The organism is Streptomyces sp. NPDC033174 (genome assembly GCF_055577795.1).
In genome coordinates this window covers 454,951-509,870 of sequence record NZ_JBVIPQ010000001.1, presented here as the reverse complement: position 1 = coordinate 509,870, position 54,920 = coordinate 454,951, and the positions used below count along the sequence as shown (strand labels likewise).

Genomic DNA, 54,920 nt, shown 5'->3' with positions numbered 1-54,920 from the left:
CTCGCCCTCCTTGCCCAGGCGCTCGATCTCCGCCAGGAACGGCATCGAGACCCGGTTCCGCCCGCAGTACAGCAACCGCCAGTCGGCGCCCGCGGCTTCGGCGGCGCGCAGCATCGGCAGTACGGGCGTGATCCCGATGCCGCCCGCGACGAAGACATACGCGGGCGCCTCCACCAGCGGGAAGCGGTTGCGGGGACCGCGGATCTCGATCTCGGCCCCTTCGTGGAGGAGCTTGTGGACCTCGAGGGAGCCGCCCCGCCCGTCCTCGATGAGCCGCGTCGCCACCGTGTACGTGTCGGAGTCTTCCGGGTCGCCGCACAGCGAGTACTGGCGGACCAGGCCCGACGGCAGGACGAGATCGAGATGCGCGCCGGGCTCCCAGGGCGGCAGATCGGTACCTTCCAGACGCAGCTGGACCACTCCGTCGGCCGGGGCGGTCCGCTCGGTGACGAGGACCCTGCGGACGCTCGTCCTGCGGCGGCCGCGGCCCGACACCGGCTCTTCGAGGGCGGGCATCGGCCACAGCGGGGAGCCGCTGATCCGGCGGCGCATCGCCCGCCTGGCGAGCAGGGCGGCCGCGGCGACGAGGACAAGGGTGCGGGTACGGGGCATGGCTCAGTGACCTCCGTTGGCGCCGGGCGAGGCGGCGAGATAGGCGACCGCCTGGGCCGTGCTGCCCTCCTGGGAGGGGTGGTAGGCGCGGCTCAGATAACGCGGGATGGACCGCAGCATCGCCGTCGTGGACGGCAGCAGACCCTCGCGGCCCTTGGCGACGGGCTGCGCCACGGACGCCTTTCCGTCGAGGAGCGAGGGGTCGTTCTCCATGAAGAAGCGGGCGCCGCGCTGCCAGAGGAAAACCAGGGCGGTGAAGGCGGTGGCCCAGGTGCGCGCGCGGCGGCGGTAGCTGCCGTCGACGTGCATGAACAGGTCGAAGGCGACCGAGCGGTGCTCGACCTCCTCGGCGCCGTGCCAGCGCAGCAGATCCAGCATCACCGGGTCGGCGCCGCGCCGGTCCAGTTCCTCGGCGTTGAGCACCCAGTCGCCCAGGAAGGCGGTGTAGTGCTCGATCGCGGCGATCAGCGCGACCCGCTCCATCAGCCACCACTCGCGCGCCCGGCCCGGCGGCAGCGTCCGGTCGCCGAGCAGCTTCTCGAAGAGCCAGTCGACCTGCGCGGTGTAGGGGGTGGGGTCCAGACCCTGCGCGGCGAGGTGGGGGAGTACGTCGTCGTGGGCCTGGGAGTGCATGGCCTCCTGGCCGATGAACCCGAGGACGTCCTCGCGCAGCCGGTCGTCGCGGATGTACGGCAGCACCTGCTTGTAGACGTGCACGAACCAGCGTTCGCCGGCCGGGAGCAGCAGGTGGAGCACATTGATCGTGTGGGTGGTGAAGGGGTCGCCGGGAACCCAGTGGAGCGGGGTCTTCTCCCAGTCGAAGGAGACCTTGCGGGCCTTGAGCGCGATGTGTTCCGACGCCACCGGTGCAGGCTGCGTATTAGACATGGCGTCAATGTACTGACGGGTAAGCGGTTGGCAACAGGGTCGTGCACCGGATTTCGACCCCGGCCGGCCCGCGATGGCCGATGATCGTGTGCATGGCCGGACCCAAGAGAAGAGCAGAGATATTCGGCGTCACCGAGGACGACCCCCGGTTCGCCGCTCCCGCCACCGGTGACGAACGCCGGGTCCTGCTGGGTGTCCTCGGCGCCCAGCGCGCGACGCTGGAGCTGAAGTGTTCCGGGCTGGACGTGGAGCTGGCCCGGCGGGCAGTGGAGCCGTCGACGCTCTCGCTGCTCGGCCTGGTCCGGCATCTCGCCGATGTCGAGCGGCGCTGGTTCCGGCAGGTGCTGGCCGGCCGGGACGCGCCGCCCCTGTTCTCGTCCGAGGCCGACCCGGACGGGGACTTCGACGGCGCGGTCTCCACCCCCGAGGCCGTCGCGGAGGCATGGAAGGCCTGGCGCACGGAGGTGGCGTTCGCCGACGACTTCGCCGTCGGGGCACCCGACCTCGATGTCGAGGGTGAGGACGCGTGGCGCGGGACGGTGTCGCTGCGCTGGGTGCTCATCCACATGATCGAGGAGTACGCCCGGCACAACGGCCACGCCGACCTGCTGCGAGAGCGGATCGACGGAGCGATCGGCGTGTGAGGGCGGCGGCGCCGGGCGCGCCGGGCGACGCCCTGCGAACCGCCGGCGGAGCGCGCCCGGGCATCCGGCTGACCGGGTGGGAGCCACCCGCGAACCGCCCGCGGACCAAGGCCGGGCATCCGGCTCACCGCGCCGGGCGGCGACCCGCGAACCACTAGCGGAGCGCGCCCAGTCGGGTGCCGTCCTTCAGGCTGCCCTCCAGCTGCGCCCGGGCGCCCGCCTTCGCCTTCACCGCCAGCAGATGACCGTTCGCCCGGCCACTGACCCCGCCCGAGGTCCGCAGGGACGTGAACTGCGGACTGCCGGCCGCCAGGACGTACCACTGCCCGCCCCGCGCCTGCCACAGGACGCCCGCGAGCACCCGTGGATCGCGGGCCCCGCAGGCGGGCGAGTCCTCGGCCCTCGCCGCGACGGCCCCGGGAGCCCCCGGCTGCGGCGACGGGGCCTGGATCTGCGCCAGCACCCTGCTGCCGGTGCCCCGCCAGGTGTCCGCGCGGGTGCACAGCCAGGCCGCGCCGCCACTCGCCTCGGGCAGCCGCTGACGCGCGAACTGCCAGGAGTTGATGGACCGGACGCCGTGCCCGCGCATCATCGGCAGCAGACACGCCGTCCGCGCCCAGGCCGCCCGCGCCGGGGCGTCCGCGACATCCACGGGCGCGGCCGGCGGCCCCCAGGTGAGCCGGGCCGGCGTCAGCTCCCCGAGATCGGCCAGCAGCCGTACCGCGATGTCGTCCCGCACCTCCAGGGCGTCCCAGGTGCGGCACGCGCCCGACTCGGCCGGACTCGGCACCGGATCGGTCACGCCGTACGCGTCCCGCCTCAGCGGGCGGACCCCGGCCCGGGGGTCCAGAAGGTCCCGGACCGCGGTGTCCCGCACCCAGGGGGCCGTCAGATAGCGCACGTTCCCCTGGTCGCGCCCGACCACCAGCGCGCCCGAGGTGGCGACGTCCGCGCCGTCCGTACGCGCGAAATCGAGGGCCGCGCCACTGGTGTCGCCGACGGGCTCCGCGTACCGCACGACCCGCAGACCGTCGTGGAAGAGCACCACGCGCGCGGCGTCGACCTGCCCCGCGAAGAGCAGCTGCGGCGCGCCCATGGGCGGCCCGGGCGGGGTGCCGGGAGTGGCGGACGTGCGGACCGTGGCGCCCGGTCTGGCCCAGACCGCGAGCGCGCGGCGCAGCAGCGCGCTGTCACCGGTGAGACTGCCCCGTACCGGCCACACGGTGAAGTCCGTGCGCGTCGAGCGCTGCCAGACGGCCGGGGCCACCCGCCGCAACTGTGTGGGGTCGAGGGCCGCCTCGGCGGCGGGATTGCGGGCGTACGACGGCGCCGCCGCGCCGCTGGGCCCCCAGCCCTCGCCCGGCAGTCCCAGCAGCGCCCCGCAGACCACCACCGCCGCCGCGGCCGCCAGCGCCGCCTTCGCGTGCTGGCGGCGCCGCATCAGGTCCGTGGGCCGCGCCTGCAGCGAGCAGGGGTCGAACTCGGGGGAGTCCAGCAGCCCGGCCATGCCGATTCCTTCCGGCGCCTCGACGCCGTCCGCCTCCGCGAGCGCGGCGCGCGGGTCCTCCACCCCGGCGGCGCCGAGCACCCGCCGCACCTCCGCGTCGCCCTGGCGCTCCAGACCGCGCAGCACATACGCGGCGCGGGCCGGCCCGGAGAGCGCGGACAGCCGCTGGTCCAGGGCCAGTTCGTCGGCGCCGCCCGCGCGGGGGAACAGCCGCAGCCCCCAGACCTGCGGCAGCAGCGGCGGGAACTGCGCCCGGTGCGGCCAGGCCCGCCGCCGCAGTGGCAGCCCCGCGATCAGCGCCTGCCGCAGCACCTGGCCGCGGACATACGCGTAGCCGGGGTCCACGGCGTCCTCGGGGCGCCGGGGGGCCACGACGGACGCGGCTCCACCGGTACGGCGGCGCGGAAGGGACCGCTGGACGAGCGAATGCGCGGTGAGCACCCGCCGGTTGCGCCCCAGGGAGGGCGGCAGGACGAGATACGCGATGCGGACGAGGCGGGGATAGTGCTCGACCAGGGCGGCCTCGGCCTGCTCGACGTCGATGGGGAAGGGGGCGAGTTCCTGGGCGCTGTCGCGGATGCTTTCCTGGGTGCTCACATTCAGCTGAACGAGCGAATGGTGCGATGGTCACCCCGCCATGGGACGGGTGAGGCTCAGGGTGCCGTGGTGACGAGCTGCTCGCGGATGCGGTGCACCGTACGGTCCGGTACCCCGAGCCCCTCGCGTACGTACTTCTCCATCGAACCGTGCCGCACCGCGACCTCGTCGAGACCGGCCTCCAGGTATTCCGGCACCACCCCGATCATCGCCAGAGCCAGCTCGGGGTCGCCGCCCTGCGTGATGAACCCCTCGATCATCGGCGCGAAGGCCTGCCGGACCGCCGGATTGACCGACAGGTACTCCTCCCGGACCGTCTCCTCGTCCGCGCCGAGCAGGCTCAGCACGATCGTCGCCGCCCAGCCCGTGCGGTCCTTGCCCGCCGTGCAGTGGAAGAGCAGGGGTCCGGACTGCGGATCGGCGAGCTCGGTGAGGAAGGCGCCGTAGGAGGTGCGGGCCGACTCCGTGGTGACGAAGGCCCGGTAGGTGTCCTCGAACGCCGCCCGTGCCCTGCCGCCCCCCAGGTGCTGTTCGGCGAGCGCGGGGTGGGAGAGCAGGGTCTTGAGCCGCGCGGCGGGCGGCAGGCCGGTGGCGGCGAGCCGGTCGGCCAGGACGTCGGCGACCAGCAACCGCCCGCCCAGGGGGACGTGGTCGGGCCGCTCGGCCCGCTCGGCGGCTGTCCGGAAATCGACCACCGTACGGATGCCCAGCGCGCCCACCACCGTGTCGACGGCGGGGTCCAGCCGGTCGAGCTGCCCGGAGCGGAAGAGCAGGCCCGACCGGACGACGCGCCCTCCGGGCAGGGGGGTGGCGCCGAGGTCGCGGAGGTTGGCGACGGTGGTGGCGGGGATGGCTGGCATGGCAGACGGTTCCTCCGTATTGGTCTATTTCGTACGAAACCGTAACTGACCGGAGGGCGCCATTCCTGGCGTTCGGCCCTCGAACGGCGGGGCGAACCGGCACGATGGGCGGATGCGTACGGAGCGAACCGCAGTGACCGTCCTGGCCGTCCTGGCCCTCGTGGCGGGGTGCAGCGCGGGCGGCGACAAGACGTCCGACGATGCGCCGGAACCGGCCACCGGCAGCCTGGAGCAGCTGGCGGCGAAGGTGGAGTGCGAGCCCAACATCCAGACCGATGCCAAGGAGCTGCGGCAGGCCAACTGCCGTACGGGCGACGGGGCCTATGTGCTGACCACCTTCGCCACCGACCGAGGCCAGCGTGAGTGGATCAACGGGGCCAAGGACTACGGCGGCTCCTACCTCGTCGGCAGGAAGTGGGTCGCCGTCGGTGACGCGAAGGTGGTCGCGGCACTGCGCGGCCGGCTCGGTGGGACGGTGGAGACCGCCTCGCCGCACCACTCGGGGAGTAGCGGTGCCAGTGGGGGGAGCGAGGGGGGCCACTCGGGTCACCACGCGAGCTGACCGCGCAGATCAGGGGGAGACCGCCGGCGGAGGGCCGCCGGCGGTTCTCCGGGTGTGGGGGGAGGGACGGGTCAGCGGCAGGCGCGGCCGCCGTTCACGCAGTCCACCACCTTCCTCATGAGCCCCGCGTCGAAGACGTTGATGAAGTCGCCGTGGTCGGTGATCGGCTTGTGGAGCTGCTCGGGGAAGGAGTCCACCGCGAAGCCGGGACCCGGCGGGACGTCGTAGACGATCCGCTGGACCAGCTGCGGAATGGCCTTGAACCCCTGCTTGCAGCGGCCGTTCCCGTCGGCGAAGGCCACATGGGTGCGGTGGTTGGCGCTGTCGGTGTTCTGGCCGTCCCAGCAGCTCTGGAACGCGAACGTCCGCACCACCTTGCTGCCCTGTGGACAGATCGGGTATTTGTCCTTCAGCTGACGGTCCTCGAAACCGGTGCAGCTCCAGGACGCGTTCGCGTTGGCGTCACCATTGGTGAACGCCTTCGCGTCACCGGTGATGATCCGCAGGAATCGGGGCATCGCGGTGACCTTGGAGACCGGACTTCCGACGAATTTCAGGGTGACCTGTGAGGGTGTCTGGATCTCTCCTACGTTCTGGTCCTTTCCGCCGCCGTCGGCCTGGGCGTCGTTCTCGTTCTGTCCGTTCTGCAGCCGCAGCACGGGCCAGTAGTACGTGGACTTGTCACCCTGATTCCGGCAACTGGTCTGCCCGGCGGCGAGGTCGTCGTCACTGGCGAAGGCGTCATTGGCCTGATTGCCGACATAGTCGTGCATATGGTGGGCGCCGTTGCTCACGCCGGGGGCGACGATTACATTGTCCGGATTGAACTTTCCGTTCTCGTTACGCCCGCAATCGGTGGTGAAGGTGCCGTTGGAAGCGCCGCGGCGCTGCTGCGGCTTTCTGACATTGGGCTGTACGGACTGAATGTCGACGAAGTCCGAGGCCTCGGGGCCGTTGCCGCCCTGGCCCTGGTCGTCGTCCTGGCCGTCGTCCTGGCCGTCACCCTCGCCGTCATCATTCTGGTCGTTGCCCTGGTTGTCACCGCCCTGGTTCTGGCCCTGGCCGTTGTCGTCGTCATCGGCACGCAGGGTGCAGGCCGCCATTCCCTCCAGTCCCTGGGGCCGTTCGCCCTCCCGGTCGATGAGGGCGACGATCCGCTGGAGCATGACCAGCCGTTCGTTTTTCAAAGGCGCCAGAATCTGCTGCTCACCGAACTGCGGATCCTTCTCGATCCGCTCCTTGTTCTCGGCGAACCGCTGATAGGCGGTGGTGATCTGGGTGTCCAGCGTGGCGAGTTCGCGGTCGACCGCCCCGCGCACCCCTTGAGGCACGTCGGGCAGTCCGTTGGCGACCTCGGGGCAGTCGATCGTCGTCACCGCATTGCCGGCGTTCTGGCTCTGGCTCTGTCGCGGTCGCTGATTCGACCAGCCTTCACCTGCCGATGCGTAGACATTGACCGCTACCAGTCCACCCCCGCCCAGTACCAGTGCGGCCGAGGCGGCAATCGCCCGGTTGGCCAGCGTCGAGCGTTTTCGTGTGCGTCCCATGGAACTCCAATCCCGGGGAGGGGAGAAGCGCTCCGTTCCATACGTACGCCGCACGCGAGCCGTTCAGCCCGTCTTTGAATTCGTAGAAATCTCCGAATGCGAAGACGGGCGCGCGCGTCAGGCCCGGCCCCGGTCCAGATAGGCCAGGACCGCCAGAACCCGCCGATTGTCGTCGTCCGAGACCGGAAGTCCCAGCTTGGCGAAGATGTTCGAGGTGTGCTTCGCCACCGCCCGCTCCGTGACGACGAGTTGCCCGGCGATCGCGGCGTTGGAGCGGCCCTGCGCCATCAGCTCCATGACCTCCAGCTCGCGCGGGGTCAGACCGCCCAGCGGCTTGTCCTGAGCGCGCCGGGAGAGCAGCTGGGAGATCACCTGCGGGTCCATGGCCGTACCGCCCCGCGCCACCCGGCGCACCGCGTCGATGAACTGCTCCGCGTCGAACACCCGGTCCTTGAGCAGATACCCGACCCCGCCCTCGCCGTCCGCGAGCAGCTCGCGCGCGTACAGCTGCTCCACGTGCTGCGAGAGGACCAGCACGGGAAGCCCCGGCCGCGCCCGGCGGGCGGTGAGGGCGCACTGAAGACCCTCGTCGGTGTGCGACGGCGGCAGCCGCACGTCGACCACCGCGACGTCCGGCTCCAACTCATGCAGTGCCCTGGCCAGTTCGGGTCCGCTCTCCACGGCGGCCAGGATCTCGAAGTCGTACGCCTCCAGCATCCGGACCAGTCCGTCGCGCAGCAGGAAAAGATCTTCGGCTAGGACAACTCGCAAGGGATCTCCATGGTGACCATGGTGGGACCGCCCGCGGGGCTGCTGACGGCCAGGACGCCGTCGAATGTACCGAGCCTGCGTTCGACCCCGCTCAGACCGGATCCGCCGCCGATCCGCGCACCACCCGAACCGTTGTCGGTCACCGAGACGCGCAGTATCCCCTCGCGGGACGTGATGTCGACCCAGATCCGGTCCGCGCCCGCGTGCTTGACCGCGTTGGTGAGGGCCTCACTGACCGCGAAGTACGCCGCCGACTCGACAGGTGCCTTTGGGCGGTCCGGCAGCTCCACGGTCACCTCGGTCACCACCGGCAGCCTCAGCGCGAGCGCCCTGACCGCGTCGCCGAGGCCCCGTTCGGCGAGGACCGGCGGGTGGATGCCGCGGACGAGGTCACGCAGCTCGGTCAGCGCCTCCGCTGAGTTCTGCCGGGCCTTCGCGATCAGTTCCTTCGCCTTGGCGGGGTCCTTCTCGACGAGCGCCTCGACGGTGCCGAGGTCCATGCCCATGGCGACCAGCCGGGCCTGCGCCCCGTCGTGCAGATCCCTTTCGATCCGGCGCAGTTCGGCCGCCGAGGTGTCCACCGCGTCGTGCCGCGTCTCGGTGAGCCGGCCGATCCGCTCGGTCAGCTCGGACTCCAGGGGCCGGTCCATCAGCGCCTTGGTGAGCGCGAAGTGCCCGCGGAGCAGGGGGGTGTTGTACCGAAGTCCCACGGCGAGGACGCACAGCCCGAGTGCGAGCGCGGCGAACCCGTCGGCCTGGCTGTCGACCGGGATGAAGGCGTACCAGTACGCGTCGTCCTCGAACACCCGCCACAGACCCGCCGCGAGCACCAGTCCCTCCACCGGGAAGATCACCAGTACGGCCGGCAGCAGGGCGGTGAGATACCCGGCCGACATGTCGACGAAGAGCCAGCGCAGATCCCGCCAGGTCGCCGGGTCCTTCAGCATCAGGGAACAGCGCTCGACCTGCCCGGTGACCCCGTCGCGAAGATCGGCGGGGAAGGGGCGGTAGTCCCGGGGTATCCGGATGTCCGTCCATCGCCGGGCCAGTACACGCCGTCGGTCGGCGTGGATCCGCACCCACGTGAGGACGACCGGTGTGGTGAAGACGCCGACACCGACGGGGATCAGCGCGATCGACGTGATCGCGAAGACGAAGAGGGCCACCGATCCGGCGATCGCGAGGAACGACACGGCGAACCCCCGGACCGCCGCCAGTAGTGAGTCCCGCACGCGTGTCGCGTTCATAGTGATCAAAACCCTCTCCCCCGGCGGGCCTTCCGCCGAGCGTGCCCCTCAGTCTCCGGGGTGAGGACCTCGCAGGTCACGGGGTTTCCCACCCCGGGCGGGGGTGTACCTGGCACCACCCCCCGCCCGGAGCCATCCCCTCGGTCACGAAGCCAGGAGCTTCGCCTCCACCTCGGGGGACAGTCCCACCGGGTCCCGGTCCGGACGCTGCGGCGCGACCCCGCCGAGGGAGGTGAGCCACGCCCAGGTGTCGGCGACCGTCTCCTCCACCGGCCGGCACCGCAGGCCCGCGGCGACGGCCTTGGAGACGTCCGCGTCGTGCATCGCGTCGTACAGCTCACCCGGCGGGATCCACACCGGCAGGTCCGACCACGGCTCGACGCCCGCGCCGAGGAGCACCTCGGGCTCGGTCCAGCGCAGCTCCGCGGCGGAGCGGCTGACTTCCACGCAACTGTCCAGGAGCCGGCCCATGGTGGTGTGCCCCTTCGGGCACACGACGTTGTACGGGCCCGAGAGCTCCGCCCCGGCCGCGTCGAGCGTCCACTCGGCGAGGTCACGCACGTCGATGTACTGGAGCGGCAGGTCGCGCGGACCGGGCGCCAGGACGGGGCCGCCGCGTGCGACGCGGTTCAGCCACCAGGGGAGCCGCCCGATGTTCTCGTACGGACCGAGGATCAGGCCCGCGCGCACCAGCAGCGCACGGTCGGCGCCGAACGCCTCGACGGCGGCCAGCTCCCCGCCGCGTTTCGCCTCGCCGTACGGCACCTCGCCCGCGTCCGGGGACGACTCGACAAGCGGCCCGGACTCGTCCAGGCCGGCCGCCGGAGGCCACGCGTACACGGAACGGCTCGACACATAGGCAAAGCGACCGGCCCGTCCGGCGAGCAGCCGCGCCGCGTCCCGCACGACGGACGGCGCCGCCGACCAGGTGTCGACGACCAGATCCCACTCGCCCTCGCCGAGCGCGGCGAGACCGCCGGGCGCGGTGCGGTCCCCGTGCAGCGAGACCACACCGGCCGGCGGTTCGTGCCGCCCCCGGTGAAAGACCGTCACCTCCCAACCCCGCCCGACCGCGGCCTCCGCCACTGCCCGGCCCACGAATTCCGTACCACCCAGAATCAGAAGTCTCATGGGCACGACTGTGCCCAGCGGGTGGAGGTGCGGACGGCGTTTCCGCTGCGGGGGGAATCGCCCGCAGCGAACCCGTGGCCCACGCGCGCCACGTGCCGCGAGCCGCCGCGGCGGGCGGGCCGGAGGCGCCCCGTCTCCCTGGGCCCGTGCCGCCCGGCGGTCGGCGGGCCTGCCCCGCGTCATGGCTCCGCGCCCCGCGCGGGCCACGTGCCGCGAGCCGCCCGGGCGGGCGATTCGGGGGGGCCGCCCCGTCCCCGCGGCCCCGCCGCCCCGGGAGGCGGGGGCGGCAGGGGTGCCCACCCGCGGCCCGTTCCCGAGCGGACTCCCGTGCGCCCCGCCCCAGATGGCACCATGAGCGCACCATGACGGACACCCGGTCGCCGATGCGCGCCCTGCGAGCCACGCTCTTCGCGGCGGTGTGCGTGACTTTGGCGGCGACAGGGCATTCGTCCATGTCCGGCCACGATGTTCCACTCGGCTCCCTCCTCCTCGCCTTCGGCGTGACGGGCGTCCTCGCCTGGACCGCAGGAGGTCGCCGCCGGGGCGCGCCGGCCATCGCCACGGGGCTGCTGGCCGTACAGGGAGCCCTTCACCTGATCTTCTCGGCCGCGGAACCGCACGGCGCGATGCCCGCGCACCATCCCGGCATGGCCATGCGGACCGAGATGGACATGCCGACAGCGGGCCACGGCTCCAGCGGCATGATCGCCGCGCATGTTCTCGCCGCCGCGGTCTGCGGGCTGTGGCTGGCCCGCGGCGAGGCCGCGTTCTTCGCGCTGGCGTACGCCGTCTCCACCCGCGCCTTCACCCCGCTGCGACGGCTCCTGACCGCCGTCCGGCTTCCCGCAACGCCCCGGCCGCCGCGGCCGCGCGCCCGGACCGTTCGCCGCCACCGCGGCCTCGTCCTCGCCCACACCCTGTCGCGCCGCGGGCCGCCCGTACTCCCCGTACCCCGCGCCACGGCCCTCGGAGCGCACGTCTGACCTGGGGGCCGCTTTCCCCATGTCACACGCCGACTCCTAGGACAACCATGGCCATTGACGACCCCGTACAGGGAACCGACACCGAAGCGGACCGGGCGACCCCCGCCCCCGCCACACCGTCCGCCTGGAGCGCACTGCGCCCCCTGGTCCTGCGCATCCACTTCTACGCGGGCCTGCTGATCGCCCCGCTGCTGCTCATAGCGGCCACCAGCGGACTGCTCTACGCCCTCTCCTTCCAGGCCGAGAAGATCATCTACAGCCATGAGCTGGAGGCGCCCGTCGGCGAGCGGGTCCTCCCGCTCTCCACCCAGGTCGAGGCCGCCCGCAGGGCCAACCCCGACGGCACGGTGACCGCCGTCTGGCCCTCCTCCGAGGCCGGCGCCACCACCCGGGTCCTGATGGCCGACCCGGAGGTCGAGGAGGGCAAGTCGCTCGCCGTCTTCGTCGACCCGTACACCGCGCAGGTACGCGGACAGCTGCCCAGCTTCGGCAGCTCCGGCGCCCTTCCGCTGCGTACCTGGCTCGACGGACTCCACCGTGATCTGCACCTCGGTGACCTCGGCCGCAACTACAGCGAACTGGCCGCCAGTTGGCTCTGGGTCGTCGCGCTCGGCGGTCTGCTGCTCTGGGCCGGCCGCAAGCGCTCGGCCAAGCGCGCCCTGTTCCTCCCCGAGGGCGGCCCCGCCTCCCGCCGTCGCACCCTCTCCTGGCACGGCTCGGTCGGACTGTGGGCCGTGACCGGCCTGGTGATCCTCTCCGCCACCGGTCTGACCTGGTCCCGTTACGCGGGCGAGAACATCGGTGAGGTGCAGGACCGGCTCGGCGGCGCCACGCCCGTGCTGACGGCGACCGTCGGCTCCGGCGGCGGTACCTCCGAACACGAGGGGCACGGCGCACACCAGCCGGCGAGCCCGGCGAGCGGCCCGGACATCGGGATCGACAAGGCCGTCGAGGCCGCCCGCGCGGCCGGGATCGGCGCGGACGGCGGCAGGATGTCCGTGATCCTGCCGGCCGAGGGCAAGGGCTATGTCGTCAAGGAGACGGACACGACCGTCCCCGTCCACCTCGACTCGGTCGCCGTCGACCCCGCCGACGGACGGGTGATGGACCAACTGCGGTTCGCCGACTACCCGCTGCTCGCCCAGCTCACCCGCTTCGGCATCGACGCCCACTCCGGCGTCTTCCTCGGCCTGGCCAACCAGCTGGCCCTCGCGGCGCTCGCCCTCTCCCTGATCCTGCTGATCGTGTGGGGCTACCGCATGTGGTGGCTGCGCAGGCCGACGAAGGACCGGGCCCTGAGCGCCGGCCGGCCGGTGCCGCGCGGCGCCTGGCGCAAGGTACCCGTGACGATGCTGCTGGTGCCGGCCGCGGCGACGGCGCTGATCGGCTGGTTCGTCCCGATGCTGGGCATCAGCCTGCTGGTGTTCCTGGCGGTCGACATCGCGCTGGGCGCGGTGGCCCGGGCGCGGTCCTGACGAGGGGGAAGGCCGGCGGGGGCCGGCCTTCCCCACCCGGTCAGGGCGCGTACTTGTAGCCCACCCGCCGCACGGTCTGGATCGTGTGGCGGTGCTGGGCGCCGAGCTTGCGCCGAAGCCGGGCGACATGGACGTCGACGGTCCGGCCGTCGCCCACATGTCCGTACCCCCACACCGTGGTCACCAACTGGTCGCGGGTGTGCACCCGGTGGGGGTGCGCGACCAGATGGGCCAGCAGCTCGAACTCCAGATACGTCAGGTCCAGCGTCTGCCCGTCGACCAGCGCGGTGCGCTGCGCGCTGTCGATGGCCACCGGCCCGCCCTCGTCCTCGGCGGCCGCCGGGGCGGCCTGGAGCGGCGGCTGCTGATCGGCCGGTACGAGGACGAGGTAGCCGATCATCGGCGGCTGCCCCGGCAGGGAGGGCAGGGTGTGCTGCGGCGCGGGCAGCCAGGTGGCACCCGGCGGCAGGAAGTCCGCGACATCCACCACCTCGTCACGGTCGACGGCACGGAGTCGGTGCCGGCCGGTGTGGCCGAGGGGCAGGGCGGACGGGGCAGCGGGGAGGGTACGGGCATTCGCCATGAGAGGTCAGCTCTTTCGCGCGAAGGGACGGACGTATGTACGTCGTGCGCGTGGGCCGAAGGCCGCAGGATCGACGGTGCCGATCGGGCTTTAGAGGGCCGACGCGTTCCTCGCGCGGCAACACACCCGGTCGAAGTCGTGGTGCTGACGGGAAGGCCAGAACGGCTCGAGGTCGCTCGGACCTGTCACGATCTGCTGGAAGCCTGCCATGCCCCCATTGAAGCAGACACCCGCGCGCTCCAACATCGCCCTCTCAAGGGCCGGACACCTCCTTGACGCGAAATTGACCGCTCCCGGTGTCCTCAACCCGTCAGCCGCTTACGCCAATCCAGCCCGGTGACGACGATCGCCGAGTCCGGCGAACCGTCCCACTCCACCGACAGGCCCTCACCGCGGACCGCCGCGACGACCTCCCGGCCCACGGCGGCCGTCGTCTCCTCGGAGCCGTCGAATCCGCCGTACAGCAGGTAGAGCCCGCCGCCGCTCGCGGCCCCCTCCGTGCACTGCGAGTGGAAGAAGACGAATCCCCGGGCGTTTTCCGGGCCTTCGGCACCTATCTCGGTGGTGCCGCAGGTGCGGCAGCAGGTGAAGTTCTCCCGGGCGGTGATGCCGCTCTCCTCCAGCACGGCGAAGGCCGCGCTGATCCGCTCCGGATCGGTCGTTCCCGTCCACCCGGCCTGCTCGTCGAGCCGCTCAAGCCACAGCCGGTTCACCGTCTGCCACGCCTGTGGCTTCGACACCGGCCGCTCGTCTCCGTCGACCAGCCACTCCTCGGCCGCCTCCGCCAACTGGGCCCGGTCGAGATACCCGCACCTGATCAGGCCGCGTACATGCTCCTCCACCTGCTCCCGGACCTCCCCGCCCAGCGGGGGCACCGGCTCCGGCACCGGCAGGTCGGCGGGCTTCCACACGAGGGTGCCGTCCCACCCCGGCTCCCGCCGTGCCCACCGCGCCATCACCTCGGCGACGTGCTCCCCGCGCTCGACCTGGACCACGAAGTGCCGGTCGGGCGCGCCGTCCCGGTGCTCCAGCTGATAGTCGCCCCCGTCCTCGTGCCACACCTGGATGAATTCATCCGGAAGATCCGGAATGCGCTGAACGACCAGATACCGATCCCCGTCACCGCCGATGCGCAGCACCAGGTCCTGAAGCTGCCGCTCCGAAACGCGGGCGTGCTTCTGCCAGTTCTCGGTCTCCACCTTGATTGCGAGCATGGGGCCACCGTGACAGATGCCACTGACAACGGGTGCGGCGGAAGGCGGCTTCGGTGGGCAGGTAATATGACCGGCTGTGATACGTCCCCAGAGCCTCACCGCTGACGCCCCGCGCGACGCAGGCGCCGGCACGGAGCACTCCGGGACTCGCCGGAAGAAACGATCCACCCGGCGCTGGGCACTGCCGCTGCTGATCGCGGTCGCCTATGTACTGCTGCAGTTCATCGGCAAGCCCGCCCTTCCCCCGTCCAACGACGGCTTCCTCTACGCCCGGGCCGCCCTCGAAGTGCTCGGCGATTCCCGGGAAGAGGCGCAGGCGAAGGCCCAGGACGCGTTCTGCGGCACGCAGGCCCGCCACCTGGTCCGCGGCGCCGAACTCAACCCGCTGGCGCTGCGGAACAACCGCGGTCTCGACGAGGACACGCACCGCGCCCGCTGCGAGGCCAAGCCGCCCAATGGGTTCAATCCGCCCAGCCCGCGCTACCAGCGCATATTCGAGACCCGCCCCGGGTTCCCCGTACTCGCCGCACCGGCCGTCGCCGTCCTGGGACCGATCACCGGACTGATGGCCACCTCCGTCCTCTTCACCGCCCTCGGCGGCCTGCTCGCCCACCTCCTGCTCCGCTGCGCCGGAGTGGCGGCAGGGCCGACCGCCGCCGGGCAGGCCCTCTTCCACCTGTGCCCGATCGGCTGGTGGGGCGGCTATCCGGTCGCCGAAGGACCCGTGATCGCCGCCACCGTGGGAGCCCTCCTCGGCGCCTGGTGGCTGATCCAGCGCCGGCCCGTCGCCGGTACGGCCCTGCTCGCCGGCTCCCTGATCCTCGGCGCGGCGGTGAAGTACTCCACCTTCCTCCTCCTCGCCGCGGCGCTCGCCGCCGCGGCGCTGATATGCCTGCTCGGAGTGCCCCTCACCCGCCATCGCGGCACCGCCCTGCTGATCGGGACGACACTGGCCTGCGCCGCGGGTGTCGCGACCCTCAGCGCCCACTTCCACCTGCCCGGCAGCACCGAGACGCTCCAGGACACCTTCACCGGTCACTTCGCCCAGCGCGACGTCGCCGACCCCTGGCGCCTACTGCTCGACCTGAACGGCAATTTCTGGGGCCAGTGGTTCCAGGAGCAGGCGCGCCAACCCTGGCTCCCGCTCGCCGTGGGCCTCGGCGCCTGGGCCCTGTTCCGCAACAGCCGGGCCCTGTTCTGGACCGTCCTGGCGGTCGGCGCGACCGGAGTCGCCACGGTGATCGCCCACCCCGTCGGCAGCGAGAGCGAGCGCCTCATGCTCACCATCTGGCTGCTGCCCGTCATCGGCCTGCCGCTGCTGCTCCAGCAGCTCACCGGCTCCCGCCGGGGCGGCGAGCTCGCGCGCACCCCCTGACGCGGGATCCGGCGCTCCGTACGACAAACGGCCTTCGGGCTCGCCCCCGGCGAGCCCGAAGGCCGTTGTCATGCTGTGATCCAGGGGCTCAGCGGCGCCCCGTCAGAGCCCGGAAACGGCTCCCCACGCCCCACGCCGTGACGCGCCACAGCGCCTCCGCGACGATCGTGCGGCTCATCTTGCTGTCGCCCCGCTCACGCTCCACGAACGTGATCGGCACCTCGACCACCCGGTAACCGGCCTTCACGGTGCGCCACGCCAGGTCGACCTGGAAGCAGTACCCCTGGGAGGCGACCTCGGCCATGCCGAGCCCCTCCAGGGTCTCCCTGCGGAACGCCCGGAAGCCGCCGGTGACGTCACGGATCGGCACGCCCAGCATCAGCCGCGAGTAGAGACTGCCGCCCCGGGACAGGAACTCCCGGGACTTCGGCCAGTTCACCACGCTTCCCCCCGGCACCCAGCGCGACCCGAGGACGAGATCGGCTCCGGGCAGCGCGTCCAGCAGCCTCGGCAGCTCCTCGGGCCGGTGCGACCCGTCGGCGTCCATCTCGACGAGCACCCCGTAGCCGTTGTCGAGTCCCCACCGGAAGCCGGCGAGATAGGCCGCTCCGAGGCCCTCCTTGCCCTTGCGGTGCAGCACATGGATGTGGTCGTCGTCCGCCGCCAGCTCGTCGGCGATCTTGCCCGTGCCGTCCGGGCTGTTGTCGTCCGCGACAAGGATGTGCGCGTCCGGCACCGACGCACGCACACGTGAGGCGATCGAGTCGATGTTCTCGGCCTCGTTGTACGTCGGGATGATCACCAGCACCTTGCCCAGAGGGCCGGTGCTTCGCTGACCGTCGTCTACCACTGCTGATTCACCTCGCGTGCTCGCCGATCGGGCGAGCGGGGCCCCTACTGGTCCCCGAGAGCATACGGGCGGGCCTGGAACGGCCCACCCGGTGGGATGCCGAAAGGGCGGCCCACCGGGAACCGGGGGCCGCCCTTCCGGAGTCGTACGGGGGGGATCAGACCTGGCCGGCCTTCTCCAGCGCCTCGCAGCAGGTGTCCACCAGGAGGCGGGTCACCACGTACGGGTCGACGTTCGCGTTCGGGCGGCGGTCCTCGATGTAGCCCTTGCCGTCCTGCTCGACCTGCCACGGGATGCGGACCGAGGCGCCGCGGTCCGAGACGCCGTAGCTGTACTCGTTCCACGGGGCCGTCTCGTGCAGGCCCGTCAGACGGTCGTCGATGCCCGCGCCGTAGTTCTTGACGTGGTCCAGCGGCTTGGAGCCCTCGCCCAGCGACTCGCACGCGGTGATGATCGCGTCGTAGCCCTCGCGCATCGCCTTGGTCGAGAAGTTGGTGTGCGCGCCCGCGCCGTTCCAGTCGCCCTTCACCGGCTTCGGGTCCAGGGTCGCGGAGACCTCGAAGTCCTCGGCGGTGCGGTACAGCAGCCAGCGGGCGATCCACAGCTGGTCCGAGACCTCCAGCGGCGCCAGCGGGCCGACCTGGAACTCCCACTGGCCCGGCATGACCTCGGCGTTGATGCCGGAGATGCCGAGGCCCGCCTTCAGGCAGTTCTCCAGGTGCGCCTCGACGACGTCACGGCCGAAGATCTCGTCGGCGCCGACGCCGCAGTAGTAGCCGCCCTGGGCGGCCGGGAAGCCGCCCTCGGGGAAGCCGAGCGGGCGGGAGCCCTTGAAGAAGGTGTACTCCTGCTCGATGCCGAAGATCGGCTCCTGCGCGGCGAACCGCTCCGAGACCTCGGCCAGCGCGGCACGCGTGTTGGACTCGTGGGGCGTCATGTCCGTGTTGAGGACCTCGCACAGCACCAGGACGTCGCCGCCGCCGCGGATCGGGTCCGGGCAGGTGAAGACAGGCTTGAGGACGCGGTCCGAGGCGTGGCCCTTGGCCTGGTTGGTGCTGGATCCGTCGAAGCCCCAGATGGGCAGCTCGGCGAGATCGGCGAACGAGCCCGTCATGATCTTCGTCTTCGAGCGAAGCTTCGCGGTCGGCTCGGTGCCGTCGATCCAGATGTACTCAGCCTTGAAGGTCACGGGGTCTCATCCTCTGCGGGCGCTGCGGGGTGCTGCTGCGGGTATGAGCGCAGCTTCGCAATACGGGATTTCCCTTCCGTTGCTCGAATGTGAACCCCGTGTTACTCAGGTTTCCTTCGTTTTCCGGATGTGCCGCCCGACCGCGTGGGCGTTGAGCAGCGACGCGAAGCCGGCCCCCCGGATCCGGCGCACCAGCTCCTCGTAACCGGTGCCCAGCGCCTGCGCCGTACGCCCGACATGCCAGTCGTGATCGGCCAGGCTGTGCAGCAGATGGCCGCGCCGGATCTGGTTCTCCGAGAGACGGAAGGTCTTCAGATAGGCCGCGCGGCCCTTGTGGTCCGTGATCAGCTCGCCGATGTGCTGCTCCCGCTCTCCACGGTGGAAGGGCGGCAGGAAACGGTGCAGGGCGTACTCGCCCATGCGGTAGACCCGCTCGAAGGCGTACGGCGTCTCCAGCAGTCCGTCCGCCATCAGCTCGCCGTGTGCCTCCGTCCAGGCCCGCTCCTGCGCCGTCGCCGCCGCCCGGAGATCCGCGAGGGTCCGCAGATGGGGCGTGTCCCGGATACGGGCGCCGAACTCCGGGACCGGCGCGCCGAAGAAGGCGTACTGGTGCACCAGCTCGCCGTACAGGTCCTGCAGGAGCGTGGGATGCAGCAGGCGGTAGTCGTCGGGGTGCGGCACGACGAAGGCCGCGGCCAGGGTGTCGGAGGCGTACACCATCACACCGCACTGTCCCGGGTGGATCTCGAAGACCCGCAGCGCCTCCGCCAGACCGCGCACCTCCCACCCCGCGTACGCGTCCTCGGCGCGCGGGGAAAGGCCTTGGCGTACCGCCTGCTGGGACCACTCCTCCCAGACCACGGACGGCCCGCCGAAGTGCAGCGCCAGATAGCCCTCCAGGGCGAGATGCAGCGGAAGGAAGCGCAGCCGGTTCTCCAGGCCGTTCTTGCCGTTCCTGCCGCCCTTGGCGCGCAGCCGCTTGGCCATGCGGTGGTGGCGGCGTACCGGCACGTGGTGGTGCGACATGTCACCGAGCTGTGTGCCGTAGGACGCCGACTGTCCGCCGTCGCCCGACCAGTCCGCGACGAAGCCGTGGGGGATGTACGAGGTGTACGCCGTGCCGTCGCCGACCTCCACCCGGCCGGCGCCGCCGTAGATCTCGCGGTGCAGCCGCAGCCCCTCCACGGGCCGCTCACGCACCAGCGGCACGAGACGGATCCCGCCCCACACCTGGGAGGGGCGGGCCGACAGGCCCGTCAGATCGATCCGGGTCACGACGGCGTTCCTTCCCCCACGAAGCGCTCGACGCGCCGGTCCAGATACGCCCGCAGCTCGGGCAGGCCCGTACGGCCCTCCGCGAACTGTGCGATCTCCACCAGCGCCGGCAGGTCCTCCGCGTCCCTGATCCCCGCGGTCGGCACACTCGGCGCGAGGCGCCGCACATCGAAACCGTCGGCGTCGTATACGGGGTTCAGATGAACCACGCTGGTCAGCCGGCCCGGATCGAGCCGCGTACGCCAGACGCGCAGGACCTCGCCCGCGAGGCCCGGCGGGGCGTTGTCCCAGCCGTCCGACACGACGACGAGCCGCTGCGGCCGGTGCTCCAGAGCGTCGACGATCCGCGTACCGAGCGGGGTCGGACCCCACGGGCGTACGAGCAGCGGATCGCGGCCGCCCGAGGTCCACAGCGGCGAGTACCTCTCCGCCAGCGCCTCCAGCAGGAAGTGGCAGCCCAGCGCCACCGCCAGGGGACGGCGGCGCTTCACGCCCGAGCCGGAGGCCGAGTAGCTGTCGTCCAGGACCGCGGCGACCCGGCCCCAGGTCCCGGCGTGCGGGCCGGCCGCCCGCCGCGCGGCGGCCCGCAGCGCGCCCGTCAGCTCCGCGCGCCGAGCCCTCCGCTCCTCGAACCCGAGGGAGAGGACATAGAGCGCGAGCCGGGTCAGCGGCATGGTGGTGAGGTCCGTCCCCGGGCCGGTGCGCTGCGTCCGCAGCCGCTCGAGCCGGGTCATCCGGGGGGCGATCCGCTCCAGGAAGACCTCGCGGCGCACCCCGTGCCTCGCGGCGAACCCCTCCGCGACCGTGAACGGCAGCTCGTACAGCGCGGACTGCTCGAAGTGCGCCCGCCGGTGGGCGTCCAGAAAGGCGTGCTCGTAGCGGACCCGGCGGCCCGGCGCGAAGAGGAAATCACCGTACTCACCCGAGCCCGACGACGTGCTCGCCCCTTCGGCCGCGCTGTCACGCAGGTGGAGGTGTGCGTGACGGGCCGCCGTCCTGAGACCCGCGCGGTACTTCACGGCGTCATGGCCGAGATCGGGACGCGCGGCCAGCCAGTCACGCACGATCGCGCGGGTGCGGCGGTTGTTGACCCTGGCGGCGCGCAGCGCGCGGAAGATCCGGTACACCCGCTGCGGCGGCAGCAGCGCCAGCCGGGCCGCGATCAGCCGCCCCTCAACCCGCTTCTGCTCCGCGTCCGCCTCGTCCGGCGTCCGCAGCAACTGCTCGATGATCAGGCCGGCGTTGTGGTCGTTGATGTCCAGGGCGAGCGAAGCCGCGTACAGCGGGCGGTAGTTGACGCGGACGTACTCGTGCACGAAGGACAGCGACAGCCGCTGCTCGTACGCCTCCGAACGGAACTCCCGCTGCCCGGTCGAGGTCACCGCCGAGTTCACGAAGAGCAGGACGTCCTCGGCCGCGACCAGATCGGCGAAGGTCTCGACTGCCATGCGTGCCCCCGTGTGCCGCTGGAGAAGGAGGAAGCCGGCCGGGGAATGGGGGCGCGATCAGCGAAATCACTGCTTCATAGGCAAGTCCCGGAAGTCGCACCGGAGTCCCGCGGCCGGCTCCGAGAACGTAACACCGGACATGGCGGGCGCCCATCGCTTTTTGTCCGGTGGGTGGAGCGGGGCGCGGGGCAGACTGGCTCCTATGACCAAGCCGCGCATCGGACTTCTCGGCACGGGCACCTGGGCGGAGCGCACTCACGCGCCCGCGCTGGCCGGCCACCCCGGTATCGAGTTCAGCGGTGTGTGGGGCAGACGCGCCGACGCCGCCGCCGCACTCGCCGCCGCCCACGGCACCCGGGCGTACGACGACGTGGACGCCCTCCTCGCCGCCAGCGACGCGATCGCCTGCGCGCTGCCGCCTGACGTCCAGGCGCCGTACGCGGCCCGCGCCGCCGCGGCCGGATGCCACCTCCTCCTCGACAAACCGGTCGCCACCACCGTGGCCGGGGCGCGGGAGGTGGTGGCCGCGGCGGAGGGCGCCGGGGTCGCCTCCGTGGTCTTCTGCACGCTGCGGTTCGCCGGGGAGACCGCGGGCTGGATCGACGAGCAGGCGGCGATGGGCGGCTGGTTCCTGGGGCAGGCCCGCTGGCTGGGCGCGCTGTTCGTCCCCGGCGCGACGAGCGCGTATGCCGCCTCGCCCTGGCGGCGGCAGAAGGGCGGCCTGTGGGACGTGGGTCCGCATGTGCTGTCCGTGCTCCTCCCCGTCCTCGGTGACGTGTCACAGGTGACGGCGGTGGCGGGGCCCGCGGACACCCGCCATCTCGTCCTGAGCCACGCCTCGGGAGCGGGGAGCACGGCCACGCTCGGCCTCAGCGCTCCGGTGAAGGCGGCGGGCGTGGGCGTCGAGCTGTTCGGCGAGCACGGGAGGGCGGAGCTGCCCGTCTGGGGGGACGCGATCGGCTCCTTCGGAGCCGCCGTGGACGCGCTTCTTGAGTCCGTACGGACCGGGCGGGCGCATCCCTGCGACGCGCGCTTCGGGCTGCGGATGACGGAGATCCTCGCCGAGGCGGAGGCCCAGGTGCGGGCCCAGGCCCCGTCACAAAAATGAGGGCCCCGGGCGTGAGCGCTGTCGGCGCCCAGGACGCACAGCGTCCCGGTGGCCGAGGCCGGCTACTTGAGCACGGCGTTCGCCACGGCGATGGCCAGGCCGATCGCCGCGTCCGCCGCGCCGACCAGGACCGCCGAGCGGCGCCGGTAGCCCGCCTTGAGCGCCGCGAAGGTGCCCCACCCGGCCAGCAGCACGGCGTTGATGGTCAGACCCGTCGTGCTGACCGGTTGCTCCTCCCAGCCGGCCATCCCGGCGATCAGCAGGAGCAACACGGTCGGCACACAGGCGGCCACGACCGGCCACTCGTCGAACAGCGCCCGCAGCAGCCGCCGCCAGCGGATCGCACCGGTACCCGGCCGGTGGGTCGACATGTGGTGGGCGTAGCCGTGGACCAGGGCGGCGGCGACAGCCGTCACCAGGATCCAGGCCGAGTCGTAGTAGGGGGTGTATCGCTCGCCCTCGCTGTGCAGAGCGGCCAGCAGGGCGCTGGCCAGGACGGTGCCGTACACGCCGCCGAACATCCAGTTGCGCATGAATCCCACCGTACGGTGACAAAGCGGTCCATCTGTCCTCGCTGAGGACCAGTGATCCCGCTGATGTCGACCCTGCGGAGGGCAACGGCACCGCCCCTGACCGCGTCGGCCCCCCGGTCAGCCGACCCGCTCGATCCTCGCCTTGCGGATGAGGAACTTGCCGGGCTCGCGGACCTGTTCGAAGGCCTCGTTGTTGAGCAGGGCGCAGCTGCCGGACACCGAGGTCACCTCGACGGTCGTGGACTTGGCGTTGTCGAGGTTGGTCACCTTGAGGCGGGTGCCGATCGGGAACTGGTTGCTGGACGCGGCGGGCGCGCCGCCCTCCCCGGAGAGGGTGACGGTGGAACCGGCACAGACGACCTCGCCGGCCGCCCCCTCGCCGGGCTGCTGAGCGGGCGGATCGGCGGCGGGCGGCTCCTCGGACGCCGGCGGCTGTTCGGCGGCGGGCGGTTGCTCGGCCGGTGGCTGCTCGGCCATGGGCGGCTGTTGCGCGGCCGGCGGCTGTTCCTCCTCCCCGCCACACGCCGAGGCCGCCTGCTTCCGCCTGATCTCCGCGATCACGGCCTCCCGGTTGGCGATCCGCGCCGACGACAGCGCGTCCGGGTTCGCCCGCTGGTCGGCGATGAACTTCTCGTTGTTGCTCAGCGCGGTGGCGAGACCGTCGCAGGCCACGGAGGCCTGGCTCGTCCCGGTCATCACCACCGCCGTACCGCCGACGAGCACGGTCGCGCCGACGAACAGCGCCACCTTCTTCTTCCGGCTGAGGATCTTCCTGCGTGACACGTGGGGCACTTGAGGCTCCTGTTCCCGGCCGAGAACGGCGGCCGGATCGGTTCCGTGTGCCGTTACGTACGAGTAGCAAGGCGGTTCTGCTCAACGGCCCCAGGAATCACTTCCGTACCAAAGCTCTCCCAGGCGGCCGCCAGTGCCCGGCAGAGCGCGTCCAGGGCCGCGCCGTAGAGGTGCTCCGGGGGCGTCGCGTAGCCCACGACCAGGCCGTCCCGTCCCGGCGCACCGGCCGCCGGATGCAGATAGCCGCTCAGCCCCTCCACGGCCAGCCCGTGGGCGGCCGCCGCCTCCAGTACGCGCCGCTCGCCCCCCGGCGGCAGCTCCAGTACGGCGTGCAGCCCCGCCGCGATCCCGGACACCCGGACCTCCTCCGGCACCCGCTCGGCCAGCGTCGCCACGAGCCGGTCGCGCCGCCGCCGATGGCGCTGGCGCATCTTCCGCACATGACGGTCGTACGCCCCCGACTCGATGAAGTCCGCGAGCGTCAACTGCTCGGTGGCGGAGGCGTACTGCTCGCGCAGGCCCTTCGCCGCCACCACGGCGTCGACCAGCGCTTCGGGAAGCACCATCCAGCCGATCCGCAGGGTGGGGGAGAGGCTCTTGCTCACGGAACCCATCAGCGCCACATGCTCCGGGGCGAGGCCCTGCAGCGCGCCCACGGGTCGGCGGTCGTACCGGAACTCCCCGTCGTAGTCGTCCTCCAGGACGAGCCCGGCGGTCGACCGCGCCCACTCCACGACGGCCGCGCGCCGCTCGGGGTGCAGCGGGCCGCCGGTCGGGAACTGGTGCGCCGGGGTCAGCAGCACCGCCCGGCAGCGCCGGTCCAGCTCCCGTACGAGAGCGCCGTGCTCGTCGACCCCCACCGGGACGGCCCGCACGCCCGCCTCGGCGAGCAGCCCGCGATGGAACGGCAGACCGTACGACTCCACTGCCCACCGGCCGCCCACGACCCCCGCGAGGAGCCGCAGCGCGTGCGCGGTGCCCGAGCACAGCACGATCCGCTCCGGATCCGTCCGCACCCCCCGGACCCGCGCCAGGTACCCTGCGAGCGCCCTGCGGAGCTCCACACGCCCGCGCGGATCGCCCGGCCCGAAGACCTCGTGCGGCGCGGCGGTCAGCGCCCGCCGGGCGGAGGCGAGCCAGGCGGTCCGGGGAAAGGCGGACGGGTCCGGTTTGCCCTGCGTCAGGTCGTATGTGGGGGGCGCCGCCGCCGGGGGCCCCTCCACCGGCCGGACGGCCGCCCCCCGCGCCCCGGACGCCATGGATGTCCCGGACGCGCGCCGGGCGACCCGTGTGCCCGATCCCTGCCGGGCGGTGAGCCATCCCTCGGCGACGAGTTCGGCGTACGCGTCGGCGACGGTGTTGCGGGCGATCCCGAGATCGGCGGCCAACGAGCGGTACGGCGGCAGCCGGGTCCCCGGCGCCAGGCGCCCCCCGCGCACGGCCTCCCGCAACGCCCGCGTCAGCACCGTCCGGCGGCTGCCGGACCCGGTCAGCTCCAGATGGAGGTCGGCGCCGAGCGCCTCCGCCATGTCGACCCATGTCCCCGCCACGTCCGGATTGATACCAGACCGCCGGGCCCCTCGCCCGGACACCCCTTACTTCCCCGCCCTTCCGGGGCCCTCGGCGCCGAGGATGTCTCCCACGCCCAGCAGGAAGCGCCGCACCGCGGCGACCTCACCCTCCTCGAAGCCGCGCAGCAGTGCCTCCGTCCGTGCGATCAGCGGGCCGAAGTACGCCCACCCCAGCTCCTTCGCCCCGTCCCCGACACGCAGCAGCACCCGTCGGCGGTCCCGTTCGTCCCGTACGCGTGCGAGGTGGCCCAGCCGCTCCAGCCGGTCGATCAGCGCCGTCGTACCGGCCGAGTTGAGACCGAGCCGGGCTCCCAACCAGCCGGCGGTGGCGGCCGTACCGGCCCGCTCGGCGTCCAGCAGGCAGATCAGCGCGCGTACGTCGGTGGCGTGCATGCCGCTATCGCTCGCGAACCGGGCCTGCCGCAGGCCGAATTCGACGGTCACCGCGCGCAGCAGATGAAAGATCTCCCTCTCGGGTTCTTCGGTCGGACGATCCATCTCTCTCCTATTATCTCGTTGAGCGAGATTATCGCCCAGCGAGCTTTCCGGAGGAAACAGATGGCCGCCACCGCCCCCACCGACGCGTTCCTTCGCGCCTATGACGCCGTGCTCGCCAAGTGGCCCGCGCACACCACCCACCGCGACCTCCTCACGCCCTATGGCACCACCCATGTGCACAGCCACGGCCCCGAGGGCGGAAGACCCGTGGTCCTGCTGCCCGGCGGCGGTGCCACCTCCACCCTCTGGTACGCCACCGCCGCCGCGCTGGGCCGCACCCACCGCGTCCACGCCGTCGACCTGGTCGGCGACCCCGGCCGCAGCGTCCCGGGTGACCGGCCCATCCGAGAGGCCGGCGATCTGACGGGCTGGCTCGACGCGTTGCTCGACGGCCTCGGCCTGCCTGCCACGGCGCTCGTCGGGCACTCGTACGGTGCCTGGACGGCCATGCACTTCGCGCTCCGGGCGCCCTCCCGGGTCGACCGGCTCGTCCTGCTCGACCCGACGAACACGTTCACCGGCTTCAGTCCGCGCTACCTGCTGCGCGCCCTGCCGATGCTGGTCCGCCCCACCCCCGCCCGCATCCGGTCCTTCCTGGAATGGGAGACCGGCGGCGCCGGCCTCGACCCCGAGTGGATACGGCTCGCCGCCCTCGCCGCCGGCTTCCCGACCGTCAGGCCCGTCACCGGCCCCCGCCCGGCAACCGAGGCCCTGCGCGGCTTGAGACCGCCGGCCCTGCTGCTGCTCGCCGAGCACAGCAGGGCCCATGACGTCCGCAAGGTCGCCGCCGTGGCGGCCGGGCTGCTCCCGGACATGGAGACGCTCACCCTGCCGGGGACCACCCACCACTCCCTGCCGATCGCCGCGCGCGAGGACGGGCTCCGCCGGATCGCGGAGTTCCTGAGCGGCTGACTCAGCGGGACAGGACGTCCCGTACCGCCTCGTCCGTCCGCGCCACCACCGCCGTGCCGTCGTCCGCCGTGATGATCGGCCGCTGGATCAGCTTCGGGTGGGCGGCCAGCGCCCCGATCCAGCGCTCGCGCGAGGCTTCCTCCCTCGGCCACTCCTTCATGCCGAGCTCCTTCGCCGCCGCCTCCTGCGTCCGCGTGATGTCCCACGGCTCGAGCCCGAGCCGGTCGAGGACCTCTTTGATCTCGTCCGTGGAGGGCACGTCCTCCAGGTAGCGGCGCACGGTGTACTGCGCGCCCTCCTCGTCGAGCAGATTCACCGCACTGCGGCACTTGGAACACGCGGGATTGATCCAGATCTCCATGCCGCCACGGTACTCCCACGCGTCTCCCCACCACGTCCCGCACACCCCCGCAATGCCCTTCTGGCCAGGGCCGATTGTCAGTGCCCCCCAGTAAAATCGGGGATGAAGGCGAGGGTCCCGGGGAGGGCCCTCACCCCCCGTGCGCCAGGAGGTCGCCGATGGCTGTTGCCGCACTCACGACGCTGCCCCTCGAACCCTGGAAGCCTCTGCAGAGGAAGCCACTCCCGGCGGGACTGCCCCGCGAGTGGTACGTCACCCACAACCGCCGCCTCAAGGCCATGCGTCTGGCGATCGCCCTGCTCGACTCGGGCGTCTACGACACGGCGCAGGCCCACAACCGCACGATACGGAACACGGCGGAGCGCATCGGCGTCCACCCGCCGTCGGACACCACCTGCCGGATGGTCAGGGCGCTGATCCGATACGGCCGCTGACGCGGAACGGCGCATGACGCGCCGAGGCCCCGCCGCTCTCGGGGGAGAGCGGCGGGGCCTCGGTCATGAACAGGTCGTACGACCCGCGGTGCTTAGATGTCGAAGTAGAGCTCGAACTCGTGCGGGTGCGGGCGCAGCTGGATCGGGGCGATCTCGTTCGTGCGCTTGTAGTCGATCCACGTCTCGATCAGGTCGGAGGTGAAGACACCGCCGGCCTGCAGGTACTCGTTGTCCGCCTCGAGCGCCTCGAGGACCGCCGGGAGGGAGGTCGGGACCTGGGCGACGCCCGCGTGCTCCTCCGGGGCGAGCTCGTAGAGGTCCTTGTCGATCGGCTCGGCCGGCTCGATCTTGTTCTTCACACCGTCGAGGCCGGCCAGCAGCAGCGCCGAGAAGGCCAGGTACGGGTTGGAGGACGGGTCCGGCGCGCGGAACTCGACGCGCTTGGCCTTCGGGTTCGAGCCCGTGATCGGGATACGCATGGCCGCGGAGCGGTTGCGCTGCGAGTAGACCAGGTTGACCGGGGCCTCGAAGCCGGGGACCAGGCGGTGGTACGAGTTCACCGTCGGGTTGGTGAAGGCGAGCAGCGACGGGGCGTGCTTCAGGATGCCGCCGATGTAGTAGCGGGCGGTGTCCGAGAGGCCCGCGTAGCCGGTCTCGTCGTAGAACAGCGGGTCGCCGTTGGCCCACAGCGACTGGTGCACGTGCATGCCCGAGCCGTTGTCACCGAAGATCGGCTTCGGCATGAAGGTCGCGGTCTTGCCGTTGCGCCAGGCGACGTTCTTCACGATGTACTTGAAGAGCATCAGGTCGTCGGCCGCGGCGAGCAGCGTGTTGAACTTGTAGTTGATCTCGGCCTGGCCGGCGGTGCCGACCTCGTGGTGCTGGCGCTCGACCTGGAGGCCGACGTTCTCCAGCTCCAGGGAGATCTCGGAGCGCAGGTCGGCGAAGTGGTCGACCGGCGGGGCCGGGAAGTAGCCGCCCTTGTAGCGGACCTTGTAACCACGGTTGTCCTCGACCTTGCCGGTGTTCCAGGCGCCGGCCTCGGAGTCGATGTGGTAGAAGCCCTGGTTCGCCGAGGTCTCGAAGCGGACCGAGTCGAAGACGTAGAACTCGGCCTCGGGACCGAAGTACGCGGTGTCCGCGATGCCGGTGGACGCGAGGTACGCCTCGGCCTTCTTGGCGATGTTGCGCGGGTCACGGCTGTACTGCTCGCCCGTGATCGGGTCGTGGATGAAGAAGTTGATGTTGAGCGTCTTGTCCTTGCGGAACGGGTCGAGCCGCGCCGTGGACAGGTCGGCGCGCAGCGCCATGTCGGACTCGTGGATCGCCTGGAAACCGCGGATCGACGAGCCGTCGAAGGCGAGCTCCTCGGACGGGTCGAACGCCGTCGCCGGGATCGTGAAGTGCTGCATCACGCCCGGAAGGTCGCAGAAACGGACGTCCACCATCTTGACGTCGTTGTCCGCGATGAACTTCTTGGCGTCGTCGGCGTTCTGGAACATCCAACTCCTCCTACTCCCGACCCGGGAAGGGCGGGGTTGTAGCTCGGTCGTGCGGCCAGTGCGGTGGCACACGCTGGACCCGACCATAGGCAGACGGGATTTCTCAAGCGTGACCCATTTGTTTCGACCAAGTTAACCGGGCCGGGTGCGGATGTGCCTTTCGAGCCACGGCGCCGACCCGGGCCGAAGTGATCAAAAACGGGCGCAGTACCGTGGCCGGGTGGACAACAGGCAAGCAATCGGATCTTGGCTCTCCGGACCGCGCGCGGCGGCCGAGGACATGGGCGTCGACTTCGGTTACCGGGGCCGGCGCCTCGGTCTGCCCGAGGAAGGCCCCGGCTCCATCGCGCCCCTCGGGCGCCGCTTCGGGGCCGTCTTCATCGACTGGGGCCTGTGCATGCTGATCGCATACGGGCTGATCGCGCCGGGTCACTGGAACGCGGCCGGCAACTGGGCCACGCTCGTTCTGTTCGTCCTGAGCGTGCTGACGGTGGGCACGATCGGCAGCACCCCCGGCAAGCGGCTGATGGGTCTGCGCGTCATCTCCGCCGACGGGGGACGCCTCGGCGCCGTCCGGGTGGTCGTCCGCAGCGCCCTGCTCTGCCTGGCGATCCCCGCGCTGATCTGGGACCGGGACGGCCGCGGCCTGCACGACCGGCTCGCCCGCGCGGTCCAGGTACGGATCTAGAAGCGCGGACACAGAGGAACAGGCACAGAAGCGCGGACACAGAGAACACGCACCGAAAGAGGGGCTCCCCGGTCGGACCGGGGAGCCCCTCTTGTCGTGTTCCGTGTCCGCGCTTCTTCGGCGTCAGCGCATCTTTCCGCCGCGCGGCATCCGCATGCCCTTGGGCATCGGGCCCTTCGGCAGCGGCATGTTGCTCATCAGGTCGCCCATCGCCCGCAGCCGGTCGTTCGCCGCCGTGACCTGGGGGCCGGAGAGCACCCGGGGCAGCTTCAGCATGGTCGTACGGACCTTCTTCAGCGGCACCTGGCCCTCGCCGTTGCCGACGATGATGTCGTGCACCGGCACGTCCACCACGATGCGGGCCATCTTCTTCTTCTCCGCGGCCAGCAGGGTCTTGAGCCGGTTCGGGTTGCCCTCGGCCACCAGCACGACACCGGCCTTGCCCACCGCCCGGTGGATGACGTCCTGGCTGCGGTTCATCGCCACCGCCGGGGTCGTCGTCCAGCCGCGTCCCACGTTCTGCAGGACCGCGGCGGCGGCGCCCGGCTGCCCCTCCATCTGACCGAAGGCGGCCTTCTCTGCGCGGCGGCCGAAGACGATCGCCATCGCGAGCAGAGCCAGGATGAAGCCCAGGATGCCCAGATAGACGGGGTGACCGATCAGGAAACCGATCGCGAGGAGGACGCCGAGAGTGACGATGCCCACACCTGCGACGACAAGACCGACCTTCGGATCGGCCTTGCGGGTCATCTTGTACGTCAGAACGACCTGCTTCAGTCGCCCGGGGTTCGCATCAGCGTCAACGCTGTCTGTGTTTGCCTTCCTCGCCATGTCTGGAAGTTTACGTGGCCCGCGAAGCACGACCAGCCACGGCCTCCATTACGTGCTGGGCCTCGACCCGGTCCTTGGCGCGGCGGCGGTCCTCCAGTACGGACGTCCAGGCGTTGCGGCGGGCGGTCCGCTGGCCGCTGCTCAGAAGCAGCGCCTCCACGGCGCGCAGAGCACCGGTGACGGACGGGATGGCGTGGGCGCGTACATGCGTCGCGGCCTGCATGGTGGTGGGTCCTCCCTCAAGGCGGATGAGACGAGGTGGGGGGTCGCGGCAAAGGTCGCGGCGGGGTGTCAGCCAAGGCTCACTGATTGGTGTTACCAGGGCGTGACCGGACGGTCAAACACCAATGAATCCCTGATACCGAGCCCCCGCATGCCGATGTGGCCCATACGAGCGCCCCGACCTGCGGGGACCGTACGGGCCACGTCGAACCGGCCATTACTGGCGGGTAATAGCTTGTGCGCCGATTCACACGGCGCGGGGGTGAAGGAGCTAGCCGGCCTGGGGGGCCGCCGTCGCGCCGCGCCGCTCCATCGCCTGCTGGAACAGCCGCCCGGCGCGGTACGAGGAGCGGACCAGCGGCCCCGACATCACACCGGAGAAGCCGATCTCGTCGGCCTCCTCCTTCAGCTCCACGAACTCCTGCGGCTTCACCCAGCGCTCGACGGGGTGGTGGCGCACGGACGGACGCAGGTACTGGGTGATCGTGATCAGCTCGCAGCCCGCGTCATGCAGGTGCTGCAGCGCCTCGCTGACCTCCTCGCGGGTCTCGCCCATACCGAGGATCAGGTTCGACTTGGTCACCAGGCCGTAGTCGCGGGCCTTGGTGATGACCTCCAGCGAACGCTCGTAACGGAAACCGGGACGGATCCGCTTGAAGATCCGCGGCACCGTCTCGACGTTGTGCGCGAAGACCTCGGGGCGCGAGGAGAAGACCTCGGCCAGCAGCTCCGGCACCGCGTTGAAGTCGGGCGCGAGCAGCTCGACCTTGGTGCGGCCCTCGGCGCGGTCCGCAGTCTGGGCGTGGATCTGGCGCACGGTCTCCGCGTACAGCCAGGCGCCGCCGTCCTCCAGGTCGTCGCGGGCGACGCCGGTGATGGTGGCGTAGTTCAGGTCCATGGTGACGACGGACTCGCCGACGCGGCGGGGCTCGTCACGGTCGAGCGCCTCGGGCTTGCCCGTGTCGATCTGGCAGAAGTCACAGCGCCGGGTGCACTGGTCACCGCCGATGAGGAAGGTGGCCTCGCGGTCCTCCCAGCATTCGAAGATGTTCGGACAGCCCGCTTCCTGGCAGACCGTGTGCAGGCCCTCGCTCTTCACGAGGCTCTGCATCTTGGTGTACTCGGGACCCATCTTCGCCCGGGTCTTGATCCACTCGGGCTTGCGCTCGATGGGGGTCTGGCTGTTCCGGACCTCCAGGCGCAGCATCTTGCGTCCGTCGGGTGCGACTGCGGACACATCGGCTCCCTGTAGCTTCGATTCTTCGGCGCACACCAGGGTACGCCCGTTGTTCCTGCGGCCTTACGTCTGGCCAACCTGAGGCCAGAGCCCGGCATTCCCTAAGCGCCGGCCGTCTCCGCCGCCCGCTCGATCTCACGGGGCCTGAGCTCCGCGTTCTGCAGTACGTCCCGCAGATGCCTCTCCAGGACGGGCAGCACCTCGGCGATCGTGATGTCGCGGCCCAGCTCGCTCGCGAGCGAGGCCACGCCGGCGTCCCGGATGCCGCAGGGGACGATCCGGTCGAACCAGGTGTTGTCCGGATTCACGTTCAGCGCGAAGCCGTGCATGGTGACGCCCTTGGCGACGCGGATGCCGATCGCCGCGAGCTTGCGGTCCTCCCGGCGCTGGCCGGCGTTGGACGGGGCGTACTCGGGGCCGTTGAGCCGGGGGTCGAACTCCTCGTCGTGCAGCCGCGGGTCGAAGTCCAGCGAGAGGCCGCCGACCGACGGGCGCTCCTCGACGGGGTCGCCCAGGACCCAGACGCCGCTGCGCCCCTCGACCCGGCTGGTCTCCAGGCCGAACTCGGCGGCCGTGCGGATCAGCGCGTCCTCCAGGCGGCGGACGTGCGCGACGACGTCCACCGGGCGGGGCAGCTTCAGGATCGGGTAGCCGACGAGCTGGCCGGGGCCGTGCCAGGTGATCTTCCCGCCGCGGTCCACGTCGACGACCGGGGTCCCGTCCAGGGGGCGCTCGCTGTCCGCCGTGCGCCGCCCCGCCGTGTAGACCGGCGGGTGCTCCAGGAGCAGACAGGTGTCCGGGATCTCGTCGGCGAACCGGGCCGCGTGCACCTCGCGCTGCTTGTCCCACGCCTCCTGGTACTCGACGGCGTCTTCGCCGAAGCCCAGATGGACGAATCGCAGCTCACTCACGGCAATGCCTCCCTAGCAACTGCACCGTGCACTTAACGCGCCCCCGCCACTGTACGGCGGCGGTATGAAAGACGGACCGGCAGGTCGTTCCCGTCAGCGCCGCCCCCAATCCTCACACGATCGGATGAATGTGGGGCGAAGGTGGCGGTTTGGGCGACCGGGGCCGCTAAATTCACGCCGTTCCATGAGGGCTGCACCCCGGGGCCCGGAAGGCAGGAGACCGCACAGCTGATGACGGAACGACCCCCGCAGCGCACCCCGAACCGCCAGCTCGCCGCGCTCATCGCCGAGGCCGGATTCTCCAACGCCGGACTCGCCAGAAGGGTCGACCAGCTCGGCCTCGAGCACGGCCTCGATCTCCGGTACGACAAGACCTCCGTGACCCGCTGGCTCCGCGGCCAGCAGCCGCGCGGCACCACACCCGCTCTGATCGCCGAGGTCTTCACCCGGCGCCTGGGCCGGCGGCTGTCCGCCCAGGACCTCGGCCTCGACGCCTGCGCCCCGGTCTACGCCGGTCTGGAGTTCGCGGCCACCCCCGAGGAGGCCGTCGACATCGTCGGCGGCCTGTGGCGCAAGGACTCCGGAAGCCACGCCGAACTCCGCAAGATCGCCTTCACCCCGGCCGGGCTGGTCGTCCCCAGCCGCGACTGGCTGATCGGGCGGGCCGACGACCGGGTGGGCCGAGGCGAGCCCGCCCCGCACGCCGCCCGCATCCCGGTCCAGGGCCGCCCCTCCGTACCGCGCCAGCGCACCACCGACCGCGGGCCCGGCCAGCGCGTCTCCGGCGGGGACATCGCGGCGCTGCGCTCCGTCGGAGAGCTCTTCCGCACCCTCGACCACGCCTACGGCGGGGGACACGCCCGCCAGGCCCTCGTGCGCTATCTGGAGCACGAGGCGGAGCCGATGCTGCGCGGGACGTACGGCGAGACCGTCGGACGGCGCCTCTTCGCGGCGGCCGCCGATCTGACCCGGCTGGCCGGCTGGACCTCGTACGACATCGCGGCGCACGGACTGGCCCAGCGCTACTTCGTCCAGGCCCTGCGGCTCTCCCAGGCGGCGGGCGACCGGGCCTACGGCTCGTACGTCCTGATCACCATGAGCCGGCAGGCGGTCTATCTCGGGCACGGGCGCGAAGCGGTCCAGCTCGCCCGGGTCGCCCAGCAGGGCCTCGGCTCCGCGGCGCCGCCCGTCGTCCAGGCCCTGCTGCACGCGGTCGAGGCGCGCGGACACGGGGTCCTCGGCGACGTACGGGCGTGCAGCGCCTCGCTCGCCCGCGCCGAGCGGGCCCTCGAAGCGGCCAGACCCGGGGACGAGATGCCGTACTGGGCGCGGGCCTTCGACGAGGCGCAGCTGGCCTCCGACTTCGGCCACTGCCACCGCGATCTCCAGCAGTACCGGGCCGCGGCCCAGCACGCGGAGCGCTCGCTGCAGCTCCGCTCACCCGCCTACGCCCGGAGCCGGCTCTTCAGCCGGGTGGTGCTGGCTTCGGCCCGGCTCGGCCTCGGCGAGCTGGACCAGGCGTGCGCCCTGGGCGCGGAGGCGGCGCAGCAGGCCTCGGAGATGCGCTCCGCACGGGCCGTGGAGTACGTACGCGACTTCGAGCGGAGGCTGGAGCCGTACCGCGACGCGTCGGCCGTGCGGACCTACAGGGACCGCGTGGCGGCGATCGGCTAGCACGGCGCGTGCGACCGGGCGCGGGGCCGCCGGGAAGGCGGCCCCGGCCTCCGTGCGGGTGGTACTAGGGGCGGTGCGGGGGCGGCCGACGGGCAGGCGGATGCGCACCTTCTGCAAGACGGAGATGAACTGGGGGCTGTCGGCGGCCTGCCCGGCGGTCAGGACGATCGCCATCGGCCGGCAGTGCCGGTCGGCGGCCAGGTGGATCGTGGAGGTCAGCCCACCGCGGGACCGGCCGAGCAGGGCAGCCGTCAGGCGAGCCCGCCGTCTGCGGCGGATACGTCGCCGCTCGGCCCGCACCGGGTACCGCCGCCCTGTCCGCCTTGTTCCTCGCACGCTCCCCCTTTTGCGAGGCCGCTTCCTCGAGTGCGGCCAGCGTCTCCTCGCTGACCCGCATGCCCGCCGCATCATGTTGAGCCCGCGCGGTGGTGGAGTCCACGCTGACCAGGGGCATGTCGATCTCGCCTCAGCGGGCGGCCTCAGCAATCACGCCTTCCAGCAGGGCCTGGAAGGCACCCGCGTCCCGCCATCGCACGAAGCGGTTGCAGACCGTCTGCCAGGCGCCGAACCGCTCGGCTGCTCCTCCTGGAACGGTGTAACCCGACCTCCCGCGCTCAGCCACTCCAGCCCGGTTCTGGCCGGCGCTCTCCTTCACCCGATGCTGATGTCCGGACGGAGCCGGAATGAGCGGCGGCAGCGCGGGGGAAATCGGCCACTCGGCTGCCTCTTCCACGCTCCTGATCGTCCGGTGGGCCTTGTCGGGATCCTGGTGGCTGATCCAGCCGCAGTTGAAGCCATCGAACACCTCAACCTGGGTGACGCCGGCGCCCGGCTCTGATTGAGGGTGCCCGCGTTGTACGCCACGGCGCTCTTTGCGAGGGTTGCGGGGGACGCGGCTGGCGTTGCGGTAGACGACGTGGGTCAGCTGGTGCTCGGCCGCGAGTCGGTGGGCGAGTTGTTTCGCAGCCTGCCTGCAAGCCGCTCTGCCATCGAGTGGCGAGCGTTCGTACGCCGTGCCACCGACGATGAGCAGACCCTTGTACTCAAAGGCCACGCTCGATGGAGCCTCGTCGTAGTGGAAGCGGCGGACGTCGCGTTTCTTGCCGGTGGCGGGGTCGAGGAGGTACAGACGCACGGCCGGGATCACCAGCGTGTCACGGCGTCCGCCGACCACGTCAGCCTCCCGTCCTGGAGGTGGAAGGCCGTCCCGAAACGCCGTTTACATGCCTATTTGGCAGGTCTAGCGTAAAAGTACAGGACTAAGGCGCAGGCGACGCTCGCCGCCATCACCCTCGAAGAAGGGGAGCAGTCATGTCATGGACGATCTCCGGCACCTACGTGGCCGGTTGCTCGTGCGCGGTGCTGTGCAGCTGCCCGTACGACGGCCAGCCCCGGGACGCGAAGGGCGGTACAGAGTGCCTGGGCACCGCGGTGTTCCACGTGGCCGAGGGGAATCTGGACGACCTGGACCTGTCTGGTGTGGACTTCGCGTTCTACAACCACTTCCCGTCCAACCTGTCCTCCGGCAACTGGAAGGTCGGGCTGGTTGTGGACAGTGCGGCCAGTGACGGGCAGGCCGGTGCCTTGGAGCGCATCCTGGCCGGCCGGGAAGGCGGGCCGTTCGGTCAGCTCTCGCAGTTCTACGGCGAGTACCTGGGCATGGAGCGGGCGGGGGTCTCCCTCACCGACGGGGACCGGCCGGGCTTCACGGTCGAAGGCAGGACGGAACTGTCGTACGAGCCGCTGACCGGCCCCGATGGCGGCTCGACGAAGATCAGGAATGCCATGTTCGGGTTCGCGCCCGAATTCGAGGTCGGCAGGGCTACGGGGCGTTCCGACGCCTTCGGGCTGAGTTACGAGGCGTCGTACGGCGAGACGGCCGACTACGTCTTCAGCAGCGGGGACGTCGAAGGGGCAGCGCACGGGCGCATCTGAAGCGAGCACACGCATGAGCGCCGAAGCGGCCCCGCGACTTCTGGCGACGGTGTTCTCGGCGGCCTCGCTGTCGAGGTGCGTGCCGATCGCCCTCCTGGTGGGCACCTTGCTCTCGCTGGTTAACCAAGGCGCGGTGATCGCGTCAGGGGACGCTACGGTGGCGACCTGGTTGAGGGTGCTATTCAACTACCTGGTGCCCTTCTGCGTGTCCAGTGCGGGTTTCTTCAGCTGCCGGCGAGCGGCCTGGCGGACGGCCCGTTCCGCAGTGAGCAGATGAGTCACATGTCATCCATGAACGGCATCGGGCCCTCCAGCCCCGGCAGCAGCCAGTCCTGGAAAGGCGCGAGCACCGCGAGGACCAGGAAGGTGACGCCCACGAGCCGGGCGAGCAGAGGGCCCCGGAACCAGAGCTTCTCTACGAAGATCACCACGGCCAGTCCGGCCATCGCCGCCACGTTCATCACGCCGAGCGGAACGAAGACGACCATCAGCCCGCCGCAGCAGCCGACGCAGTAGGCGCCGTGGTGGACGCCCACCCGCAGGTCGCGGGCCGGAGGCCGGAAACCGGCGTAGTGCATCAGATGGCTCATGGGATCGCGGCAGTGCCGCAGACACACATACTTGAGAGGCCCGAGCTGGTACAGGCCCGCGAGTAGGAAGGCCACCGAGCCGATCCAGCGCCCAGCGGTCGGGTGGTCGTCCACCAGACCGCCGGTGAGGGACAGCGCCGCATAGGCGACCAGCCCGAAGGCGGTCCACACCACCAGATACCCGCCCACGAACGCGACGGTGCGCAGGGTCCGCGTCCAGCCGGAGGACTGCCGGCCGATCCCCCGCCCCCACGTGATGGCCACCGGCGCCATGGACGGCAGCATCATGGCCGCCATCATCGTCACCCACAGCACCAGGAACAGCGGCAGCGCCATTCCCATCGTGCCCGGCTCGACCCCCATGTCCCGAGCCTGCCCGACCGTCAGCACCCAGGCGGGCACCGCGATGAGGATCACCAGGAACCAGGCGGCCGCGAGCTCCCGTGCCGGCAGCAACCCTCCGCCCGCGCCGGTCGGCGCGGGCGACCGGGCGGATTCGACGGCGGAGGTCCGGCGGTGGTGCATCGGTGTGTCTCCCTACGGGATACTTCCAGGGGAGCATGCCTCGACCTGCGAGGCGACCTGACCGGGTTGCTTCTGCGACGCTCTTGCTCTGCGGGATCAGAGAATTGAGTATTTGTCAGTCTCCTCCGGCCGAGGGCCCGCGAAGTGGGAGATCAGCCCGGTTCCTGCTAGTGGCCTGAGTCAGAGATTCGGTGGCAGTAGGCGGCGACTTTGTCGAGGATCTCGTCGGCTGTCTTCGTCCGGACGAAGGGCCTGGGGTGGTTGTTCCAGTCGGCGAGCCAGGACCGGATGTCGCGTTCGAGGGCCTGGACGGAGCGGTGGACTCCGCGCTTGAGCTTCTTCTGTGTGAGCTCGGCGAACCACCGCTCGACCAGGTTCAGCCATGACGCACTGGTCGGCGTGAAGTGCAGGTGGAAGCGCGGGTGGGCCCGCAGCCACTTCTTCACGTCAGGTGTCTTGTGGGTCGCGTAGTTGTCGAGGATCAGGTGGACTTCGAGGTCGGCCGGGACCTCCTTGTCGAGCTTGGCGAGGAACTTCTTGAACTCGGCGGCACGATGGCGCCGGTGCAGGGAGCCGATGACCTTGTCGGTCGCTACTTCCAGGGCTGCGAAGAGGGTGGTGGTGCCGGCGCGGATGTAGTCGTGGCTGCGTCGTTCGGGAGCGCCGGGCATCATCGGCAGGACCGGCTGTGACCGGTCCAGGGCCTGGATCTGAGACTTCTCGTCCACGCAGAGGACCAGGGCCTTCTCCGGCGGGTCCAGGTAGAGGCCGACGACATCGCGGACCTTGTCGATGAACAGCGGATCCGTGGACAGCAGAGACGTCTGGGACCGGTGCGGGGCCAAAGCGAATGCCCGCCAGATCCGCGGGATGGCCGACTGCGACATCCCGGTCGCCGCGGCCATCGACCTCGTCGACCAGTGCGTCGCGTTCTTCGGTGTCTCTTCCAGCGTTTTGACGATCACCCGCTCGACATCCGCTTAGGTGATCTTCCTCGGGACACCCGGCCGAGGCTCGTCGTGAACGAGTCACACCCAACCGACGACGGATCTACGACTCAGGTCACTAGGTGCGCGGCGCTAGCTAGTCGGGGCCGCTCCAGTCGAATGGGAAGTGCTTGCTCGACTTGCCGGAGCGTTCCCAGGAGAAGCCGAATGCGTCGGCGCGATCAACGGTGGCCCTGCCCCACGTGGCCATCTGACCTGGTCCAACCTCGGAGCCTGGGGCGTTGTGGACCTGGACGCGCGCACCGTTCGGGGTGGTGGGGCCGGTGAGAGCCTCGGCGGTTGCCGTTACACGGCCCGGAATCTCGGCTCGCCAGGTGGCAAGATCCTTGTCGATCTCCACGTGGATGGGGGCGATGTCCGTGCCGCGCATCTCGGGGTGGAACATCACCCCGAACTGTGCTGGCCATCCGCCCGCCTCACCGCCGAAGATGGCTCCGAGTGCAGTCTGCTGCCGGTCGTCGGCGCGTTCGTCCAGGAAGACCGCGGCGTACGGGTGGGTATGCGTGCCGGCCCACGCGTTGCCTTCGAAGGAGGCGAGCATCAGGACGTTGAGATCATCGAGCTGTGCGTCGCCGAAGTGGCCTTCCCGGATGTGCCAGACCATTACGCCTTCGCAGTCGCCGTAGGTCGGGGGCTGTGCGAACGTGCACGGGCAGGGTATGGCGCACTTACACACATCGAACCAGTCGCCGACGAGGTGCCAGCGCGTGCCGGTGGTGGCCTGTTCTGTCATCTCGCTTCCCTCCTCCCGAGCTCGAGGGAGCTCACTTGGAGTGGCGAGACCGCGTCTCCCGAGCCCGCTCCCGGGATCGGAAGGCGGCCTCACTTCCAGCTTGCACCTCACCTCCCGGGAGGGAAAACGCCCGCGTCGGCAATCGCGTGCGGTCGGTGGGGGGCTACCCAGCGTGAGGGCGAGGGCCGTCGCTTTCGACAGCCCGGGAGGGGATGCACGCACGGCTTATGATCGACACCGAGCTCACTGAGCTCGGTGTGGCCAGGTCACATACGCAGACAGCGGGTCGGGCAAGGTGGCGGCCCTGGCTCGCTACCTGCAAGGCGCTCACTTCGGCTCCCCAGGCGGTTCAGGATAGGAACGAGTGGGACGACAAGCAGGCCTGGTCGCTTCCAGAGATCCCCATCAACGCCGGACGCCGTACGAGTCGGCGGCCAGTGACAGCAGGGCATTTCGATGCAATTGTCGTCCCGGGTGAACTTCAGTCCGAGAACGGGAGCTGCCGAGAGCGCCCCCTGCCCGACAAGACACCCCCTGGACTAGGCCGCCGCCGTCTCCAGGGCGGCGGCGCCGTAGCCGGCCTTGATGCCGAAGTCGCGCAGGACCGCGTGTGCCGCGCGGCGGCCCGAGAAGAGGGCGCCCTGGACCGTGCTGGTGTCCCGGTGGTCCCCGCAGACGTAGAGCCCGGCCAGCAGGCGCACCGGGCGGCGCGGGTCGTGCGGCGGGGGCATCGCCGGGACCGCCTCGGGGTCGTGGTGGACGGCGAGCAGCTCCCAGTCGTCGGTGGGGGTGCCGTACAGCCGGGACAGATGGGCGCGGACCCGGCGGTCCAGGTCGTCCGGCGCGGTACCGAGCACCGTCGAACTGATCAGCACCCGGCCGTGGGGGGCTCGTGACGGGTCGACCTCGCTCATCACGGCGGTGTGGGCGACCGGCCCCGCCGGGTCCGCCTCCAGCAGCAGGGTCGGGTCCGTCATCGGGGGAACGGGCGCGGTGTGATGGAGCACCGTCACGCTGTGGAACGACGGTACGCGCAGCCCCGGAAGGAGTTCGGCGGCGGCGCGGGGGCCCGTCGCGAGCACGACCGACCGGCAGGCGAAGGTGCCGTGCTCCTCGGTCACGACCCCGCTGATCGACGCGTCCCGCACCCTCACGCCGGTGTGGACCGTGCCGGGAGGCAGGGCGTCCGCCAGCAGCTCCGGCAGGGCGGAGGCGCCGCCCTCCGGGACGCACAGCCGGCCGCGCGCGAAGCCGCGCAGCGCGAGATCGGCGCACCTGCTGGAGGTGGCCAGATCCGGGTCGCAGAGCAGCGCCGCCAGCAGCGGCCGCAGAAAGCCCTGGACGGTACGGGACGGCAGCCGGGCGGCCAGGGACTCCTGGGAGGTCCGCTCCGGGCGTGCCAGCAGGCGCGGGGTCGGCGTACCCGCGAGGCGGGCGAGCATGGCGGACAGACGGGCCTGGTCGAGCGAGCGGGGGGCGCTCGCGAGGGCGCGCGCCACGGTGAAGGCTCCCCCTACGCCCCAGGGGGCGTTGGTGGACCCCCTCCCTACGCCCCAGGGGCTGTGGGCGGACCCCCTCCCCACGCCCCAGGGGCTGGGTGCGGCGCCCCTGCCCGCACCCCGCCGCGCGTGCGGTGCGGCCCATCGGGCGCCGCCCACCTCGCCGGCGCGGACGTACCGGCCGTCGGCGTGCACCAGGACCCCCGGCGAGAAGGTCCGCATGACCGCGCCGTCCAGGCCCGGAGTGCGCTCCAGCTCCGGGTAGGAGGTGTTGAGCAGCTGCCCGATCCGGTCGAGCCGGAAGCCGTCGACCACCTCCGTGGTCATCCGGCCCCCCACCCGGGGCGCGGCCTCCAGGACCCTGACGGTGACCCCGGCGCTGGTCAGCTGATGAGCTGCCGAAAGTCCCGCGATCCCTGCTCCGACAATGACGACGTCCGTATGGCGTGCGGTGGTGAGCACGTGCCCCTCCCCGAGGTCGGCCCGGCTGGTGGGAGGCTCATGCCCCCAACAGGCCCCCGGAATGCCCGAGTTCCGGTCGAGCCTAGAAAGCGTCCCGGAGCGGGGGAGTCGCGCGTCACCGGATCACCGGAGCACAAGGGGTCGCACGGATGTACGGACCGGGGCGGTCACGCCCGTGCGGCCGCCCGGATCGCCTCGTCGATGCGCGGGAACGCGAAGCTGAACCCCGTCTCCAAGAGCCGCCCCGGCAGCACCCGCTGACTGCCCAGCACGTCCTCGGCGAAGTCGCCGAGCGCCACCCGCAGGGCGAGCGAGGGGACCGGGAAGGGCGTGGGGCGGCGCAGCACCCGGCCCATCGCCGCCGTCACCTCGCGGTTGGTGACCGGTTCCGGCGCCGTCAGATTCACCGGCCCGGCCAGCCCGTCGGTGTCGATGATGTGCCGCAGCGCCGCGATCTCGTCATGCAGCGAGATGAAACTCCAGTACTGCCCGCCGGACCCCATCCGTCCGCCCAACCCGGCCCGGAACAAGGGGAACAGCCGTCCCCAGGCGCCGCCCTCCCGGGCCACCACCAGACCGGTACGGGCGAACGCGACCCGGATGCCCGCCTCCTCGGCCGGAGCCGCCGCGGCCTCCCACTCCACGCACACCGACGGCAGGAACCCCTCACCGGCCGGCGCCGTCTCGTCCACCGCGCGGGTGCCCGTGTCGCCGTAGTAGCCGAGCGCGGTCCCGCAGACCAGCACCTTCGGCGGCTCTGCCAGGGAGGCGAGGGTCCGCGCCACGGCGGTCGTGCCGAGGACCCTGCTGTCGCGGATCTCCCGTTTGTACGCCGCGGTCCAGCGGCGCTCGCCGACACCCGCCCCGGCGAGATGGACGAACGCCTCGCAGCCGACGAGGCCGGCGGCGTCCACGTACAGCCGTTTCGGGTCCCACTCGACCTCGTCGGCCGTACGGGCCGGGCGGCGCACCAGCCGGAGCACCTCATGCCCGTCCGCGCGCAGGGAGCGCACAAGGGCCGAGCCGATGAGTCCGGACGCGCCGGTGACCGCGATACGGGTACGGGGAGCCGAGGAGTGCATGAAAAACATCCTGCCCTGCTCCGCCACCCGGTGGGACAGTGGCGGCATGATCACACCTCTCATACGTCCCGCCGGCCCCGCCGACGACCGTGCCCTGCGGGAGCTCGACAACGCCGTCTGGTCGCCGCTCCACTCCGTGCAGAACGGTCCGAAGCCGCTGTCCACGCCTTTCCTCGACGCCGCTGACCGGACCAGGGCCGTCCTGGTCGCCGAGGGCGAGGACGGCCGGATCGACGGCTATGTGATCCTCGGCCGGCCGACGCCGCTCCCCTCCAACGCCCATGTACGCCAGATCCAGGGGCTCGCGGTCGCCGAGGAGGCCCGAGGCCGGGGCGTGGCTCGCGCCCTGCTGCGTGCGGCCAGGCAGGAGGCCGGGCGGCAGGGCGCGACCCGTATCGCCCTGCGGGTGCTCGGCCACAACAAGCCGGCCCGCGCGCTCTACGAGGCAGAGGGCTTCGTGGTCGAGGGTGTGCTTCCGGGCGAGTTCCACCTCGGCGGCGCGTACGTCGACGACGTCCTCATGGGCCGCGCCGTAGCGGACTAGGCAGTGTCCGCAAGGTCTCGCCCGGCCTCCGGGCGGACGACGATACTTTGCGGACACTCCCTGGACTAGGGCCCGCCTTTCGGATCAGGCGCCCGCGGCGTCAACGGGCGCATTCCGCCCATCAGTTCACGCAGGCAGCGGACGGCGAGCGCGGCCGGGGAGCCCGGGCCCGTCACCGGCGCGTCCGTCCGCGCCCACGCTTCCAGGGCGACCCGGATCGCGTCCGTCGCCGCGGCCGCCGCCAGCCGGACCTCCAACGGGTCCGCGCCCGGACCGGCCAGCGCGGAGACCACCGGCAGCAGCTTCTCCTCCGACTCCTGGTTGACCCGGTACCAGACCGCGCGCAGCGCCGCGTCGTCCGCCGCTGCGCGCAACAGTCCGCGCGTCCGGCGCAGCCCCTCGGCGGCCTCCTCGTCCCGGCCGGCCAGCGCCTCCTCGATGGACGCCTCCAGCGCGGCGGGCACGGCCGAACCCGGCCCGGCCGCCGCGAGCGACTCCCGCCAGCGGTCCGCGCCGACCGCGAGCAGCGGCGCGACCGCGTCCTGCTTGCTGCGGAAGTAGCGGTAGAAGGTGCGCAGGGCGACCCCCGCCCGGTGTGCGATCTCCTCGGCGGTGGTGCCGTCGGGGCCGCGCTCGGTGAAGAGCTCGGCGGCGGCGCGGGCGATGTCGAGCTGGGTCGCGGCCTTGCGGCGCTCGGTCAGCGAGAGGGGCGGCTGCTTGGTGCTCACCGGACGAAGCGTACGCCCGGCATACGCCCGCTCTGCCGCATCGGCATGTCATGCAAGCATGGCAAAACGTGCCACTCAGGCGTACCGTGAAGCCTTCGACACCATCGGGAGGCTCCAGACACATGAACCGCTACGAAGGCCGCCGCGCGCTCGTCACCGGCGGCGGATCCGGCATCGGCCAGGCCACCGTCCTGCGCCTTCTCACCGAGGGCGGCACCGTCGTCGCCGCCGATGTCAGCGAGGCGGGCCTCAAGGACACCGTCGAGAAGGCGGGCGCCATGGGGGAGCGGCTCACCACGCTCGTACTCGACATCTCCGACGAGCAGGCGGTACGTGAGGGCGTCGCGGCGGCCCTCGGGGCGCTCGGCGGGCTCGACGTGCTCGTCAACGCGGCCGGAATCCTGCGCTCCGGGCACACTCACGAGACCAGCCTCGCCGACTTCAACAGAATCATCGCGGTCAATCTGACGGGCACCTTCCTGATGATCCGCGAGGCGATACCGGCGCTCCTGGACGGGCACGACTCCGCCGTCGTCAACTTCAGCTCCACGTCGGCGGCCTTCGCGCACCCGTACATGGCGGCCTACGCGGCCAGCAAGGGCGGCATCCAGTCCATGACCCACGCCATGGCCAGCGAGTACGGAAAGCAGGGCATCCGCTTCACCGCCGTACAGCCCGGTTCCATCTCCTCCGGCATGACCGACGGCAGCGGAGCCAGCCGGTCCAGCGTCGGCCCCGGCCTGCCCGCCGACGCCGACATGTCCCTCTTCATGAAGCTCGCCCCCGCCCTCGGCCAGGGCTTCGCCGGTCCCGAGACGGTGGCGTCAGTCGTCGCGATGCTCGCCTCCGCCGACGGACGCTTCATCACCGGCACCGAGATCCGTATCGACGGCGGAACCCACTTCTGACGCCGTCGGCTCCGCCGGGCCCGCGCCGGCGGAGCCCGCACGCCCCCGGACGCGCCCTCAGCGCGCGAACCGCTGCCACAGCCGGGGGAAGCGCTCCGCCAGCACCGCCTCGTCCTCCAGGTCGAACGGCGAGCCCTCCGGCTCGGCGCTCTGCGGGGAGATCCCCAGATCCGGCGCCACCACGCCGGTCAGCTGTTCGTACGCCTCGTCGGCCGCGTACCCCAGCTCCTCGCCGTCCCCGTCGATCTCCTCGTCGAAGTCGTCCAGCAGCTCCGCGAGGGCGTCCGGGTCGTGCACCGCGCCCTCGAACACCTCCCGGCCCTGGCCGATGAGCCAGCAGCGGAAGTAGTCGAAGGCGTCGTCACTCGCGCCGTCGAGCAGCACGGCGGCCGCGCCCCACAGATCCCAGCGGTACGCCCGGTTGTACCGGGCCTCGAAGTGCCGGGCGAAGTCCAGCACGGAGTCAGGATCGAACTGCAGCAGCCGCTCGACCAATAGGTCGGCCTGTTCCTCGGGATCACCCTCTGCGGCTTCGCGCGTACCGTCCACGATCTCCCAGAACTCCGTCTCGTCCATCACGGCACAAGCATCGGTGTTGCCGGAGGGCGGCGCACGCGGAGCCGCCGAAATGAAACCGGACAGCAGATGTCGGGTTTCCGTGTGACCGTCGATTCCATGACGACCGACACACCACTCAACGGACGGATCGCACTGGTCGCGGGCGCGACCCGGGGCGCCGGCCGGGCCATCGCCGTCCAGCTCGGCGCGGCCGGCGCCACTGTGTACGTCACCGGCCGCACCACCCGTACGCGGGTCAGCGAGGTCGGCAGGGCGACCGAGACCATCGAGGAGACCGCCGAACTGGTCACGGCGGCGGGCGGTGAAGGCATCGCCGTCCCCACCGACCACCTCGAAGTCGACCAGGTGCGGGCCCTGGTCGACCGCATCGACCGGGACCACGGCCGCCTGGACGTCCTCGTCAACGACGTCTGGGGCGGCGAGCACCTGATCGTCTTCGGCAAGAAGATCTGGGAGACCGACCTGGACAGCGGCCTGCGATGCTGGAGCTCGGCGTGAAGACCCACGCGATCACCAGCCGCCTGGCACTGCCGCTTCTCATCCGCAACCCCGGGGGGCTGGTGGTCGAGGTCACCGACGGCACGGCGGAGTACAACACCCGGTTCCGGGAGAACTTCTTCTACGACCTCACCAAGAACGCCCCGATCCGGATGGCCTTCGCCCTCGCCCACGACCTGGAGTCGGTGGGCGGCACGGCGGTGGCCCTGACGCCCGGCTTCCTCCGCTCGGAGCAGATGCTGGAGACGTTCGGGGTGACGGAGGCGAACTGGCGCGACGCCGTCGCCAAGGTCCCGGACTTCGTGATCGCGGAGTCCCCGGTGTACGTGGGCCGCGCGGTGGCGGCGCTGGCGGCGGACGAGGACCGGGCCCGGTGGAACGGCCAGTCGCTGTCGAGCGGCCAGCTCGCGAAGGAGTACGGCTTCACGGACGCGGACGGCTCGGCGCCGGACGCCTGGGGCTACATCATGGCGAACGAGTCCAGCGACGCGAAGCCGGACCCGGCGGACTATCGGTGACCCACCCGTACAACCGCCCCAGCCCCCTCGCCGCCTCGACGCACGCCCCCACGGGCGTCACCCGTACAACCGCCCCAGCCCCCTCGCCGCCTCCGCGAACCGCTCCCGCAGCGACACGGGTTCAAGGATCTCCGCCTCCGGGCCCAGGCCGAGCAGCTGGCCGTACGCGACCTCCTCCGACTCGACGCGCAGGCGGACCGTCAGCCCCCCGCCCTCGTCCGTCACGCCCGCGGCCACCGCCTCCCGCGCCGCCGCGCGGTCCGTGGCGTACGGGAGGCGGCGCGCGCCGGCCGGAGAGAGACGGAGCACCACCTGCGTCCTCAGCAGCGACCGGGCGAACTGCGCCGCCCGTTCCTCCCAGAAGCCCGGCAGATCGAAGTCGTCGGCCCGGACGAAACGCTCCCCACCGAGCGCGACAGCGGTGAACCGGTCGATCCGGTACACCCGGAACGAATCGTCCGCGCGGGCGCACAGGTACCAGACGCCCGCCTTGAGCACGAGGCCGTACGGCGCCAGCTCCCGCTCCACCTCCCGGTCCTGCCGCCGGTAGCGGGCGGAGATCAGCCGGTCGTCCCAGACCGCCTCGGCGACGACCGGCAGCAGCTCCGGCGTCTCGGGCTCCTGGTACCAGCCGGGCGCGTCCAGGTGGAAGCGCTGCGCGGCCGTGTCGGAGGCGTCCCGCAGCGACGGCAGGAGCGCGGCCGACACCTTGAGCCGGGCCGCCGAGGCGGCGTCGTCGAGGCCCATCTCGCGCAGCGCCCCCGGCACCCCCGACAGGAACAGCGCCTCGGCCTCGCCGCGGCCGAGCCCCGTCAGCCGTGTCCGGTAGCCGCCGATCAGACGGTAGCCGCCCGCGCGGCCCCGGTCCGCGTACACCGGAACCCCCGCCTCCGAGAGGGCGAGCGCGTCCCGGGTGATCGTCCGCTCCGACACCTCCAGCTCCCGCGCCAGCTCGGCGGCGGTCATCGACGGCCTGGACTGGAGCAGGAGCACCATCTTGATGAGCCGGGCAGCGCGCATGCCCACATGATGCAGGAGGCCCCCGCCGGGCCTGAGCCGGGCGGGGGCCTCCTGCGACGACGCGGCCCTACAGGCCGTAGCGCTCCCGCGCCTCCTTCACCGCCGAGGCGGGCACCTCGCCCCGACGCGCCAGCTGCGCCAGCGCCGCGACGACGATCGACTGCGCGTCGACACCGAAGTGACGGCGGGCCGCCTCACGGGTGTCCGACAGGCCGAAACCGTCCGCGCCGAGCGAGCTGTAGTCCTGCTCGACCCACTGCGCGATCTGGTCCGGAACCTGCCGCATGTAGTCGGACACGGCCAGGACCGGCGACTCCACACCCTCCAGCGCGCGGCGGACGAACGGTACCCGCTCCTCGCCGCGCAGCAGCGCCGCGTCGGCCTCCAGCGCGTCGCGCCGCAGCTCGGTCCAGGACGTCGCGGACCACACGTCGGCGGCCACGCCCCACTCCTCGGCGAGCAGCCGCTGCGCCTCCAGCGTCCAGTGGATCGCCGTGCCGGAGCCGACCAGCTGGATCCGCGAGGCGTTCGCGTCCACGGTCAGCCCGGCGGACTCCGCCGTGTTGAACCGGTAGAGGCCCTTGATGATGCCCTCGTCGACGCCCTCGGGCTTGGCCGGCTGAGGCATCGGCTCGTTGTAGACCGTCAGGTAGTAGAAGACGTTCTGGTCCTCGCCCGGGGCCGCCTCGCCGTACATCCGGCGCAGACCGTCCTTGACGATCGCCGCGATCTCGTACGCGAACGCCGGGTCGTACGACAGCGCCGCCGGGTTCGTCGCCGCGATCATCGGGGAGTGACCGTCCGCGTGCTGCAGGCCCTCACCGGTCAGGGTCGTACGGCCGGCGGTGGCGCCGACGAGGAAGCCGCGGCCGAGCTGGTCGCCGAGCTGCCACATCTGGTCGGCCGTGCGCTGCCAGCCGAACATCGAGTAGAAGATGTAGAAGGGGATCATCGCCTCGCCGTGCGTGGCGTACGCGCTGGCCGCGGCGATGAAGTCCGCCATCGAACCGGCCTCGGTGATGCCCTCGTTGAGGATCTGGCCGTTCTTGGCTTCCTTGTAGTACATCAGCTGGTCGCGGTCGACCGGCTCGTACGTCTGGCCCTTGGGCGAGTAGATGCCGAGCGACGGGAAGAGCGACTCCATGCCGAACGTACGGGCCTCGTCCGGCACGATCGGAACCCAGCGCTTGCCGGTCTCCTTGTCCCGGACCAGGTCCTTGATCAGACGGACGAACGCCATCGTCGTGGCGACCGACTGCGAGCCGGACCCCTTGTCGAAGGCGGCGAACGTCTTGTCGGCGGGAGCGGGCAACGGGGCCAGCGGCTGGACGCGCCGGGCCGGGGCCGGGCCGCCGAGGGCCGCGCGGCGCTCCTGGAGGTAGCGGACCTCGGGGGCGTCGGCGCCGGGGTGGCCGTAGGGCACCACACCGTCGACGAACTGCGCGTCGGAGATCGGCAGGTCCAGCAGGTCGCGCATGTTCTTGAACTCGTCGACCGACAGCTTCTTCATCTGGTGGTTCGCGTTCTTGGACGCGAAGCCCTCACCGAGGGTGAAGCCCTTGACGGTCTGCGCCAGGATGACGGTCGGGGCGCCCTTGAACTCCAGGGCCGCCTTGTACGCCGCGTACACCTTGCGGGGCTCGTGGCCGCCGCGGGAGCGGTGGAAGCACTCGAGGATCTTGTCGTCGCTCAGCAGCTTCGCCATCTCGACGAGCGCGGGGTCCTTGCCGAAGAAGTCGGCGCGGATGTAGGCGGCGTCACGGGTCTGGTACGTCTGCACCTGCGCGTCCGGGACCTCGCGCAGCCGGCGGATCAGCGCGCCGGTGGTGTCGAGCTGGAACAGCTCGTCCCAGGCGGAGCCCCAGAGCGACTTCACGACGTTCCAGCCGGCGCCGCGGAACTGCGCCTCCAGCTCCTGAACGATCTTGAAGTTGGCGCGTACCGGACCGTCGAGGCGCTGCAGGTTGCAGTTGATGACGAAGGTCAGGTTGTCCAGGCCCTCACGGGCGGCGAGCGCGAGGGCCGCGGTCGACTCGGGCTCGTCCATCTCGCCGTCACCGAGGAACGCCCACACGTGGGAGGCGGAGACGTCCTTGATGCCGCGGTGGGTCAGATAGCGGTTGAAGCGCGCCTGGTAGATGGCGGAGAGCGGGCCCAGACCCATCGAGACGGTCGGGAACTCCCACAGCCAGGGAAGGCGGCGCGGGTGCGGGTAGGACGGCAGGCCGTTGCCGCCCGACTCCTGCCGGAAGAGGTCGAGCTGCTGCTCGCCGATGCGGCCGTCCAGGAAGGCGCGGGCGTAGATGCCGGGGGAGGCGTGGCCCTGGATGTAGAGCTGGTCTCCCGAACCGGGGGAATCCTGGGATTCCTTGCCGTGGAAGAAGTGGTTGAACCCGGTCTCGTACAGCCAGGCCGCGGACGCGAAGGTCGCGATGTGGCCGCCGACGCCGTGCTTGGCGCCGCGGGAGACCATGGCGGCCGCGTTCCAGCGGTTCCAGGCGGTGATCTTCCGCTCCATCTCCTCGTCACCGTCGAGCGCGGGCTCGGCGGACGTGGGGATGGTGTTGACGTAGTCGGTCTCCAGCAGGGTGGGCAGGGCGAGGCCCGCCCCCTCGGCGTGCTGGAGCGTGCGACGCATCAGGTACGCGGCGCGGTGCGGGCCGGCGGCCTTGGTGACGGCGTCCAGGGAGGCCGCCCATTCGGCGGTCTCCTCGGGGTCACGATCCGGGAGCTGGTCGAGCTCGCTCGGAAGCTTTACGGGGTCGGTCATGATCGCCGCCTTCCGGACAGGAGGGGGGTGGAGAAAAAGCCTTGTCTGGCAGGACAGGGCGTGGGCCGGGGTGCGGCCCGCCGTCGACTGTAAGTCGCTGATCGATGATCGATCAAAGGGAGACGGCAAAAAACTTCTCCGTACACCGAAATTGGCATTCCGTGCCTCGAAAGCGGGCACCCGGTGCCGCGACGAAACGACCTAAATCAGGCGCGCGGTGCACACCCGAGTACGTGCTCCTTCACCAGAGCGCCGATCCGCGGATCCTGTCGGCGGAAGGCGTCGACGAGCTCCTGGTGCTCCTCCGCGTACGACTTCTGCACCGTCCCGAGCCAGCGGATCGACAACGCCGTGAACACCTCGATGCCCAGGCCTTCCCAGGTGTGCAGCAGGACGCTGTTGCCCGCGGCCTTCACCAGCTCCCGGTGGAAGGCCACCGTGTGCCGCACCTGCGCCGTGCCGTCGGCGGCACGGTCGGCGTCGTAGAGGGCCGCCACATGCGGCTCCAGGGCCGAACAGTCGGTGGCGAGCCGCGCGGCCGCGAGCTCCGCGGCGATCTGCTCCAGGCCCGCTCGGACCGGATAGCTCTCCTCCAGGTCCGCCGCGGTCAGATTCCGCACCCGTACGCCCTTGTTGGGCGCCGACTCGATCAGGCGCAGCGACTCCAGCTCGCGCAGCGCCTCCCGTACGGGCGTCTGGCTGACCTCCAGCTCCGTGGCGATCCGGCGCTCGACGATCCGCTCGCCCGGCTTCCAGCGGCCGCTCACGATGCCCTCCACGATGTGCTCGCGGATCTGTTCGCGCAGCGAGTGGACGACGGGCATGCTCATGAAGCCGCTCCTTAGGGGGAGGCATTGATGTCTACGACAATACGGCGGCGCCCCCTTCCGGAAGTACTCCCGGAAGGGGGCGCCGCTGGTGAGGCTGGTTACACGTCAGTAGCTCACAGGCCGAGCTCGACCTCGAACTCGCCGGCCTCGAGGATCGCCTTGACCGCCGTCAGGTAGCGGGCGGCGTCGGCGCCGTCCACCAGACGGTGGTCGTAGGAGAGCGCGACATAGGTCATGTCGCGGATCGCGATGGTCTCGCCGAGGTCCGGGTGGTTGATGACCACGGGACGCTTGACGGTGGCACCGATGCCGAGGATGGCGACCTGGTTCGGCGGCACGATGATCGTGTCGAACAGCGCACCGCGCGAACCGGTGTTGGAGATGGTGAACGTCGCACCGGAGAGCTCGTCCGGCGTGATCTTGTTGCCGCGGACCTTGGCCGCCAGATCGGCGGTGGCCTTCGAGATACCGGCGATGTTCAGGTCGCCCGCACCCTTGATGACCGGCGTCATCAGACCCTTCTCGGAGTCCACGGCGATGCCGATGTTCTCCGAGTCGAAGTACGTGATGGTGCCCTCGTCCTCGTTGATCCGGGCGTTGATGACCGGGTGGGCCTTCAGCGCCTGGGCCGCCGCCTTGACGAAGAACGGCATCGGCGAGAGCTTGACGCCCTCACGGGCCGCGAAGGAGTCCTTCGCCTGGGCGCGCAGCTTCATCAGCTTGGTGATGTCGACCTCGACGACCGAGGTCAGCTGGGCCTGGCCGTGCAGCGCCTTCATCATGTTGTCGCCGATGACCTTGCGCATGCGGGTCATCTTGACCGTCTGACCGCGCAGCGGGGACGCCTCGAGCGAGGGGGCCTTCGCGGCGGCGGGGGCGGCGGCGACCGGCGCCGGGGCGGCGCTGGCCGCCTTCGCGGCCTCGGCGGCGGCGATGACGTCCTGCTTGCGGATACGGCCGCCGACGCCACTGCCCTTGACGGCCGACAGGTCGACGCCGTTCTCGGAGGCGAGCTTGCGGACCAGCGGGGTGACGTACGCGCCGTCGTCCGCCGGCTGTGCGGCGGCGGGGGCGGCGGGCGCCGGGGTGACCGGGGCCGGGGCGGCCGGGGCCGGAGCGGCAGCCGGGGCGGCGGCCTGCACCGGAGCGGGCGCGGCGGCGGGGGCGGCGGCCTGCACCGGAGCGGGCGCGGCCGGGGGGGCCGGAGCGGCGGGCGCGGCCGGAGCCGGGGCAGCGGCCGGAGCGGCAGCCGGGGCGGCGGGTGCCGGGGCAGCGGCGGGAGCCGCGCCCGGGGCGCCGATCACGGCCAGCTTGGCGCCGACCTCGGCGGTCTCGTCCTCGGCGACGACGATCTCCAGGAGAACACCGGCGACCGGCGCCGGAATCTCGGTGTCGACCTTGTCCGTGGAGACCTCGAGCAGCGGCTCGTCGGCCTCGACGGACTCGCCGACCTCCTTGAGCCAGCGGGTGACGGTGCCCTCGGTGACGCTCTCGCCCAGGGCGGGCAGAACGACCTCGGTGCCCTCGGCGGCACCACCGGCGGGGGCGGCGGCGGGAGCCTCGGCCGCGGGGGCCGGAGCCTCGGCGGCGGGCGCCGGGGCGGCGGCGGGAGCCTCGGCGGCCGGGGCCGGGGCGGCCTCGGCGGCCGGAGCGGGGGCGGCGGCCGGCGCACCGGTGCCGTCGTCGATGATCGCCAGCTCGGCGCCGACCTCGACGGTCTCGTCCTCGGCGACCTTGATGGAGGCCAGGATGCCCGCGGCGGGCGCCGGGATCTCGGTGTCGACCTTGTCGGTCGACACCTCGAGCAGCGGCTCGTCGGCCTCGACGCGCTCGCCCTCGGCCTTCAGCCAGCGGGTGACGGTGCCCTCGGTGACGCTCTCGCCGAGCGCCGGCAGGGTTACGGAAACCGACATGGTTTCAGTTGCTCCTAACGAATTTGCGGAAAGTGGTCGTCGCGCCCGGGACTGACGGCTCAGTCGTGGGAGTGGAGGGGCTTGCCGGCCAGGGCCAGGTGGGCCTCGCCGAGCGCCTCGTTCTGCGTCGGGTGGGCGTGGATGAGCTGCGCCACCTCGGCGGGCAGCGCCTCCCAGTTGTAGATCAGCTGGGCTTCGCCGACCTGCTCGCCCATACGGTCACCGACCATGTGGACGCCGACCACGGCACCGTCCTTGACCTGGACGAGCTTGATCTCGCCCGCGGTCTTGAGGATCTTGCTCTTGCCGTTGCCCGCGAGGTTGTACTTCAGGGCGACGACCTTGTCCGCACCGTAGATCTCCTTGGCCTTGGCCTCGGTGATGCCGACGGAGGCGACCTCGGGGTGGCAGTACGTCACCCGGGGCACGCCGTCGTAGTCGATCGGGACGGGCGTGAGACCGGCCAGACGCTCCGCGACCAGGATGCCCTCGGCGAAGCCGACGTGGGCGAGCTGCAGGGTCGGGACGAGGTCGCCCACGGCCGAGATGGTCGGCACGTTGGTCCGCATGTACTCGTCGACCACGACATAGCCGCGGTCCATCGCGACGCCCTGCTCCTCGTAGCCGAGGCCGGCGGAGACCGGACCGCGGCCGATGGCGACGAGCAGCACCTCGGCCTCGAAGGTCTTGCCGTCGGCCAGAGTGACCTTCACACCGCTGTCGGTGTACTCGGCGCTCTGGAAGAAGGTGCCCAGGTTGAACTTGATGCCGCGCTTGCGGAACGCGCGCTCCAGGAGCTTCGAGCTGTTCTCGTCCTCGACCGGGACGAGGTGCTTGAGGCCCTCGATGACGGTGACGTCGGTGCCGAAGGACTTCCACGCCGACGCGAACTCGACGCCGATGACGCCGCCGCCCAGGATGATCGCGGACTCCGGGACCCGGTCCAGGGTCAGCGCGTGGTCCGAAGAGATGATGCGGTTGCCGTCGATCTCGAGGCCGGGGAGCGACTTCGGTACGGAGCCGGTGGCGAGGAGGACGTGGCGGCCCTCGACCCGCTGGCCGTTGACGTCGACGGAGGTCGGCGAAGTGAGACGACCCTCACCCTCGATGTATGTCACCTTGCGGGAGGCGACCAGTCCCTGCAGGCCCTTGTACAGGCCGGAGATGACGTCGTCCTTGTACTTGTGGACGGCCTTGATGTCGATGCCCTCGAAGGTCGTGAGGACACCGAACTGGTCGGCCTCGCGTGCCTGGTCGGCGATCTCACCGGCGTGCAGCAGGGCCTTCGTCGGGATGCAGCCGTTGTGCAGGCAGGTGCCGCCGAGCTTGTTCTTCTCGATCAGTGCGACGTCCAGGCCCAGCTGCGCTCCGCGCAGCGCCGCGGCGTAACCGCCGCTACCGCCGCCGAGGATCACTAGGTCGAAAACGGTGCTGGCGTCGTTCGCCACGTCACGTCCTCCATGCATGTGCGCCGGGCGCCGGGTCCCTTTTCTCGGGGGACGACCGGCCGGTCGGCTGGTGTTCGGCCGCTGTCTCTTCGGCCCTGTGGTGGGGGCCCTGTCCTGCCGAGAACCCATCTTCGCACTTGTTGCCGGACGGCGGGACGCGGGGCCGGGGTCTGAGACGGCGGATCCTCCGTCCCGGGGTGTTACTCAGGCGTACGAAAGGACGAAAGAAGGCGCGCGGCGCGGCCTTGAAAGGGTGGTGGTGGGAGACGGGAGGGCGGGTTTCGTTGAAAGCGAACGGCCCCGGGGGGAGAGCCCCGGGGCCGTATCTCACATCGAACCGATCAGCCCAGGTCGCCCGCGGCCGTGCGCTCCGCGAGCTTCACCAGGGTGCGGACGGCCGAGCCGGTGCCGCCCTTCGGGGTGTAGCCGTACGGCGCGCCCTCGTGGAAGGCCGGACCCGCGATGTCCAGGTGCGCCCAGGTGATGCCCTCGCCGACGAACTCCTGCAGGAACAGACCGGCCACCAGGCCGCCGCCCATCCGCTCACCCATGTTGGCGATGTCGGCGGTCGGGGAGTCCATGCCCTTGCGCAGGTCGGCGGGGAGCGGCATCGGCCAGGACTGCTCGCCCACCTCCTCGGCGATCTCGTGGATGGAGGTACGGAAAGCGTCGTCGTTGGCCATGATCCCGAAGGTGCGGTTGCCCAGCGCCAGCACCATCGCGCCGGTCAGGGTCGCCACGTCGACGATCGCGTCCGGGTTCTCCTCCGACGCCTTGGCCAGCGCGTCGGCCAGCACCAGACGGCCCTCGGCGTCGGTGTTGAGCACCTCGACCGTCTTGCCCGTGTACATCCTCAGGACGTCGCCCGGGCGGGTCGCGGAGCCGGACGGCATGTTCTCGGCGAGCGCCAGCCAGCCGGTGACGTTCACGGCGAGGCCGATACGGGCGGCCGCGACGACCGCGGCGAACACCGCGGCGGCGCCGCTCATGTCGCACTTCATCGTCTCGTTGTGGCCGGCCGGCTTGAGCGAGATGCCGCCCGAGTCGTAGGTGATGCCCTTGCCGACGAGGGCCAGGGTCTTCTCCGCCTCGGGGTGGGTGTAGGCGATCCGGACCAGCCGCGGCGGGTTCTCGGAACCGGCGCCGACGCCGAGGATGCCGCCGTAGCCGCCCTTGGCGAGCGCCTTCTCGTCGAGGACCTGCACCTTGAGGCCGTGCTCCTTGCCGGCCGCGGTGGCGGCGGCGGCGAAGGCCGCGGGGGTGAGGTCGTTCGGCGGCATGTTGATCAGGTCACGGGCG

50 protein-coding genes and 3 pseudogenes (2 of these 53 only partly in view) are annotated in these 54,920 nt (G+C 71.4%); 15 read left to right on the top strand and 38 right to left on the bottom strand.

Annotated features, from left to right (window positions below; all coding sequences use genetic code 11):
* Both ACZ5VC_RS02400 and ACZ5VC_RS02395 read right to left on the bottom strand, forming a co-directional pair.
* Positions 1 to 612, bottom strand: partial view of a PDR/VanB family oxidoreductase gene (locus tag ACZ5VC_RS02400; protein ID WP_469118249.1) — the 5' portion only. It extends 447 nt beyond the left edge of the window; the window shows 612 of its 1,059 coding nt (coding positions 1–612); its start codon is at positions 610 to 612; its stop codon lies off the left edge, out of view.
* 3 nt (positions 613 to 615) lie between these two features.
* Complete coding sequence (locus tag ACZ5VC_RS02395) at positions 616 to 1,500, bottom strand: metal-dependent hydrolase (protein ID WP_469118248.1); 885 nt, start codon at positions 1,498 to 1,500, stop codon at positions 616 to 618.
* A 92-nt stretch (positions 1,501 to 1,592) separates the two neighbouring features.
* On the opposite strand from ACZ5VC_RS02395, the gene ACZ5VC_RS02390 reads away from it, so the two are divergent.
* Entirely contained in the window at positions 1,593 to 2,144 is a 552-nt protein-coding gene (locus tag ACZ5VC_RS02390) for a DinB family protein (RefSeq protein WP_469118247.1), read from the top strand.
* A 154-nt stretch (positions 2,145 to 2,298) separates the two neighbouring features.
* On the opposite strand, the gene ACZ5VC_RS02385 is transcribed toward ACZ5VC_RS02390, so the two are convergent.
* Together ACZ5VC_RS02385 and ACZ5VC_RS02380 are read right to left on the bottom strand one after the other, a co-directional pair.
* Positions 2,299 to 4,248 carry a hypothetical protein gene (locus tag ACZ5VC_RS02385; RefSeq protein ID WP_469118246.1) on the bottom strand — a complete coding sequence of 650 codons (1,950 nt, stop codon included), beginning with the start codon at positions 4,246 to 4,248 and terminating at the stop codon, positions 2,299 to 2,301.
* Between the two features lie 56 nt (positions 4,249 to 4,304).
* On the bottom strand, positions 4,305 to 5,108 hold the full coding sequence (locus ACZ5VC_RS02380; protein WP_469118245.1) for a tyrosine-protein phosphatase: 804 nt from the start codon (positions 5,106 to 5,108) through the stop codon (positions 4,305 to 4,307).
* A 112-nt stretch (positions 5,109 to 5,220) separates the two neighbouring features.
* Between ACZ5VC_RS02380 and ACZ5VC_RS02375 the strand changes: the two genes are divergently transcribed.
* Entirely contained in the window at positions 5,221 to 5,670 is a 450-nt protein-coding gene (locus ACZ5VC_RS02375) for a hypothetical protein (protein ID WP_469118244.1), read from the top strand.
* A 71-nt stretch (positions 5,671 to 5,741) separates the two neighbouring features.
* Here the strand turns inward: ACZ5VC_RS02375 and ACZ5VC_RS02370 are convergent, their stop codons facing one another.
* From ACZ5VC_RS02370 to ACZ5VC_RS02355, 4 genes are all read right to left on the bottom strand, one after another.
* Complete coding sequence (locus ACZ5VC_RS02370) at positions 5,742 to 7,217, bottom strand: DUF1996 domain-containing protein (protein ID WP_469118243.1); 1,476 nt, start codon at positions 7,215 to 7,217, stop codon at positions 5,742 to 5,744.
* 117 nt (positions 7,218 to 7,334) lie between these two features.
* Complete coding sequence (locus ACZ5VC_RS02365; protein WP_469118242.1) at positions 7,335 to 7,988, bottom strand: response regulator transcription factor; 654 nt, start codon at positions 7,986 to 7,988, stop codon at positions 7,335 to 7,337.
* The gene (locus ACZ5VC_RS02360; protein ID WP_469118241.1) at positions 7,973 to 9,235 is read right to left on the bottom strand and encodes a sensor histidine kinase; all 1,263 of its coding nucleotides are present in this window, start codon (positions 9,233 to 9,235) and stop codon (positions 7,973 to 7,975) included. The genes ACZ5VC_RS02365 and ACZ5VC_RS02360 overlap by 16 nt, the downstream gene beginning before the upstream one ends.
* A gap of 144 nt (positions 9,236 to 9,379) precedes the next feature.
* Entirely contained in the window at positions 9,380 to 10,366 is a 987-nt protein-coding gene (locus tag ACZ5VC_RS02355; RefSeq protein WP_469118240.1) for an NAD-dependent epimerase/dehydratase family protein, read from the bottom strand.
* A gap of 362 nt (positions 10,367 to 10,728) precedes the next feature.
* Here ACZ5VC_RS02355 and ACZ5VC_RS02350 point away from each other — a divergent pair, with 362 nt between their 5' ends.
* Positions 10,729 to 11,349: a hypothetical protein gene (locus ACZ5VC_RS02350; RefSeq protein WP_469118239.1), complete on the top strand. Its 621-nt coding sequence runs from the start codon at positions 10,729 to 10,731 to the stop codon at positions 11,347 to 11,349.
* 47 nt (positions 11,350 to 11,396) lie between these two features.
* Positions 11,397 to 12,824 (top strand): PepSY-associated TM helix domain-containing protein, encoded by a 1,428-nt coding sequence (locus ACZ5VC_RS02345; protein ID WP_469118238.1) that lies wholly within the window; start codon positions 11,397 to 11,399, stop codon positions 12,822 to 12,824.
* Positions 12,825 to 12,864: 40 nt separating this feature from the next.
* Here the strand turns inward: ACZ5VC_RS02345 and ACZ5VC_RS02340 are convergent, their stop codons facing one another.
* A complete protein-coding gene (locus ACZ5VC_RS02340; RefSeq protein ID WP_469118237.1) occupies positions 12,865 to 13,407 on the bottom strand; it encodes a winged helix-turn-helix domain-containing protein in 543 nt (180 codons plus the stop codon).
* Positions 13,408 to 13,709: 302 nt separating this feature from the next.
* A complete protein-coding gene (locus ACZ5VC_RS02335; protein ID WP_469118236.1) occupies positions 13,710 to 14,621 on the bottom strand; it encodes a DUF6891 domain-containing protein in 912 nt (303 codons plus the stop codon).
* 76 nt (positions 14,622 to 14,697) lie between these two features.
* Between ACZ5VC_RS02335 and ACZ5VC_RS02330 the strand changes: the two genes are divergently transcribed.
* Complete coding sequence (locus ACZ5VC_RS02330) at positions 14,698 to 15,996, top strand: hypothetical protein (protein WP_469118235.1); 1,299 nt, start codon at positions 14,698 to 14,700, stop codon at positions 15,994 to 15,996.
* Between the two features lie 88 nt (positions 15,997 to 16,084).
* Here the strand turns inward: ACZ5VC_RS02330 and ACZ5VC_RS02325 are convergent, their stop codons facing one another.
* The 4 genes from ACZ5VC_RS02325 to ACZ5VC_RS02310 form a co-directional block, all read right to left on the bottom strand.
* Positions 16,085 to 16,846 carry a polyprenol monophosphomannose synthase gene (locus tag ACZ5VC_RS02325; protein ID WP_469118234.1) on the bottom strand — a complete coding sequence of 254 codons (762 nt, stop codon included), beginning with the start codon at positions 16,844 to 16,846 and terminating at the stop codon, positions 16,085 to 16,087.
* Positions 16,847 to 17,003: 157 nt separating this feature from the next.
* Entirely contained in the window at positions 17,004 to 18,035 is a 1,032-nt protein-coding gene (glnII, locus tag ACZ5VC_RS02320; protein WP_468705199.1) for a glutamine synthetase, read from the bottom strand.
* A gap of 105 nt (positions 18,036 to 18,140) precedes the next feature.
* On the bottom strand, positions 18,141 to 19,310 hold the full coding sequence (locus ACZ5VC_RS02315; RefSeq protein ID WP_469118233.1) for an ARPP-2 domain-containing protein: 1,170 nt from the start codon (positions 19,308 to 19,310) through the stop codon (positions 18,141 to 18,143).
* Positions 19,307 to 20,758 (bottom strand): hypothetical protein, encoded by a 1,452-nt coding sequence (locus ACZ5VC_RS02310; protein WP_469118232.1) that lies wholly within the window; start codon positions 20,756 to 20,758, stop codon positions 19,307 to 19,309. The genes ACZ5VC_RS02315 and ACZ5VC_RS02310 overlap by 4 nt, the downstream gene beginning before the upstream one ends.
* A gap of 202 nt (positions 20,759 to 20,960) precedes the next feature.
* Here ACZ5VC_RS02310 and ACZ5VC_RS02305 point away from each other — a divergent pair, with 202 nt between their 5' ends.
* Complete coding sequence (locus ACZ5VC_RS02305; RefSeq protein WP_469118231.1) at positions 20,961 to 21,866, top strand: Gfo/Idh/MocA family protein; 906 nt, start codon at positions 20,961 to 20,963, stop codon at positions 21,864 to 21,866.
* Positions 21,867 to 21,928: 62 nt separating this feature from the next.
* Here ACZ5VC_RS02305 and ACZ5VC_RS02300 read toward each other — a convergent pair whose 3' ends face one another.
* The 4 genes from ACZ5VC_RS02300 to ACZ5VC_RS02285 all read right to left on the bottom strand — a co-directional run bounded on the left by ACZ5VC_RS02300 (position 21,929) and on the right by ACZ5VC_RS02285 (position 25,260).
* Positions 21,929 to 22,399: a hypothetical protein gene (locus ACZ5VC_RS02300; protein ID WP_468705190.1), complete on the bottom strand. Its 471-nt coding sequence runs from the start codon at positions 22,397 to 22,399 to the stop codon at positions 21,929 to 21,931.
* Positions 22,400 to 22,516: 117 nt separating this feature from the next.
* Positions 22,517 to 23,182 (bottom strand): RlpA-like double-psi beta-barrel domain-containing protein, encoded by a 666-nt coding sequence (locus ACZ5VC_RS02295; protein ID WP_469118908.1) that lies wholly within the window; start codon positions 23,180 to 23,182, stop codon positions 22,517 to 22,519.
* A gap of 62 nt (positions 23,183 to 23,244) precedes the next feature.
* A complete protein-coding gene (gene pdxR / locus ACZ5VC_RS02290) occupies positions 23,245 to 24,720 on the bottom strand; it encodes a MocR-like pyridoxine biosynthesis transcription factor PdxR (protein ID WP_469118907.1) in 1,476 nt (491 codons plus the stop codon).
* 66 nt (positions 24,721 to 24,786) lie between these two features.
* Positions 24,787 to 25,260, bottom strand: a complete 474-nt coding sequence (locus ACZ5VC_RS02285; RefSeq protein WP_469118230.1) for a MarR family transcriptional regulator — start codon at positions 25,258 to 25,260, stop codon at positions 24,787 to 24,789.
* A 60-nt stretch (positions 25,261 to 25,320) separates the two neighbouring features.
* On the opposite strand from ACZ5VC_RS02285, the gene ACZ5VC_RS02280 reads away from it, so the two are divergent.
* Positions 25,321 to 26,172: an alpha/beta fold hydrolase gene (locus tag ACZ5VC_RS02280; protein ID WP_469118229.1), complete on the top strand. Its 852-nt coding sequence runs from the start codon at positions 25,321 to 25,323 to the stop codon at positions 26,170 to 26,172.
* A gap of 1 nt (position 26,173) precedes the next feature.
* Here the strand turns inward: ACZ5VC_RS02280 and ACZ5VC_RS02275 are convergent, their stop codons facing one another.
* The gene (locus tag ACZ5VC_RS02275; protein WP_469118228.1) at positions 26,174 to 26,533 is read right to left on the bottom strand and encodes an arsenate reductase family protein; all 360 of its coding nucleotides are present in this window, start codon (positions 26,531 to 26,533) and stop codon (positions 26,174 to 26,176) included.
* A gap of 158 nt (positions 26,534 to 26,691) precedes the next feature.
* Here ACZ5VC_RS02275 and ACZ5VC_RS02270 point away from each other — a divergent pair, with 158 nt between their 5' ends.
* Positions 26,692 to 26,967, top strand: coding sequence for a hypothetical protein (locus tag ACZ5VC_RS02270; protein WP_468705182.1), 276 nt, complete (start codon positions 26,692 to 26,694; stop codon positions 26,965 to 26,967).
* Positions 26,968 to 27,059: 92 nt separating this feature from the next.
* Here the strand turns inward: ACZ5VC_RS02270 and glnA are convergent, their stop codons facing one another.
* A complete protein-coding gene (glnA, locus tag ACZ5VC_RS02265; RefSeq protein ID WP_469118227.1) occupies positions 27,060 to 28,469 on the bottom strand; it encodes a type I glutamate--ammonia ligase in 1,410 nt (469 codons plus the stop codon).
* Between the two features lie 220 nt (positions 28,470 to 28,689).
* Between glnA and ACZ5VC_RS02260 the strand changes: the two genes are divergently transcribed.
* On the top strand, positions 28,690 to 29,157 hold the full coding sequence (locus ACZ5VC_RS02260; RefSeq protein ID WP_469118226.1) for an RDD family protein: 468 nt from the start codon (positions 28,690 to 28,692) through the stop codon (positions 29,155 to 29,157).
* 123 nt (positions 29,158 to 29,280) lie between these two features.
* Here ACZ5VC_RS02260 and ACZ5VC_RS02255 read toward each other — a convergent pair whose 3' ends face one another.
* The 4 genes from ACZ5VC_RS02255 to lipB all read right to left on the bottom strand — a co-directional run bounded on the left by ACZ5VC_RS02255 (position 29,281) and on the right by lipB (position 32,358).
* Complete coding sequence (locus ACZ5VC_RS02255) at positions 29,281 to 29,988, bottom strand: DUF4191 domain-containing protein (RefSeq protein WP_468705176.1); 708 nt, start codon at positions 29,986 to 29,988, stop codon at positions 29,281 to 29,283.
* A 10-nt stretch (positions 29,989 to 29,998) separates the two neighbouring features.
* Positions 29,999 to 30,211 (bottom strand): SCO2195 family GlnR-regulated protein, encoded by a 213-nt coding sequence (locus ACZ5VC_RS02250; protein ID WP_469118225.1) that lies wholly within the window; start codon positions 30,209 to 30,211, stop codon positions 29,999 to 30,001.
* A 270-nt stretch (positions 30,212 to 30,481) separates the two neighbouring features.
* Positions 30,482 to 31,447 (bottom strand): lipoyl synthase, encoded by a 966-nt coding sequence (lipA, locus tag ACZ5VC_RS02245; RefSeq protein WP_469118224.1) that lies wholly within the window; start codon positions 31,445 to 31,447, stop codon positions 30,482 to 30,484.
* Positions 31,448 to 31,548: 101 nt separating this feature from the next.
* Positions 31,549 to 32,358 carry a lipoyl(octanoyl) transferase LipB gene (lipB, locus tag ACZ5VC_RS02240; RefSeq protein WP_469118223.1) on the bottom strand — a complete coding sequence of 270 codons (810 nt, stop codon included), beginning with the start codon at positions 32,356 to 32,358 and terminating at the stop codon, positions 31,549 to 31,551.
* Positions 32,359 to 32,589: 231 nt separating this feature from the next.
* On the opposite strand from lipB, the gene ACZ5VC_RS02235 reads away from it, so the two are divergent.
* Positions 32,590 to 34,032: a regulator gene (locus tag ACZ5VC_RS02235; protein ID WP_469118222.1), complete on the top strand. Its 1,443-nt coding sequence runs from the start codon at positions 32,590 to 32,592 to the stop codon at positions 34,030 to 34,032.
* 48 nt (positions 34,033 to 34,080) lie between these two features.
* Here the strand turns inward: ACZ5VC_RS02235 and ACZ5VC_RS02230 are convergent.
* Positions 34,081 to 34,774, bottom strand: a pseudogene (locus tag ACZ5VC_RS02230) (transposase family protein); the annotation flags it as partial.
* 569 nt (positions 34,775 to 35,343) lie between these two features.
* On the opposite strand from ACZ5VC_RS02230, the gene ACZ5VC_RS02225 reads away from it, so the two are divergent.
* Together ACZ5VC_RS02225 and nrtS are read left to right on the top strand one after the other, a co-directional pair.
* Positions 35,344 to 35,967: a DUF1326 domain-containing protein gene (locus tag ACZ5VC_RS02225; protein WP_469118221.1), complete on the top strand. Its 624-nt coding sequence runs from the start codon at positions 35,344 to 35,346 to the stop codon at positions 35,965 to 35,967.
* Between the two features lie 13 nt (positions 35,968 to 35,980).
* Positions 35,981 to 36,244, top strand: a complete 264-nt coding sequence (gene nrtS / locus ACZ5VC_RS02220) for a nitrate/nitrite transporter NrtS (RefSeq protein ID WP_469118220.1) — start codon at positions 35,981 to 35,983, stop codon at positions 36,242 to 36,244.
* Between the two features lies 1 nt (position 36,245).
* On the opposite strand, the gene ACZ5VC_RS02215 is transcribed toward nrtS, so the two are convergent.
* The 5 genes and pseudogenes from ACZ5VC_RS02215 to ACZ5VC_RS02195 form a co-directional block, all read right to left on the bottom strand.
* A complete protein-coding gene (locus ACZ5VC_RS02215; RefSeq protein WP_469118219.1) occupies positions 36,246 to 37,082 on the bottom strand; it encodes a DUF2182 domain-containing protein in 837 nt (278 codons plus the stop codon).
* Between the two features lie 167 nt (positions 37,083 to 37,249).
* Positions 37,250 to 38,101, bottom strand: a pseudogene (locus tag ACZ5VC_RS02210) (IS630 family transposase); the annotation flags it as partial.
* Positions 38,102 to 38,165: 64 nt separating this feature from the next.
* The gene (locus ACZ5VC_RS02205; protein ID WP_469118218.1) at positions 38,166 to 38,822 is read right to left on the bottom strand and encodes a DUF1326 domain-containing protein; all 657 of its coding nucleotides are present in this window, start codon (positions 38,820 to 38,822) and stop codon (positions 38,166 to 38,168) included.
* Between the two features lie 539 nt (positions 38,823 to 39,361).
* Positions 39,362 to 40,783: an NAD(P)/FAD-dependent oxidoreductase gene (locus ACZ5VC_RS02200; RefSeq protein WP_469118217.1), complete on the bottom strand. Its 1,422-nt coding sequence runs from the start codon at positions 40,781 to 40,783 to the stop codon at positions 39,362 to 39,364.
* 167 nt (positions 40,784 to 40,950) lie between these two features.
* Positions 40,951 to 41,874 (bottom strand): TIGR01777 family oxidoreductase, encoded by a 924-nt coding sequence (locus tag ACZ5VC_RS02195; RefSeq protein WP_469118906.1) that lies wholly within the window; start codon positions 41,872 to 41,874, stop codon positions 40,951 to 40,953.
* A 37-nt stretch (positions 41,875 to 41,911) separates the two neighbouring features.
* On the opposite strand from ACZ5VC_RS02195, the gene ACZ5VC_RS02190 reads away from it, so the two are divergent.
* Positions 41,912 to 42,409, top strand: a complete 498-nt coding sequence (locus ACZ5VC_RS02190; RefSeq protein ID WP_469118216.1) for a GNAT family N-acetyltransferase — start codon at positions 41,912 to 41,914, stop codon at positions 42,407 to 42,409.
* Between the two features lie 65 nt (positions 42,410 to 42,474).
* On the opposite strand, the gene ACZ5VC_RS02185 is transcribed toward ACZ5VC_RS02190, so the two are convergent.
* Positions 42,475 to 43,137 (bottom strand): TetR family transcriptional regulator, encoded by a 663-nt coding sequence (locus ACZ5VC_RS02185; protein WP_469118215.1) that lies wholly within the window; start codon positions 43,135 to 43,137, stop codon positions 42,475 to 42,477.
* A 122-nt stretch (positions 43,138 to 43,259) separates the two neighbouring features.
* Between ACZ5VC_RS02185 and ACZ5VC_RS02180 the strand changes: the two genes are divergently transcribed.
* Positions 43,260 to 44,045, top strand: a complete 786-nt coding sequence (locus ACZ5VC_RS02180) for an SDR family NAD(P)-dependent oxidoreductase (RefSeq protein WP_469118214.1) — start codon at positions 43,260 to 43,262, stop codon at positions 44,043 to 44,045.
* 57 nt (positions 44,046 to 44,102) lie between these two features.
* Here ACZ5VC_RS02180 and ACZ5VC_RS02175 read toward each other — a convergent pair whose 3' ends face one another.
* Complete coding sequence (locus ACZ5VC_RS02175) at positions 44,103 to 44,621, bottom strand: DUF4240 domain-containing protein (RefSeq protein WP_468706213.1); 519 nt, start codon at positions 44,619 to 44,621, stop codon at positions 44,103 to 44,105.
* A 99-nt stretch (positions 44,622 to 44,720) separates the two neighbouring features.
* Here ACZ5VC_RS02175 and ACZ5VC_RS02170 point away from each other — a divergent pair.
* Positions 44,721 to 45,640, top strand: a pseudogene (locus tag ACZ5VC_RS02170) (SDR family oxidoreductase).
* A gap of 57 nt (positions 45,641 to 45,697) precedes the next feature.
* Here the strand turns inward: ACZ5VC_RS02170 and ACZ5VC_RS02165 are convergent.
* The 6 genes from ACZ5VC_RS02165 to ACZ5VC_RS02140 all read right to left on the bottom strand — a co-directional run.
* Entirely contained in the window at positions 45,698 to 46,660 is a 963-nt protein-coding gene (locus tag ACZ5VC_RS02165) for a helix-turn-helix transcriptional regulator (protein WP_469118213.1), read from the bottom strand.
* Between the two features lie 67 nt (positions 46,661 to 46,727).
* On the bottom strand, positions 46,728 to 49,430 hold the full coding sequence (aceE, locus tag ACZ5VC_RS02160) for a pyruvate dehydrogenase (acetyl-transferring), homodimeric type (protein ID WP_469118212.1): 2,703 nt from the start codon (positions 49,428 to 49,430) through the stop codon (positions 46,728 to 46,730).
* 206 nt (positions 49,431 to 49,636) lie between these two features.
* Complete coding sequence (locus tag ACZ5VC_RS02155; protein WP_469118211.1) at positions 49,637 to 50,260, bottom strand: GntR family transcriptional regulator; 624 nt, start codon at positions 50,258 to 50,260, stop codon at positions 49,637 to 49,639.
* A gap of 113 nt (positions 50,261 to 50,373) precedes the next feature.
* Positions 50,374 to 52,173: a 2-oxoglutarate dehydrogenase, E2 component, dihydrolipoamide succinyltransferase gene (gene sucB / locus ACZ5VC_RS02150; RefSeq protein ID WP_469118210.1), complete on the bottom strand. Its 1,800-nt coding sequence runs from the start codon at positions 52,171 to 52,173 to the stop codon at positions 50,374 to 50,376.
* Positions 52,174 to 52,232: 59 nt separating this feature from the next.
* Complete coding sequence (gene lpdA, locus ACZ5VC_RS02145) at positions 52,233 to 53,621, bottom strand: dihydrolipoyl dehydrogenase (protein WP_469118209.1); 1,389 nt, start codon at positions 53,619 to 53,621, stop codon at positions 52,233 to 52,235.
* Between the two features lie 341 nt (positions 53,622 to 53,962).
* On the bottom strand, positions 53,963 to 54,920 hold the 3' portion of the coding sequence (locus ACZ5VC_RS02140) for a leucyl aminopeptidase (RefSeq protein ID WP_469118208.1). It continues 560 nt past the right edge of the window; the window shows 958 of its 1,518 coding nt (coding positions 561–1,518); its start codon lies beyond the right edge, outside the window; its stop codon occupies positions 53,963 to 53,965.

What these genes read in the sequence shown, in the direction of transcription:
- ACZ5VC_RS02395 (WP_469118248.1), bottom strand. Translation starts at nt 1,500, where the DNA reads ATGTCTAATACGCAGCCTGCACCGGTGGCGTCGGAACACATCGCGCTC.
- ACZ5VC_RS02390 (WP_469118247.1), top strand. Translation starts at nt 1,593, where the DNA reads ATGGCCGGACCCAAGAGAAGAGCAGAGATATTCGGCGTCACCGAGGAC.
- ACZ5VC_RS02380 (WP_469118245.1), bottom strand. Translation starts at nt 5,108, where the DNA reads ATGCCAGCCATCCCCGCCACCACCGTCGCCAACCTCCGCGACCTCGGC.
- ACZ5VC_RS02375 (WP_469118244.1), top strand. Translation starts at nt 5,221, where the DNA reads ATGCGTACGGAGCGAACCGCAGTGACCGTCCTGGCCGTCCTGGCCCTC.
- ACZ5VC_RS02370 (WP_469118243.1), bottom strand. Translation starts at nt 7,217, where the DNA reads ATGGGACGCACACGAAAACGCTCGACGCTGGCCAACCGGGCGATTGCC.
- ACZ5VC_RS02360 (WP_469118241.1), bottom strand. Translation starts at nt 9,235, where the DNA reads ATGAACGCGACACGCGTGCGGGACTCACTACTGGCGGCGGTCCGGGGG.
- ACZ5VC_RS02355 (WP_469118240.1), bottom strand. Translation starts at nt 10,366, where the DNA reads ATGAGACTTCTGATTCTGGGTGGTACGGAATTCGTGGGCCGGGCAGTG.
- ACZ5VC_RS02350 (WP_469118239.1), top strand. Translation starts at nt 10,729, where the DNA reads ATGACGGACACCCGGTCGCCGATGCGCGCCCTGCGAGCCACGCTCTTC.
- ACZ5VC_RS02345 (WP_469118238.1), top strand. Translation starts at nt 11,397, where the DNA reads ATGGCCATTGACGACCCCGTACAGGGAACCGACACCGAAGCGGACCGG.
- ACZ5VC_RS02340 (WP_469118237.1), bottom strand. Translation starts at nt 13,407, where the DNA reads ATGGCGAATGCCCGTACCCTCCCCGCTGCCCCGTCCGCCCTGCCCCTC.
- ACZ5VC_RS02335 (WP_469118236.1), bottom strand. Translation starts at nt 14,621, where the DNA reads ATGCTCGCAATCAAGGTGGAGACCGAGAACTGGCAGAAGCACGCCCGC.
- ACZ5VC_RS02310 (WP_469118232.1), bottom strand. Translation starts at nt 20,758, where the DNA reads ATGGCAGTCGAGACCTTCGCCGATCTGGTCGCGGCCGAGGACGTCCTG.
- ACZ5VC_RS02305 (WP_469118231.1), top strand. Translation starts at nt 20,961, where the DNA reads ATGACCAAGCCGCGCATCGGACTTCTCGGCACGGGCACCTGGGCGGAG.
- ACZ5VC_RS02300 (WP_468705190.1), bottom strand. Translation starts at nt 22,399, where the DNA reads ATGCGCAACTGGATGTTCGGCGGCGTGTACGGCACCGTCCTGGCCAGC.
- pdxR (WP_469118907.1), bottom strand. Translation starts at nt 24,720, where the DNA reads ATGGCGGAGGCGCTCGGCGCCGACCTCCATCTGGAGCTGACCGGGTCC.
- ACZ5VC_RS02285 (WP_469118230.1), bottom strand. Translation starts at nt 25,260, where the DNA reads ATGGATCGTCCGACCGAAGAACCCGAGAGGGAGATCTTTCATCTGCTG.
- ACZ5VC_RS02280 (WP_469118229.1), top strand. Translation starts at nt 25,321, where the DNA reads ATGGCCGCCACCGCCCCCACCGACGCGTTCCTTCGCGCCTATGACGCC.
- ACZ5VC_RS02275 (WP_469118228.1), bottom strand. Translation starts at nt 26,533, where the DNA reads ATGGAGATCTGGATCAATCCCGCGTGTTCCAAGTGCCGCAGTGCGGTG.
- ACZ5VC_RS02270 (WP_468705182.1), top strand. Translation starts at nt 26,692, where the DNA reads ATGGCTGTTGCCGCACTCACGACGCTGCCCCTCGAACCCTGGAAGCCT.
- glnA (WP_469118227.1), bottom strand. Translation starts at nt 28,469, where the DNA reads ATGTTCCAGAACGCCGACGACGCCAAGAAGTTCATCGCGGACAACGAC.
- ACZ5VC_RS02255 (WP_468705176.1), bottom strand. Translation starts at nt 29,988, where the DNA reads ATGGCGAGGAAGGCAAACACAGACAGCGTTGACGCTGATGCGAACCCC.
- ACZ5VC_RS02250 (WP_469118225.1), bottom strand. Translation starts at nt 30,211, where the DNA reads ATGCAGGCCGCGACGCATGTACGCGCCCACGCCATCCCGTCCGTCACC.
- ACZ5VC_RS02235 (WP_469118222.1), top strand. Translation starts at nt 32,590, where the DNA reads ATGACGGAACGACCCCCGCAGCGCACCCCGAACCGCCAGCTCGCCGCG.
- ACZ5VC_RS02225 (WP_469118221.1), top strand. Translation starts at nt 35,344, where the DNA reads ATGTCATGGACGATCTCCGGCACCTACGTGGCCGGTTGCTCGTGCGCG.
- nrtS (WP_469118220.1), top strand. Translation starts at nt 35,981, where the DNA reads ATGAGCGCCGAAGCGGCCCCGCGACTTCTGGCGACGGTGTTCTCGGCG.
- ACZ5VC_RS02215 (WP_469118219.1), bottom strand. Translation starts at nt 37,082, where the DNA reads ATGCACCACCGCCGGACCTCCGCCGTCGAATCCGCCCGGTCGCCCGCG.
- ACZ5VC_RS02205 (WP_469118218.1), bottom strand. Translation starts at nt 38,822, where the DNA reads ATGACAGAACAGGCCACCACCGGCACGCGCTGGCACCTCGTCGGCGAC.
- ACZ5VC_RS02195 (WP_469118906.1), bottom strand. Translation starts at nt 41,874, where the DNA reads ATGTTTTTCATGCACTCCTCGGCTCCCCGTACCCGTATCGCGGTCACC.
- ACZ5VC_RS02190 (WP_469118216.1), top strand. Translation starts at nt 41,912, where the DNA reads ATGATCACACCTCTCATACGTCCCGCCGGCCCCGCCGACGACCGTGCC.
- ACZ5VC_RS02180 (WP_469118214.1), top strand. Translation starts at nt 43,260, where the DNA reads ATGAACCGCTACGAAGGCCGCCGCGCGCTCGTCACCGGCGGCGGATCC.
- ACZ5VC_RS02175 (WP_468706213.1), bottom strand. Translation starts at nt 44,621, where the DNA reads ATGGACGAGACGGAGTTCTGGGAGATCGTGGACGGTACGCGCGAAGCC.
- ACZ5VC_RS02165 (WP_469118213.1), bottom strand. Translation starts at nt 46,660, where the DNA reads ATGCGCGCTGCCCGGCTCATCAAGATGGTGCTCCTGCTCCAGTCCAGG.
- aceE (WP_469118212.1), bottom strand. Translation starts at nt 49,430, where the DNA reads ATGACCGACCCCGTAAAGCTTCCGAGCGAGCTCGACCAGCTCCCGGAT.
- ACZ5VC_RS02155 (WP_469118211.1), bottom strand. Translation starts at nt 50,260, where the DNA reads ATGAGCATGCCCGTCGTCCACTCGCTGCGCGAACAGATCCGCGAGCAC.
- sucB (WP_469118210.1), bottom strand. Translation starts at nt 52,173, where the DNA reads ATGTCGGTTTCCGTAACCCTGCCGGCGCTCGGCGAGAGCGTCACCGAG.